Raw genomic sequence first — 56,856 nt, forward strand, 5'->3', positions numbered from 1 at the left:
TCGAGACCGGCAACGACAGCTGGCGGTTCAAGAACCGCGTCTGACTACCCCCTCAGCACGCCTCGCCAGAGGGGTCCCTATTGCGCGCCGATCCGGGGTCCCGATTCCGTGCCGATTGACAGGTCGCGCGAGACCACCCCTATACCGGGGTGCCGCCGAAGCCACGCCTCGGCGGTCGCCATCTCCCGGTCGGGCAGCAGGGCGACGATGCGCCGGCGCTCCAGGTCGCAGACGATCGTCCCGTAGCGATGATTTCGCCGAACCGCCCAGTCATCGATACCGATGACGGAAAGTGGCGCTGCCCGTGGGCGGGCAAGCCGGCGCACCACGCGGAGCAGCGTGTCGTTGCTGACCGGCAGCATGAGCCGCTGGGCAAATCCGGCGCCGGGGCGGCCGCCGAGGGCTAGGCCGAGGTGGTGTACCAGTCCTTCCAGCCGGTCGGTGCGCCGGGCCCGATCCGACCGCACCGCCTTGCCAAACCGCTCGGCGAAGATCCGGCACCGGCAGCCGGCCAAGTCGCAGAGGAAGCGCCGAACGACGAGCCGCAGACGGACACTGCGTCCCGCCCACGGGAGATCGGCCACCTGCCGGACGTAGCGGCTGTGAACACGCTCCGAGAGGGTGCCGCACAGCGGACACGCCGACATCGCCGCCGCGCCCTGGGCCGCGACGACGATCGCGTCCTCGCCGTGAACGACACTCTCCACCACAAGCCCGGTGGGCACCAATGGCGCGACGCCAATCCCAGACCGCATGGCCCGGCCCTCCTGTAATCGCCACAGCAGGCCAGCAGCCAACTTCAGCGAAAGTGAGTTGGAGTGCGCCCCTGTGAGTGGACAGGTTCAGGCTGGTGTTTTGACCGCCTGCTGGGCGTGTTGATCCTCGAACTGCACGGGGCTTAGGTAGCCCAGGGCAGAGTGCAGCCGTCGTGAGTTGTAGACGTCGTCGATGAACCGCGGAAGGTCGGCGGTTACGTCCTCGAAGGTCTCGTAGGCGGCAAGGTAGACGGCCTCCACCTTGAGCGTCTTCATGAAGCTCTCGGCGCGGGCGTTGTCATAGGGGTTGCCCCGTCGGCTCATCGATCCCGTCAGGCCGTGGGCGGCGAGCAGCTCGCGATACGCCTCGGATGCGTATTGCGACCCGCGGTCCGAATGATGAATGCAGCCCTTCGGTGGCGCGCGGTTCCGGATGGCAGCCTTCAGCGCCGCCACGGTGATCCGGGCGTCCATGGAGCGGCTGGTGGCGTAGCCGACCACCTCAGACTGACGCTCCGCGTCTGGCTTGCGCGACCAGGCATCCAGAACGGCGGCCAGGTAGACGAAGCCGCCCGGGATGGCGACGTAGGTCAGGTCCGCGACCCAAAGCTGGTTGGGTCGGTCGGGGACAAGATCCCTGGCGAAGTCCGGAAAGATCGGGCCCTCGTGGTCGCTGTCCGTGGTCACCACGTAGCGGCGCCGTTTCTTCGGCTGCAGGCCGTGCTCGCGCATCAGGCGCCGGAGCTTCTTGCCGTTCACCACGACACCCTGGTGGCGGAGCGCCGCGCCGACCCGGCGGTACCCGTAGCATTCGAACTCGTCACAGATGCCGCCGATCCGGGTCAGCAGGCTCCGCTCCTCCAACGAAACGGGAGCCGCGTCGTAGAAAGTCGACCGGGAGAGCCCCATCAGCTCGCACCCCCGGGCGACGGAGAGGCCAGCGGGCCGGTGACGACGGAGGTACTCGCGCCTTTCGACCGGGGAGCATGCTTCAAAGCCCCCTTTAGCAGCTCGAGCTCCAGCGCCTGCCGCCCGACCATCCGCTCCAGCGCCGCGATCCTGGCCTCGTACTCCTGAATCAGATCAGCCGCCTGGGCGTCCTCATCGAGGGCACCGGCCTCGAACTTGCCAACCCAGATCCGGATCAGCTGGCGCGAGATGTCGTGCCGCTTGGACAAGGCGTGCAGGGTCTCGCCCGCGATGAACTCCTCGGCCACCTGCCGCTTGAACGCGACGCTGTGGGAGCGGTGCCGTGCCATGACTTCCATCCTCCGGAAGCCCAGGCAGGAGGGTCAATCCATTTCGCCCAAACCGTCCACCGGGAGGGGCGCACTCCAATCAGGGGTCAATCTTGGGTGCTGATTGACACGCAGGCCGTGATGGTCGCCATCTACATGGCCGAGAACGCGGCCGTGGCGCTTTCCGCCGGCGCGCCGCACCACGCCGTCCCCACACTCCCGGAGGAGGAGGCCGAGGAGACGGCGCGACGCCTTCTAACCCCGGGCACGGTGGCGCGCGTTTGGGCCGGTCGTGTCACCGGACTGAGCCTGGAGGAGTCGAGCCCACCTGAAAGGTGACCTGGGCAGCAAGCGGCAGAGCAAGGGGCCCTACGGCTCCTTACTTCGCGCTCAGCGTGCCGGCCTCCTGAGGCGCAGGCGAGCTCGCATCTGGTCAGGCGTGCAGTCGAAGGATGGCCATCTGACCAACTGCCCGTCCAGGCTGGCGCTGATGAGCTGAAGCGCCGCCGCCGGCCAGAGGACGCGTCAGCGGTCGGCTCGTGCTCCACTTCCCACAGCTTCGCCAGGAGATGGGGCTGAGCGCGTTGCCGGACCCTCCTGCGCGCCGTCGCTTGCGCAGTGTCCTCCGAGTCGCGACGTCTTGTGGGGAATCCAGTGAGCGGAGTTCCTGTTGAGGAATCCAGTGAGAGGCGGCTTGCACACAGGCCGGGTGAGGAGACGAGTGAGAAATCCGGGGAAACGGGTGAGCGGACCCACCGGGAATCAAGAGCTTGGAAGGCTTATCCCGAGGAAACGGGTGAGGACTCTAATAGAGGAATCCAAATAGCTTTCCCTAGTAGCTGCCCTCACTCCTTTCCTCGGGGACTTCGCTGCCGCGTTGGGGCAGTGTCGGCGACATGGGAACGGTGCATGAGCTGATCGAGGCGAAAGGTCGCAAGGGAGCCATCGAGGCGGGCATCGAGCGCCCCGTCGTCGAGGCCGCTGCCGCATACCTGTCCGACGAGGACAGCGGGCTCGGTTTCGCCTACTCAGGATGGGCCCAGTGCGCCCTGCCGCACAAGCGCCTAGCTGACGATGCGCCCTGGGGCATCGTCAGCGAGCGGGTGAAGCTCATGGTGGAACCCGGGCGGCGCCAGGTGGTGTCCCCGGACGGGGCCCAGAGCTTCGAGTTCATCGGCGTGCCCTTCGGCAGCCACGCACGGCTCATCCTCCTATACCTGCAGACGGAGGCCCTTCGCACCGGTAGCCGCGAGGTCGAGCTCGGGAACTCCATGCGGGGGTGGCTCGCGCGAGTCGGCATTCCCGCCGGCGGGATGACGGGCAAATCGGTGCGGGACCAGGCGGAACGCATCTCTCGCTGCAAGCTGACCTTCGACATCGCCACCGGTGGCCGCGCCTCGGGCCTGGTGCAGCAAACGATCGTCGACCGCGCCCTGTTCATCGAGGCGGACGACGGCGCCGTGCAGGGGCGCCTCTCCCTCGAGACGGCAAAGCTCTCCGAAGGGTTCTTCGAGCAGCTTCGGAGGCATCCCGTCCCCCTCGAGGAGGCGGCCATCAAGGCCCTCTCCAACAACGCGCCCGCGCTGGACTGCTATCTCTGGCTCGCCTACCGGCTGCACGTGCTGAAGGCCGACCGGCTCGTGCCCTGGGCCGCGCTCAAAGCGCAGTTCGGCACGGGGTTCAGCAAGCTCTACCACTTCAAGAACAAGTTCCCGGGCACCCTTGCCCTGGCGCAGGCCGTCTATCCGGCGGCGCGATTCGACGTGATCGACGACGGCGTGGTCCTGAAGCCGTCCCGCCCGCCCGTGGCGCCGCGCCTGATCTCCGCCGCCCGCTGAAGGGGCGCTCACCGGATTCCCCACCTCGGGGAAGGTTTCCTCGCTCACTGGATTCCCCAGATTGAGCGGGGGCCCCTCCCCTCCTCGATGTCAGGCGGCGGTGGCCGAGCGATCCAACTCCTTCTGCAGCTCCTCAAGAATCGTGGGCAGCCGGTCGCTGAGCCGGTCGATCAGGTCCTCGCTGACAAGGTGGTCGAAGCGCACCTGCCAACGCCCTTCGCGGAGGATCGTCGTGGCGATCTGGCGCCGGCCGAGGAAGATCGGGCGCGCGGTGGCCCGTTTCCTGGCGCGGGGCGTCACGACCTGCCGGCGTGCGGCGGCCAGGGCGGTCGAGACCTCCTCCGCCTCCTGCGCGGACGCGTCGCCGCGGGAGGTCCGCTGGGCCAGATCTTGCAGCGAGCGGACGATGCGCTCCTCGGCGCCCGGGTCCGCCGTGAGAACCTCGAGGAGCTCCTTCGCCTTGCGGAAGCTGACCGCACGGGGATTGCGGAAGCTGCGGACCACCGCATCGGGAATAAGGGTGAGCTTCAGCAGGTGCGAGACGAGGGATTTATCTACACCGTAGATGGCGGCCAGCTCGGTTCCGTTGAGCCCGGTCCGCTCCATGGTGTGCGCGAAGTAGCGCGCGCGCTCGAAGGCACTCAGATCCTCCCGGTGGTGGTTCTCGCTGAAGCGGGCGGCGAGCATGCCCTCGTCAGTGAGGTCCCGCACACGGGCCAGGACAGTGATCCCAAGCAGCCGGCAGGCCGCCAGACGGCGCTTGCCTGCGGCGATCTCGTAGACCTCGCCAGGGGCGGAACCGGGCTTCGGGCGGACGAGGATCGCGAGGTCCTGGCCGCGCTGCCGGATGTTCTCGGCGAGGCCGGCGATCTCGTCCGAGGAGTAGGCGACCTCGAACCGGTCCGCCGGGAGGGTGTCCTCGATGCGTGCGGGATCGATGTAGCGAAACTCGGCCAGGGCCTGGCCGGGCGCGGCGCTGGCGATCACGGCCTTCAGCCGGTCATTCTCGGCGAGGGCTGCCTCCAGCTCCGCGCTGGCGGTCCGCGTCTCCTGCGAGCCGCTGGCCTTGGCGGCGGCGAGGGCCGCCTCGGCGCGCTGCAGTTTGGCCTGCGCGCGGGAGAGCTTCTCCTGCAGCGACATCTCGACCCTGTCGAAGGCGGCGAGCGGCGCGAAGGGCTGGTCGGGCGCGGTGCCCTCCGCGATCTCATCCTCGGTGAGCTGACTCGTGATTTCTGCCATGCTGCGACGCATCGCGCGCTGTGGACGCTGTGCCATGCCCTCCCCTCCCCTACTCAGCGGCCACGCCATAGGATTCATCGGCCGCCTCCTGTGGCTTGCGACCCCAGAAGCTCAGCACTTCCGCCTCGATCACGCTTCCCACCGCGTCCATCGCGGCGACCGCGCGCTTGTACGAGCGATCCTCACTCTTGGCCGGGACATACTCGTAGAGCGTCCACTTCATGTTGCCGGCGGAACCGAGCGCGCTCGTCTCGACCATGGGTTGCCGGATCATCAGTGGCCCGAGGACGAGGTTCATGCTGTCCACCACCTCGGTCTGCGGGCGGCTGGTCGCGACGTAGCGATTGACGAGGACACGGAGGAACGCCCAGCCGCGCCAGACCTCCTGGCCGTACATCTTGAGGAGGCGCCGTTCCGTGACGGCGAGGAAGGCCATGAACTCCGTCATGGACTGCAGGTCCATGTTCGTCGCGAGCACGGGAACGATGAGGCCATCGGCCGCGCTGAACGCGTTCACCGACAGCATGTTGATGTCGGGACGGCAGTCGAGGATCGCCACGTCATAGGCATCGCTGACGTGATCGAGGAAGGCGCGGACCTCGCGGTGCCAGTCCACTTCCGTCATCGGGGCGTGCATGTTCGGCATGGAGCGCTGCTTCAGGATGTCCTCCGAGCTGTGGAGGACGGCGCTTGCCGCGACGAGGTCGATATTGGGCCAGTAGGTGTGCCGGATCGCGTCGGCCGCGGCAGCATCCTCCTCACCTTGGGAGCGGGCGATCCAGCCGTGGATCGAGGTGCCCGCCGGCAGGACGTAGCCGTTCGCGTCGCGGCCGACATGGCGGGCCGGGTCAATCCCGAAGAGGGCCGTTGATGAGGCCTGGGCATCCAGATCGACAATGAGAACGCGATAGCCCCTCAGCGCGAGGAACTGCGCGAGGTGCACCGTCGAGGTGGACTTGCCGACGCCGCCCTTGAAGTTCGTGTTCGCGACGACGCAGAGGCTGTCACCCTGTCGACGGCCTAGTCTGTACTTCTGGTTCCCCGTGTTCTCGTGGAGCCAACGACGGGCCGCAATAATCTCCTCCAGGGTGAAAACGCGGCTTTTTCCCAGGAGAGTTCCTTGCGGGAAGCTGTCCGCGCTGCTGACGCGATTGCGGAGGTGGCTTTCGGTGATGCCGAGGAGAGATGACACCTCCTTCGAGGTGAAGCTGCGGAGGGACTTCTCGCGCTTGTTGTTGTTCTGATCGGCGATGATGGCGGATTGCTGGCTTCGAAGACGCTTCGCGATCCCCTCGAGCGTTCCGTACCAGGTCATCCGATCCCCTCCATCTCGTGCTACTGACCGCCCTGAAAGCGCATTCTGATCTATCGGCTTTGGATATGCGCTTATGAGGGCGATGATCCCCAATGGCGCGCGTATGGACCATCATCTATTTCGATAGCGCTTGGCAAGGCTGGACTTTGGTAAGATGAGGGATAATCAGACCCGACGAGAGTTGTGCATGATCAGTGTTGCCAGGAAGCATCGCCGGCCCCCTTCCGGAGTATGGGGTCGGCCAGTTGAACGCGTTCAACAGGGCGGCTTGCCCCAGCAGGCTTGGGGCCAGTTCTCACGTCTAAGAGTTCGCTTTCCGTTCTAGCGTGGTGTGAACTCTGAGTTAATCTAGACCCGCAGTTTCGCCTCCCTTCTACCCCTCCTCCTTCTCAGCACGACATGGCTAGTTGAACGCGTTCAACTCACCGCACGGGCTCGCATTCTGGTTGTAGGGTGACCGCAACAAACTGCGTAACGGCAACTGGTGGGGCGCGATCAAACCTCGGCGCGTCTATTAATTATAGGCTGTCGCGTTGTCCTATCAGCTATGCGGTTGATCTCTCGCACAGGAGGATGGTTCGGTTAACAACCCTGGCTGCGGGGTCTTCCATATCTTTGATGATAGGTAACTATGTGAGCCGCGAGGACCAACTGACTTGTTCACGGCGCCCAGAATCTGTCATCCTTGGTTGAACGCGTTCAACTCGCTTCGGTGAGAGGCGGCCTTTTATGGCGTCAGCATAACAGCCCGGTCTGGATCTCACGGCGACAGGCACGGAACTTTTTTGGCCGGTTGTCCCTAATGCCCCAAGATGCTTAGCGGAACGCCAGCGAAATCGGGTGCCGCATTGCCACTTTTGTTACGAGTGTAGCTCCTGATGCCAAGACTACCAGAGAAGCGCGAGGCGAGCATCGCTTTGAGGAACTATGCCCGCTCCTCCTAGGAGGCAATTTGCCGAACTGTCTTGCGTCGGTCTGAGCAGAGCAGGTCACTCCCTGCCGAGACCAGCTGGCAGTCTGCAGCGGTCAACCCGGATCAACAGCAACGACACAAAAAAGGAATATAGTCCGGAAATCCGATGCTGATTGGAAGCCGAACAATCATAGAACTAGAGTCTGCTGGTTACCTCACGCACGAACCTACAACCAAGATCGTTGATTCCGCGGCAGCCGTCCTTCGTCATCGATCACCGCAATCCGGTGTGGAACAGCATCGCCCCAGTGCCAAAAGATGACATTCCGGTCGCCCTCGGTCGCGCCTGGACCAAAGCTCGGCACGATGATCGCGGCTGTTCCCGCATCGATCAGCCGTCGTGCCACCCGCCAACTTGGTGGCTCTGCGCCGCGAAGTGCCAGGTCCTCCCACGGACAGGCAAGGTCCGTCAGTCCGATACCCAGGTCCGAACGACTGCCAGGATCCGTGAGGTCGGCGACATCGTCACAATCGACCTCATAGGTGCAGATAGTCAGGGGCTGCGTCTTGAACGCGAAGCCCTGCTGTGCCTCGCGCCAAGCCGTTTCCATGCGCCAGGAGGTATACAGGGCGGCAACCCCGACAGGATTGAAGCGGCCCCCAAAGCGGGCTGCGCCGTCGCCGGATATAGGGGTGAAGGCCCAGCGAGGATTGTGGGCCCGATAGACGAGCCGCCTCAGCCTCACGCGTATCCGCCGACCGCAATCCGATCGAGATAGCGTTTCACAGCTTCGGCCCGGCCCTCCTTCACAATGGCCTCCGCCGTTTGATCTCCGAAGGAGGGGAGGGGCTGCGACCGGTACCAGGCAAAGGCAAGCTGCGGGGAGCCGGCCCAGGGACGGACGCGGTTCAGGATCTCGACGATATCGCGCAGGCGCGATTGGGTTGCCGGGGAGCGGGCCCTGGTCGTCTTGGATACGGCGTCGCGGGAAAGGCCTGCCGCGAGGGCAAGTTCGCTGCGGGTGATGTGCAGAAGGCCGCTTAGGCGGTCGATGGCAACATCGCCGGTTTCGGTGGCCGTCTGGTCAAGAAAGGCGAAGCTCGTCGGCATAGGCCACCGCCTCACAGGATGCCTCGGATCGGGTCACTATATGAGGCAGGTACCAGGCGGTGCCAAGGGTGCTTTCGATCCGGGCCGAGCACCGCCCGGGGTGCCGGGCAGGCGGTGGCGGTCGATCAGGTCCGGCCTTCGCATTGAAGCCAAGGGCGTGAGAGAGGCCATGACCTGTGGACACCCATCTCGCCGCATCCGGGGCCAGTCCCGGACTGGAAGCCTGTCGATGCACGGGCGGAGAAGCGGCGGCGTTACTCGGGTTTCGCGCCCGAGAGCCGCACGGCCTCTCGCCAGCGCATAACCTCCGCCGCGATGTATCCCGTGAACTCCGCCGGGCTCATCGGTCGCGGAGCGGCCGCTTGCTCCGCGAGCGCGCGTCGCACATCCGGTTTCCCGAGCATCCGGATGAGGATGACAGAGAGGCGCTCCACGATCGCAGGAGGTGTTCCGGCCGGCGCGGCCAAGCCATTGCCGCCGGCGCTCTCGAAGCCCGGCATGCCCGCCTCGGCCGTGGTCGGCACCTCGGGCAGGGCGGGAAGCCGCTCCGCCGAGGTGACCGCGAGGGCGCGCACCTGCCCCCCGCGCACCAGCGGCACGGCGGAGGGCGAGGTGGCAAAGGTGAGCTGCACCTGCCCGTTCACCACGTCCGTCAGCGCCTGCGGCGCGCCGCGATAGGGGACGTGCACCATCCTCGTGCCGGTGGCGGTGGCAAAGAGCTCCGCGGTCAGGTGCGGCTGGCTGCCGCTGCCGGGGGAACTGTAGTTCAGCATCCCCGGCCGGGCGCGCGCGTAGGCGATCAGCTCCTGCAGCGTCGTCACCGGCAGGGCAGGGTTCACCAGGACCACCTGCGACACGGCGGCGATGAGGCCGATGGGCGCGAAATCCCGGAGGACGTCGTAGGCGAGCCGTCCCTCGAAGAGGCCGGCATTGATGAAGTGGATGGTGGAGATCAGGAGCAGGGTGTAGCCGTCCGGCGCGGCCTTCGCGACGAGCTCGGCCCCGATATTGGCGGCGCCGCCCGCCCGGTTATCCACGACGAAGGGCTGCCCCGTTTCCGCCGCCAGCTGCTCGGCGGCGAGCCTGGCGAGAATGTCCGAGGTGCCGCCGGGTGGGAAGGGCACGACGATCCGCACGGGGCGGTTCGGATAGGCGGGCTGCGCGCGCGCGGGAAGGGCCGCGAGACCCCCCAGCGTCGCCACGGTGGTCCGGCGCGTCCATTCCCTGTTCATTCGTTCCTCCCCAGCTCGGCCTCTCGCGTCAGCCCGGCGGGCTCTCCCGCAACAGGCCCAGTTCCCGCAGCGCGTCGGTCATGCTGGCGTCCTCCTCCCGCAGGAAGCCGCGCAGGGCCTCGCCGGTGAGGAAGGTGTCGGACCAGTGGCGCCGCGCCAGCTCCTCGCGCCAAGCCTCGCCCGCGGTGGCGGCCCGCAAGGCCTCTTCCCAGAAGGCCGACTGCTCCGGAGACAGGCCGGCGGGGCCGATCACGCCGCGCCAGGGGCCGGCGACGAGGTCCACCCCCTCCTCCCGCCAGGTCGGCACCCCGGCATAGACGCCCTCCATGCGGGCAGGGGCCGAGACGGCGAGGCAGCGGGCCGTGCCCGCTGTCAGCTCCGGCACCGGACTGGCCGCGGTGATGACGCCGAGCTCCGCATGCCCCGCCAGCACATGGGCAATGGCGTCGCGCGCGCTGTCGAACACGGCGATGCCGAGCGCGCCCACCTCGCCGCCCGCATGGCGGGTCAGATGGGCGAGGGCGATGTGATTGGCGTTGCCGATCGCGGTGGCGAGGGCGATCGGCAGGCCGGCCGTGTCCGTACCCAGGCGGCGCAGCAGCGCGGCCGCATCCGTGATGGAGGAATCCGGGCGCACGATGAAGGCCAGGTGCTCGGTGTAGAGATTGCAGAGCGGGGTAAGGGAGTCCCAGGCCAGCCCGCTGACGCCGAGCGCCCTGTTGCTGAGGATGGTCGGGGAATTGATGGCCAGCCGGTGCGCCTCCCCCGGGTGGCGCGCCAGATCGTCCCAGGCATTGCCGCCGCCGCGCCCGGGGATGTTGACGAGGCTCATCGGCGCCCCGACCAGCCCCTGCTCCGCCAGGATCGCCAGCAGCGCGCGGGCCGGCCGATCCTGCCCGCCGCCCGCGGGCGTGCCGGCCAGCAGCACCACGTCCCGTTCCGGTGTCCAGCCCATCGTCATCCTCTCAACCCATCGCCAGCGCGATGTTCTCCGCCGTGAAGGGAAGGGTGCGGACCCGCACGCCCAGCGCGTCGTGGATCGCGTTCGCGATCGCGGCCACCGTGGGCCCCGTGGCGCACTCGCCCGTGCCGAGCGGCGGCTCCTCCGGCCGCGGGATCAGCCGCACCTCCACCGTCGGCACCTCGGAGAAGCGCAGGATGGGATAGGTCTCCCAGCTGTTGCTCGTCACCGCGCGCCCGTCGAAGGTGACCCTCTCCTTCAGCGCGATGGAGACGGCCTGCACGGCGCCGCCCTCGATCTGGTGTGCGGCGCCCTCGGGGTTCACCACCTCGCCGGCATCCGCCGCGATCCAGAGGCGGCGGACGCGCACCTCCTCCTCCGCCTCCACCTCCGCCACCACGGCACACCAGGCTCCGCTGCCCTTGTAGCGGGCGAAGGCGAGGCCGCGGCCGGTTCCCTCCCCACGCCCGGGCGGCGGCGCGCCGGCCATCGCCAGGGCCGCCTCGATCACGGCGTGGGCGCGCGGATCGTCCAGATGGGCCAGGCGGTACTCCACCGAATCGCGCCCGGCGGCCTGTGCCAGCTCGTCCATCACGCTCTCGATCGCCAGCACGTTCGCCATGGCGCCCAGCGCACGGAAGGAGGAGGTGCGGAGCGGCATCTCCAGCCAGCGATGCACGCGGACCGAGAGGCCGCCCGTGCGGTAGAGCGGCACGGCGTTGCGGTCCGCGCCGCCGCCGCCGGCCGGTGCCGGGTTCAGCGCGACCGGGGCAGGGAAGGGGGCCGCGAGGTGGCTGGCGGCCAGGAGCGAGGGGGTCTCGGCGCAGCCCGGCCGGCTGAGATGGCCGTTGCCGTACACGTCCTGCGCCCAGGAGAGCAGCGTGCCGTCCTCTGCCACCTTCGCCTCCACCGCAACGAGGTTCGCGGCGGCGAAGGGCGCCCAGCCCAGCTCGTCCTCCCGGCTCCACTGCACGCGCACGGGGGTGCCGGGCATGGCGCGGGCGACGAGGGCCGCGTCCAGCGCCACGTCATCGGCGCCGTTGTGGCCGTAGCAGCCCGCGCCCTCCCGGTGGTGCACCACGATCCGCTCCGCCGGCAGGCGCAGCGCCAGGCCGAGATCGCGGCGCAGCGCGAAGATGCTCTGCGAGTGCGACCAGACCTCCAGCCCCGCTTCTGACATGCGTGCCACGGCGCAGCAGGTGCCGATGGAGGCGTGGGCGATGTAGGGGCGGAAGAACTCGGCCCTGAGGGTGCGCGCGGGAGCCACGCCGGACCCTGGCCGGGCGGCGATGCCGGCGGTCTCCACCGCGTCGGCGCGGAAGCGCTGCGGCAGCTCCCCCGCCGGCGGCAGCGTGTCGCGCTCCGCCCAGCGGGCGCGCGCGGCCAGGCGGGCCGCGGCCGCGGCGGCCTCTGCCTCACTGGCGCAGACGATGGCCAGGAAGCTGCCATCGACCACCAGCCTGGCGCTGGCCGGCGCCTCCGGCACGCCCTCCAGCCGCGCCCCGCGGGAGGGAGGGCGGACGATCCGGGCGAAGGCCATACCGGGCAGCCGCATGTCGTGCAGGAAGCGCGGCACGCCGAACACCTTGTCCGGCAGGTCCAGCCTCGGTGCGGAGGTGCCGGCGACGCGGCGCGCGGCGGCGGGCTTTGGCGCCACGTCGTGCGGCGCGGCGCATTCCAGCAGCGCGGAGCCGGCCTCAGCCCAGTAGGAGCCGATGGCGCGACCATCCGGTGCCAGGAAGGTGCCGTCCTCCACCCGCAGCGCCTCCAGCGGCACGCCGCTGCGCTGCGCGACGACGCCGAGATGGATGGCCCGCGCGGCCGCGCAGGCGTGGCGCAGCGCCAGCCCGCTGTCCTGCACGGAGCGGCTGCCGGAGGTGACGCCCTCGTTCGGGCTGTGGTCCGTTGCGGCCGCCTGCACTGAGACGCGGGCGTAGTCCACGTCCAGCTCGTCGGCCGCGATCTGGGCGAGGGCCGTGAGGATGCCCTGGCCGATCTCCACCTTGCCTGGGGTGACGACCACGCGCCCCTCGGGCAGCAGGCGCAGCCACTGGGAGAGGCGCCGGTTCGTCTCCAGACTGCCCGGCAGCTTCGGCGGGGCAGGGGGCGGGCCGACATCGGCGCTGCGCGGCGGCGCGGCGCCGGGTGCGGGACGGGCGCCGCTCATGCCGGCACTCCCCGCATGGCGGCGGCGGCACGCAGCACGGCGCGGATGATGCGGTTATGCGCGCCGCAGCGGCAGAGATTCCGGTCCAGCGCCGCGCGCACCGCCGCCTCGTCCGGATCCGGGTTCGTCTCCAGCAGCGCGGCGGCACTGACGAGGATGCCGGAGAGGCAGTAGCCGCACTGCCCGGCCTGCTCCGCCAGGAAGGCCTCCTGCAGCGGGTGCGGCGCGGTGGGCGTGCCCAGCCCCTCCACGCTGAGCACGCGCCGCCCCGCCACCGCGTCCAGCGCCAGGGTGCAGGAGGGCACCGCCTTCCCGTCCAGCAGCACCATGCAGGCGCCGCAGGCCTCGGCACCGCAGCCCCAGCGCGTGCCGAACAGGCCAAGGCCGTCGCGCAGGGCATGGACGAGCGGCGTCTCGGGCGGCAGGTCCAGGGCGACGGCGGCGCCGTTCAGCTCGAAGGCCACCGTCATGCGTCGAAGCCGTAGAGGGCCGCGGGGTTCTCCACGAGGATGCGGTGGCGCAGCGCCTCGTCCGGCACCCACTCCGCCAGCAGGTCCAGCAGCGCGCCGTCGTTGGGCATCACGCCCTTCAGCATCACGTGCGGCCAATCGGTGCCCCAGACGATCCGGCCCGGCGCCGCCTCCACGGCCGCGCGCGCCAACGGTGCCACGTCGGCATAGGGTGCCCGGTGGGCGGAGGAGAGGCGGTTGGGGCCGGTGAGCTTTGCCCAGCAGACGCCGTCCCGCAGCAGGGCCAGGAACTCGCGGTAGCCCGGGTGCTCCAGCGCGACGGCGGCGGGCGTGTAGCCGATATGGCCGACGCAGACGGGAACCGGCAGGCGGCGCGCGATGGCTGGGAAGTCCGGGCTCTCATGGACGTGCACCAGTAGCTCCGCGTGCCAGCCCAGCGGCCGCACGCGCGCCGCCACCGCCTCCAGCGAGGCGAGGGAGCGGAAGGGCATGCCACCCTTGTCCACCAGGTTCACGCGGAAGCCGCGCACGCCGCCGGCGTGCAGCCGCTCCAGCTCCGCATCCATGACCTCCTCCGTCACGGAGGCCACGGCGCGCAGGCGCGCGGGATCGGTGGCGACCGCGTCCAGGATGGCGCGGTTGTCCGTGCCGTGCACGCTCGCCTGCACCAGCACGGCGCGGGTGATGCCGAGCGCCGCGTGGAGCTTCCGCATCTCCGCGGGCGGCGAGTCCGGGGGCGTGTAGCCGCGGGTGGGCTGGTAGGGGTAGCGCTCCGCCGGGCCGAAGACGTGCAGGTGGCAGTCGCAGGCCAGCGGCGGCACGGCGAAGGAGGGGGCGCGGGGTTCGCGGTCCGGCGCGGCGCAGAGTGGGGCTTCGCTCATCCGCCGCCATCCAGCTGCGCGCCGGAGACCCGGACCAGTTCGCGCCATTGCGGGATCTCCTCCGCCACGAAGGAGCGGAGCGCCTCCGGCGCGCTGGGATCGGGCTCGGCGCCGATCGCGGCGAGGCGCTCGCGCGCCGGGGCGCCGTTCAGGCCGCGCGTCATCGCCGCGTTCAGCCGCTGCACCGTGGCTGGGGGAGTCGCTGCCGGAGCGACGAGGCCGAAATACTGGGTGGCGCGGTAGCCCGCGAGCCCGGCCTCCTCCATGGTCGGCACGTCCGGCAGCGCGGCCGCGCGGGTGGTGTCCGCGACCGCGAGCGCCACCAGCGTGCCGCGGTTGATGTGTTCCAACAGGGTCGAGGCCGGCTCGAACATCATGTCCAGCCCCTGGCCGCCGATGAGGTTCGTCACCGCCGGCGCGCTGCCCCGGAAGGGGATGTGCGTGATGTCGGTGCCGGCCTTCTGGTTGAACAGCACGCCCGCCAGGTGCATGGCCGTCGCGGTGCCGGCGGAGCCGAAGTTGAGCTTGCCCGGCCGCTGCTTCGCCAGCGCGATGAGCTCGGCCACGCTGTGCACCCCGAGCTCGCGCCGCACGGCCAGCACGATCGGCACGTTGGCCACCTTGCCGACGAAGGCGAAGTCGCGCAGCGGGTCGTAGGCCAGCTTCGGGTAGAGGCTGGGATTGATGGCTAGCACGCTGGTATTGGCCATCAGCAGGGTCTGGCCGTCCGGCTCCGCCCGCACCAGGCGGTCGGCGGCTTCCAGCCCGCTGCCGCCACCGCGGTTCTCCACCACGACGATCCCGCCCAGCTCTGCCCGCAGCGCCTCCGCCAGCACGCGGGCCACGCCGTCCGCGGTGCCGCCGGGCGGCGCCCCGACGACGACGACCAGGGGCCTTCGCGCCTCCTGCGCCAGGGCCGGGGCCGCCAACGCGGCGATGGATGCGGCGAGGGCCGCGCGACGTTGCAGCATCCTTATTTCCCCCTCACCCCGCCGCTTCGCGCAGCGTGTCCGTGATCCAGTCGGCCGCGTGGTCGATGCCGATCTGCCGGTCGTCCACATGCGCGTGCTGCGAACCGCCCTCCTCCGCCGTGAAGATGCGGAGGGCCTTGCGGCGCGTGCCCAGCGCGTCGAACAGGCGTTGCGCGTTGGCGACGGGGATCACTCGGTCCTCCGCGCCATGGGTGACGAGGAAGGGGCACTCCACCCGCGCGGCCGGGCCGGCGACGTCGAAGCGCTCGGCGATGGCGATCGCCGCGTCGTCGTCCGGGGCGCCGACCACCCAGCGGAACTGAAAATTGGACTGCGCCGTGCTGTGGCCGGCGGCGCGGGCCTTATCGCGCTGGGCGCGCTGAAAGCCGGCCAGGTCCCAGTGCGGCGCGGTGAGGGCGACGCCGGCCGCGAAGCGCGGCTCGTGCGCTGCGACGCGCACGGCGTAGTAGCCGCCGAAGGAGTAGCCCATCACCACCACCCGGCGCGGGTCCACATCGCCACGGGCGGACACGTAGTCGAAGGCGGCGGCGCCGGCGGCCTCGTAGTCGTACCGCGCGCTCATCCCGCGCAGGCGCAGAGTCTCGCCCTGGCCGGGCCCGTCGATCGCCAGGGTGTGCATGCCGCGCCGGGCGAATTCCAGCCCGGCGAAGAGCACGCTCATCTCCTTGGCGTTGTCCATGCCGTCGAAAACCACGACGACGGGCGCCCGCCCGGTCACGCCCGGCGCCTTCATGAATAGTGCCGGAAGGGTGGCGCCCTCGTAAGGGACCTCCACGGCCTCGATCTCCGGATGGCGGGCGCGGAGGCCGGCATGGAGGGCGCGGTAGGCGCGCTCGCCGATGGCGCGCTTCTCCGGGCCAGGCGGAATGAAGCGCTCCCCGGTGAAGCGCAACATGCCCGCGCGCAGCAGGAGGTGCCCCGCCGTTTCCGGCGAGAGCGCGGCGGCGGCCCGCGCCTCCAGCGCGTCGGCCTCCGCGCCCCACTCCTCCGCCCAGGCCTGCGGCTCGCCCTGGCGGCCGCGCAGCCGGGCGCCGATGCGGTCCAGGTCGTGCAGGGCCACCGCGCCGTAGGGCGCCATGCCCTTGCAGACGAGCATGGCGTTCGACCACAGCAGATTGCCGGGAAAATAGTCCGTCCAGCCCGGGACGGCTTCGGATGACATGGCGCTTCCTCGGTTCCCGGCAGCTCTTCGGCTGCCCTGAATTGGGTTACCCAGTTGGAGCTTGAGCCCGGACCCCAAACTGGGTCAAGAGGATCGGGCATGCGCGACGAAGCCCTTCTTCCCGCCCCCGGGCTGCGCCTGTCCGAGAGGGTGATCGAGCGGATCGGCCGGCTGGTGGAGGCCGGCGAGGTGCGCCGGGACGCCCGCTTTCCGAGCGAGCGGGCGCTGGAGACGCGCTGGGGGGTGAGCCGCCTGGTGATCCGCGAGGCTTTTCGTGCCCTGGAGGTGCAGGGCGTGGTGGAGAGCCGGCCCGGCGGCGGCCGCTTCCTCCGTGCGGATCGCGTGCCCGACCTCGCGCGGCTCCGACGGATCCGGCTGGAGACGGGGCGCGTGCCGTTGCTGCGGCTCTGGGAGGCGCGCGAGGCTGTGGAGGCCCAGGCCGCCGCACTGGCGGCGCTGCGCGCCACCCCGGCGCAGCGAGACGCCATCGCCCGGCCCTTGCGGCTGACCGAGGCCCTGGCGCCGGAGGCGCTGCGGCACACCAACGTCAACGCCGAGTTCCACCTGGCGATCGCCCGTGCCTGCGGCAACCCGGTGCTGGAGGAGCTGATCGGCGATCTGATCTCGCGGTCTCAGGCCGAGGGATTCCGCCACCTGCTCGAGGTTGAGGACTGGTCCGCGTTGCAGGCCGGGCACCGTCCAATCCTCGACGCCATCGCGGCGCGGGATCCGGAGGCGGCGCGCCGCAGCATGGCCGAGCACTTTGCGGCCCTGCGGCGCAGGCTCGACCGGGATGACCTTCCCGGCTGAACGGTCTTGTCTACGACGGCGGCACCATGGGGGTGGAAGACGTGCTCACCGGCCCGGGCGCAATGGCCGCCGGCCGCTTCGCGGCCGTTTTCGACATGATCAACTCGCGCTGACGTGCAGCGGGCGTGATCCCGGCGAAAGGCGCCAGGCGCGGCCCGTCACGCCATGGCAGCTTCCCGGCCAGTCGCGCCGGAAAGCTGCCCTGTCGGCGTTGGCAGGGCCAAGCCACAACGGCTTGGCCGCGCAGGTTCCTCCCTTGGGCTACTCGACACGAATGTCGCGGGCGCGGATCACGTCGCGCCACTTGGCGCTTTCCGCGGCCATATAGGCCGGAAATGCTTCCGGGGTGCCGCCGACCGGGTCGATCGACAGGCTCTGGAGGCGCTCGCGCAGCTCGGGCGCGCGGAGGCCTTCCATGACCGCCTGGGACAGGCGGCGGATGATCGGCTCCGGCGTACCCGTGGGGGCGAACATCGCGAAATCGCTGGACGCGTTGAGGCCGGGCGTGCCGGACTCGGCCAGTGTGGGCACGTCCGGCGCCTGGGTTGAGCGCTGCTCGGAGCTGATGGCCAGGGCCCGCAGTTCACCGGAGCGGAGGAACGGCAGCGCTACCCCTGTATCCACGAAGGACATCGGGATCTCACCGGTCATCACCGCCTGCATGGCCGGGCCGCTGCCACGGTAGGGCACGTGCTGGAGCTTGATGCCGTTGGCAGCCGCGAACATCTCGGGGGCCAGGTGGTTCGCCGAACCGATGCCGCCGGAGCCGAAGCTGATCGTATCCGGCGCTGCCTTGGCGGCGGCCACGAGGTCGGCGACCGTGCGGAAGCGTGAATCGCCCTTCACGCACAGGAAGAAGCCATTCTGGACCAGTAGCCCGATCGGGGCGAAGTCGCGTTCCTGGTTGTAGGGCAGGTTGGCGTAGAGATGGGGGTTGATGGCGTAGGTGCTGTTGGGCGTGACCAGCAGCGTGTAGCCGTCTGGCCGGGCGCGGGCTACGAGGCCGCAGCCCACCGCGCCGTTGGCGCCGGCCCTGTTGTCCACCACGAACTGCTGGCCCAGTTGCGTCGAAAGGGGCTGCGCGATCAGGCGTGCAACGAGATCGCTGGAGCCGCCGGCAGCGAAGGGTGCCACGATGGTCACCGTGCGCGTGGGGTAGGACGTCTGGGCAATCGCCAATCTGGAGCCCGCGGCGGCACCGGTCACCAATCCAAGGGCCGACAGGCCGAACTCGCGTCGAAGCATGGTCATCTCTTCCCTTCCTGGTTGTGTGCCACGGTCGTGGTCGTCGCGGTCACACGGCTTGGCGCGGGGTCGCTGGCCAGATCTGGCGTGCTTCCACCGGGCATTGGTGGAGCTTTGCATGGCCAGCGGGCGGTGACACTTCCCCGGCGGCCGAACCTCCGGAGCGGGCAATCAATGCGCTTCCGGCATCACATGGCGGTGGCTCAATAGCCGCTCAGGTCCGGTGATTGTCGCGAGAAGAAGAGGGCGCCGGGTCGAGTTCGCATCAGGGCTAGTTGCTGGCAGACCCATCCCGTCAGGGTATCGCTGAAGAAGCGAAAGGCACGATAACAACCGATTATCGTGCTAAAGCATGGGCAGAAGGCTGATTGCCACCAGAGATCCCCTCCTGGCACACTGCCGCCAGCCGGAACGGCCGGCGCGGGAGCGTCGGTTCCGCTGGCCGAAGATGGCAGAGGGCATTGGGGGCATTGCGCGAGACGGGAATACGGACCCCAGCGAAGGCCGGGCTTTCTCGCACTCAGCCGGGGAGGGGCGGGCGGTGACGCCGCCCGACGAAAGGGGCCGGGCGCCTCTTTCTCCGGCGGTGCGGCGCATCCTGCAGGAGGCTCTGCCGCTTGAGGCATTGGCCGTGCTCTCCGGCCCGGTCGGCGAGGCGGTGGCCCAGGCCGCCGGCTATGCCGGGCGGGCGCTCTCCGACAACACGCGTCGTGCCTACGAGAGTGACTGGCGCGCCTTCTGCACCTGGTGCGAGGCGGGCGGCATCGCCCCGCTGCCGGCCGCCCCGGTCGTCGTCGCCGGCCACCTCGCCAGTGTCGCCAAGACGCTCGGCCGCAGCGGCCTGCGCCGGCGGCTGGCCGCCATCGCTCACCAGCACCGCCACGCCGGCCACCCCTGGGAGACACGGAACCCGGCGATCACGGCCACGATGCGCGGCATCCTCGCGAGTCATGGCAAGCCCGCACGCCCCGCGGCTGCCCTCACCTCGACCGAGGTCAAACGGCTCCTCGCGGTCTGCGGCACCGACACGGCGGGCTACCGGGATCGCGCCCTGCTGCTGCTGGGCTTTGCGGGCGCCCTGCGGCGGTCGGAGATCGTGGCGATCGACCGCGAGCACCTGCGCTTCACGGGCGAGGGCATGACGGTGTTCATCCCGCGCTCCAAGCGGGACCAGGAGGCGGAGGGGGCCACCATCGGTATCCCGCGCGGGCTGAACCCGCTCTCCTGCCCGGTCCGCGCCATGGAGGAGTGGCTCCGCCGGACCCGCATCGAGTGGGGCCCGGTGTTCCGCCGCCTCAGCCCTGGGGGCGCGCTGGAGGACCGGCTCTCTCCGCAGGGGGTGTGGAAGATCCTGCGGCGTCGGGCGGAGATGGCCCGGCTCATGGTGGACGAGACCGAGCGCCTCTCACCGCACGGGCTGCGGGCGGGGTTCATCACCGAGGCCTACCTCAAGGGCGCGCTCGACGAGCAGGTGATGCACCATGCCCGCCAGAAGAGCATCGCCACCACGCAAGGGTACCGCCGCCGCGCCAAGATCACCGGGGACAGCCCGGCCAGGCTGCTCGACCTGTGAGTCGGGAGGGGAGGCGAGAACAGCCGACCGGTCGGTCTAGCGCTGGCTTATCGCGGCCGGGGGCGGACGACGGGAGGGGCGAGGCTGGAGCAGGGCCATCCGCCCGGCCTGGTACGCCTCCTCGGCCCCGGCGAAACCCGCGGGCGAGCGCGCGATGAGGGCGTCGTCGCGCCAGAGCGACCAGCGCCAGCGGCGCGCGCCAGGGCCGTCCCGGTCGATGCGCACCTTCACAGGAGAGAGGTCCGCGCGGGCGTGGTCGAAGGATGGATGCGCCATGGCGGGCTCCTAGGATCGGTCAGGAACCATGCGAAGCTGGAAAAGCTCGTTGCCACCGGCGGTAGAGGAGGGCGACTCACGCGATCCCTCCTGGTCCCCTCGGCCGGTGCCGGTGGACTGGCTGTGGAACGTGCTCACCGTCGGCGGGCCCGCTGAGCGGGTCGAGGCGTTCCGGGCGGCCGCGGCCGGCCCGGGCGTGGTGCCCTGGACGCTGGACCTCGCCGCGATGGAGGAGGAGTTCCTCCTGCCGATGGCCGCACCTCCGGACGGGGTGCGGGCGATCAGCCTCGCCGGCGCCAAGATCCTGGCCCGGCGCCTGCGCGACGCCGCGGCCGCCAATCACCAGGCGGCCCTTGCCCGGATGGCGACAGATCGCACCTGCCCCTTTGACCTGCACCGACTTCTGCCGGTCCCGCCCGCCATCCTGGCACTCGGGCCGGAGGAGGGCGAGAGTCGGGGCTGGCTCCGGGCCCACTGGGGCGTCGCCCGGCCGCTCCGTCACGGGCAGGTCCTGCCCTCCACCCTCGATGGGCGTAGGAAGCGGATGGGCCAGTTGCGGGTGGGGTTCTGGTCGGCCGACTGGTCACCCTGGGCCGCGGTCGCCCGGCTGCGGCGCGCCTGGCCCGGGCTCTCCTTCGAGCTGCAGCCGCACTATCCGGGCGGGGCAGGGAAGGGAACTGCAGAGCCAGCGGGAGACGGCGGACACATCACCCCCGTTCGGGAAGGGACGGGTCGGAAGGCCAGGGCAAGGGCCGGAATACGCCGGGATGGCTGAGCGGGTGGTTGCGGCCGAGCCCGACACATGGAACGAGGAAGGAAGGAGCTTCTCGCCGGCATCCTCCTCCAGCCGCGCGGCGCCCCAGCTCAGCGTCGAGGGCTTCGAGGGACCGCTCGACTTCCTTCTGGGGATGGTCCGGCGTCAGCGGGTCGACCTCGGCCAGCTCTCGATCCTGACCCTGACCGATCAGCTCGTGGCCGCCATCGAAGCCACCGAGGGGCGCATCCCGCTCGAGCGCCGGGCGGACTGGCTGGTCATGGCCAGCCAGCTGTTGCTGCTCAAGGCGCAACTGCTGGCGCCTGCCAGCCCCGAGGAGGCCGAGGACGCCAAGGCGGCCGCGGTGCGGCGCCTGGAGCTGCTGGATGAGCTCGCCCGCATGCGGGCCGGCGCCGACTGGCTCTCCGCGCGCCCGCAGCTTGGGCGGCAGGTGTTCGGCCGAGGACAGGCCACGCCGCCCCCCGCAAAACCCCAGGCGGAACTCCTCGTCGCCTTCCTGGAGGCGACCCTGACAGTGCTGGAGGGCAAGGAAGGGCGGACCTCCGCTCCCATTCCCGCCTACCGGCCCAGCCCACCCGATCTCTGGCGCGTCCCAGACGCGGTCCGGCGCATCGCCGAGCTTCTCGGACGCCGCTCGGACAATTTGGCGCTCGAGCGCTGTCTCCCTGTGATCCCACACCACGCGCCCGATCGCCCCATTCGCCTTCGGGCAGCGCTGGCCAGTACCTTCGTCGCGGGGCTCGAGATGGCACGGGACGGAGCCGTGACGTTGGAGCAGGACAAGCCGTTCGGGCCAGTTACGCTCGCGTCGGCAGCAGCGGCGGTGGAACGAACAGCCTCGGCATGATGGCTCGGGCCAAAAGGTTCGAATCCCTTCGCCCGCAGCGGTAGGTGCTGGGCAAAAACATTCTCTGGAGCTAGGCACCGGTCAAAGGTTCTGAGGAGCGGGGCGTCATTGCCATCGGCTCCATGATCTTCTCCAGCTTGGCAGGCCTGCTCACCGCCTACGGCGCAATTCCTTCTCAGAGGCATGCCATCAGCCGAGAGGACGAGGAGGAGCAGAACCGCAGGCTTCGGCGCCATCTCCCCCGTTCCCAGGTCTTCATCAGCACCCTGATCCTGGCTGCCGTGACGATCTGCCATTGGGCGGCCGAGCACTCCGTCCACGTCCGCAATCTGGCACCTCCGGCTGCGGTACCGGTGTTCAAGGACATTTCAGAAAGCGGCCATTGGCCCAGTCGCACGTACGCCATAGAAGTGCGACGCACGGAGCGTCATCAGATCATTAGGAAGGCAAACAATTGCGTTCGGCACGTCAGGAGGCTGAAGCTGCACTAGAGGCTGGCGAAACGGAGCGGGCTGCAAGCCTTTTTGAAATGATCTATAGAAGCCGGCCAGGGCCCCTCGCGGCAGAAAACCTAGCGAAAACAGATTTAGCCATGGGTCGGGTGACCAGAGTAGAGAGCTTGCTAGAGGACGCACTTGTTCTTTGGCCTGACCGCACCCGGTTGCTAGGTCTCTATTTGCGTCTGGACGAGCAAACTGGCGGTTTCAAGGGTGTGCCAGACCGGGTTCGGGCGAAGTTGCAGAGCTCATTCAGCCATCCTGGCCTGAATGCGAGAGCCGCGATTGCAGCTGCTTGGGAGGGACGGGAGAGTGACCTGAAGAGGTATTCAAAGACGGCACTCAAATTTGTGCATCCAACAGCGGCGCCTTTGCTTCGCTCGATCCTAATGTCGGCAGCGATCGAAGGAGGGTTCGTGAGCTGGGCTGATCGACTGGCTGGAATGGCCCGAACCAGTGAAGAAACGCATCCGGACATCATAGTCGATCGTATTACAGTAAGATTAAAGATGGAGATTTTGGACGACGAAACAAGCCGTCTTTTGTTTTGGCTTCGCAGGCACCCGCGGCATCTTGAGAAAGCAGATTATATGGCCGCCATGTACTCGTGGGAAAAGAGGGGGGTGTCGAGTGATCTCGTGGAAGTGCTCCTGGGTCTTACCCCGACGACTACGATACGGCTTCACGCGCTCTCAATGAGTGCCGAACTCGGCGACTGGAAACGCGCACTAGAGATTTATCGTCAAGATCATGCGATTCGGGAGCATTGGCGAAAGTGGTTGCCAGTTTCAAAGCTTGTCGCGAGCGAAAGCGACGATTCTGCGATCCAGGCGCATGCCGGCTTGTATGACACGATTCGTTCAAATACCTGTAATCTAGCGCGACGTTTGGCGAATCCAGCATTGCGAATTGCCGTGGTTGGGAACTCGCCTTGCGAAAGAGGCTTGTCCAAAGGCCAGGCGATCGATGAACATGATGAGGTATTTCGCTTTAACCAATACAGTATTGCTGAGAAGTATCAAGCTGACTACGGATCGAAAACGACCATCGTGTCCCGACTCCGTTTGAATGACGCGAACTTTAGCGTTCTAAGCCCCGGTATGACCATACTTCTTAAACGGCCCCACTTCTTGCATCAGCCGGCAGATTGGAGTCGAGCCCTAGAAATGTCTCGTGCTGGTATCGTGATTACCTCTCAGCCACTGCAGCCTTTTTATGAGTTGGCAGGTTTACTCGGTAGCCCACCAAGTAGCGGGATAGCAATCTGTTACCTGCTGAAAACGCTTCGTGGCACTCTCGAACGGAAGAATTTCTTTGGATTTAGCTTCGTTGGTCAGGTTGATCCAGGGACCACACACTACACCGGCAAGGGACTTGCGAGATCAACGCACAACTGGGAAAGAGAGGCTGAACTTTTTACTGGTTTATTTGGCTGATCTGCACTTTTGGCCGCTGATGGGCTATTTGGACCAGGATATGGGCGTTAGTGTACAAAGCACGCCGGCAGCATTGCATAAGCAAGGCACTGACCGGGGGCGGACACCCAAAGACGCGCTACTCGACCCGGAACTGGCGTGAGTACGAGCGGGCTCTGGTAGCGCGCAGTAATCTGACGGTCTGGATCTCGCCCGATTTGGCCTGCCACGAAGCGGAGGGCACGGGCCGGCGTGGTTGATCTCGGGTCTTCGCGGATGCAGTGATCCAGGTGACACTGACACTGACACTGACACTGACACTGACACTGACACTGACACTGACACTGACACTGACGCTGACGCTGAAGGTGCTCGGCGAGGGCGAGTGAAAGGTCAGGAAACACGGGCCCGACAAGCAGCGGGCCTGTCGCAAGGTCCGGCTCGTGATTGGCGCGGACAACCCACGAGGTCAGGGCGGTCGAGATGACGGACTACGAGCACGGCGACCGTGAGATTGTGCCGGGCCCACTTGCCCAGGTGCCACAAGGGGAGTGGATCGGAGTAATCAGCGGCGAACGCGGCTACGACACCCGGAGCGTCTACGAGGCTTATACCTCGCGGGGCGCAGCCCTCGCCGTGTCTCGTTGATCGAACGATAGACCCTGGAGACAGGCAACCATCGGAGCGACCGAGCTCAGCAAGACCTTGCGCGCCATCAGGCAGCTCGGGCCGCGCCCTGGAAGAAGTAGAGTGGGTACCACCGCCGCAGCCTCGCCAAGACAGCCATGTCGCATCTCGGGCACCTGGACCAGTGCCTCTCGCCCACGGTCCCAGAAGACCGCCGAAACTCGGTTCGGCTGGCGCAATCCTCAACACCTTCAACACCCTGGACCATTTCCGACACCGTCGCGTGCACCCCATTGAAGCAGGCAAGGTAAGCTCACGCACTCAGCCCGATGTGTAAAGCAGAGCCAGCAGAAGCCGCATTTGTTCTTAGGTCAGTGGCAAGTCTCTGGGGCGAGTACCTGGCCAAGCCCTTGTGGCGTGTGATCTGGCGAGGCAGATGTGAGAAAGCCTGGCATGCACGCTGAAGCGATCCAGCTTCCTAGCCTCCCTACCGATTTCAAATAGTCAGTTAGCCTCTGTACGGATCCGTGGTAGTGCAAGGTGCATGTTGACCGGAATGCCCCTTTCCGACTGGCACAATGGATCTGGTGCGCGTCTTCGCCTGATAGCGCGGCTTCAGAGAGACATTTACGAGTGCATCCGGAATGAGATTTCTGAAGACCCGTTCGCTATCGTGGACTTTCCAGACATTCGAAATCCGGGCGATTCTGCAATCTGGATGGGGCAGATTCGATATCTCGCAGCGATGCATCGAAGGCGTCCAGCTTTTCTCTCGAAGATGCGCGACTTTTCAGCAGATGACTTAATCAAAGCTGTCCCATCAGGACCTATCTTCATACAGGGTGGTGGTACATTCGGCGACATCTGGGTTGGGCATCAAAATTTCCGTGAATATTTGATGGAGCGCTTCCCGGACCGCCGGATCATCCAATTCCCTCAATCTATTCATTTCAAATCGGCGAAGCGCTTGGAGCAGGCGAAGCGCGCGATTGAGCGGCACGGTAACTTTGTTCTACTGGTCAGAGACTCGCAATCCGAATGGATCGCGCGCCGCCATTTCAATTGCGACATCCGACTGTGCCCGGACATGGCTTTCTGGATGGGGCCCGTCAAGCCGCTCGGCGAGGTGGGTGTACCAGTCCTTTGTGTGCTGCGCGAGGATAAGGAACGGGCACGCCCAGATCACACGTTGGCGCCCGACATGCCTGCCGAGGACTGGATTAATGAGGCAGCCTGGAAGATCAAAGCAGCAAAAGCCATAGGCTATGCCTCCGCTGCCTTGGTGCCTCCTTTCGGAGAGGCTCAATTCCGTGCTCTTGACTCAGCCGCCCACGCGCGCGTTAGCCGCGGGTTTGTACATCTGTCTAGGGCGCGCGCAATCGTTACTGATCGGCTGCACGTACATATCTTCTGCCTCCTTTTGGGGCAGCCTCACGCAGTTCTCGACAACAGTTATGGTAAGGTAAGGGCATTTATGGAAACATTTTCGGGTGGCACGGACCTCAGTCATCAAACGAATTCGATCCAAGATGCAATTGATTGGGCCCGCTTCAAAGCGGGGATGGCCAAGCCTGAGGGGCGTTCTTTCTCTTCTTCAAACTGTTCAGCTTTCAGCGACATCGCGTCGCTCGGTTCGGCAAATGAGCCGTCCGGAGGACCTCTACTGACCTTCATTATCCCGGTCCGTCATCCTGCAAATGCTCGTGACTGGACTATAGTGAAGGCTAATCTTGCTCAGACCGTCGGATCGATTGCCAACCAGACACACCCCGATTGGCATGCCGTGATCATCGCCAATAAAGGGTCCGACCTGCCAGACCTGCCCGAAAAGTTCAGCGTTTGTTACGTTAGATTTCCACCAAATAAGCAGCATGAGAGGGGGAAGGCGAAGTCGCGAGAAGCGTTCTGGGACGCATTCCGGGTCGATAAGGGGCGGCGAGTTACTGCCGGTATGTTAACAGCGAGGGATAGCGCGTTCTTCATGATTGTGGACGACGATGACTTCGTCAGTTCGCAGATTGTCAACTATGTTGCTGCGCATCGCGCGTCCAACGGATGGAAGATCGACCGCGGATATGTTTGGAATTCCGGTGGGCGGCTTCTTATGGCCACTGAGGAATTTGGCCGCCTATGCGGAACCTCTCTGATCGTACGGTCAACACTATACGACTTGCCCGCCAAAGTGGATGAGGTCAGACCTGACTTCATCACAGACATGGTTGGTAGCCACCGTCGAATCGAGGGTATCCTGGCAGAGCGTGGAACGCCGCTCGCAAAGCTGCCGTTCCGTGGTGCGGTTTACCGCGTTGCTAGTCCTACTTCACACAGCCGTACCCCAAGCATTTGGACCAAGTACTCCTTGAACAGAAAAGGACTCAAGCAGCCACTCACGCTGCTACGAAACGCTGCGAAGCTGCGCCTCATCACCGCTCGAATCAGGAAGGAATTCGGGCTGCCTGCAGCAACAAGTTGAAGGCGCTTAATCAATGGTGTGCTTGCACAGTCCTCTGGCCCGATGACTCGCCATCTAGCAAACCGATTTATGCTACCGAATGACCACTGCGTAGCGCATACGGCGCCACACGCAGGAGCGGGTCGAGGTCCATCTCGGCAAAGGCTTTATCGGGCCTGCTGCGATCGTATGCTTCCGACGCTGCCAGGAAGCTTTGGTGAAATGCTAGCTCTATTCCGAACGCACTCGTGAGGTCTCGCCATTTGAATGGCACATTTATTCCGCTACCCGACCAAAAAGCGAAAGGTATCCCATAGGCGAGGGCAGTCACCGCGGCGTGCATGGCATTTGCCATGACGAAGCGAGCGGAGACGATCGCGTCGATGAAGGCTTCGCAGGATGCCGCGTCGTTCGGTATAGCAGGGCGCTTCACCACATAGTCTGGGCACTTGTCCAAATCCTGCCCACTTGGATCTTGATGGTGAAAGTGGGGAACCCAGAGAACTTTGCCGGCCACTGCAGGATCATTCTTGGGCTGGTACATGCGTGGGAGAAGGAACGCAGAGTCACCCAACGGCGTGGAGCGAGGCAGTCCCAAAGCGTCGCGAGACAGCGTGCCCCTCACTCCGAGAAAGCGGCACCGTCGAAGCATCTCTTCGGGAAGCGGCTCCCCGTCCTTCTTGCCGCACTGCCAATACAGCGCCAACCCGTTACCGTCGCCTGCAGCGAGTGCTGTCTTCTGGACGGATTCAAGCCGAGCCTCGGTGATGACACTGCCCACGAGGTGTATGGAGTGCGCCGGGTAGCGGCATTCACCTTCAAATAGACGATTGAGGTAAACAAGGGTGAGCGCGTCCCCGAAGTTCCCTACCGGCTGTTTCTGCAGCCAGAAAAAGACGCGGTTAGTGGTCATCGCGGTTCCGCCCGTCGTTTGACGGTTCGTCTGCATTGAGCGACCGCTCACCTTTCTTGCGAAGATCATCATAGATATTGCCGAGCTGCTCGCTGATGACGGCTGGATGGAACTTGGCAGCATGAGCAATGCCTTGGAGACGTCGCTGAAGGCTTCCCTCCGGAGTGAGCTTAAGAACTTCCGATACGGCTCGCTGGGCGTCTGATGGTTCGTCGGGACTGTACAGATAACGTTGCAAAGATTCGGGCAAGAGCTCGACAAAGGTAGGAACGGCGGGGGCTACGATGATGCCACCGACTGTCAATGCCAGCATAGCAACGCCCGAGGTAAGCACCCGCGTGTAAGGCAGCATAAGGCAGGATGCGGATCTGAAGAGGGTAGGCACATCGTCCCGTGCGACATAACAAAGATCCCAGCTGACGTCCTCACGACTGGCGAACTGACGCTTCCAAGTCGCGCCAGCAGCACCCTGGCCTGCAATCCTTATCGTGCACTCATGTGCCCGGGTAAAATCTCTTCCGAGCGCATCCAGCATGAAATCGAAGCCCTTCTGAGCACGCATTGTTCCGAAACCAAGCACGAAGCGCTCCGCAGGGAGCTTGTACGGTTCTTGCAAGGCAGTCGCCGTCTCTGATTCCGCCTCGTACATCCCGGCGTAGGACGGGTGGCTAAGGTACGTCATCCGAGGGTCATCGACCGCCACGCCGGTCTGCGTTTGTAGAAGCTTCGCGGCGGCTCTATTGTGTATAAGAATCTTAGAGGCAAGCTCTGTGACGAGCCGGCGTACGGCAATGAAGTGATCTACATAGCGCGGAACGTGTGGCAGCTCGTTATGAATGGTAAGAATGATTGAGCCACCTAGGGCGTGGAACTGACGGAGCAGGGATGTGACTTGCTTCAACCGCTCGTCGGCCAACTCCGGCGTTGTAATCTTATCGAAGAAGAATTCTTCCCACTGAACGTGGAGAAGGACGGTCTCACCAGCGTTGAGACATCCGACAGCTTCCGGAAGCCCAGCCTGTTCGCGGAACACGGGCGTATATCGCTCGCCGAGCTTATGGAGCAGAAGCTTTACATACAGGCTTTTCTGTGACACCGGACACATGAAGACCTTCACGGTCGGAGTCTCTGGCGCGAATGGAGCGTTCGGCGATCGAGAGGTATCATTGGCCGACGATCTCATGCATGCGGTATTGGCCGCGCATCTGTGAGCTGATCTCCGCGCGGCGGTCGTCGTCGATGAATGGACATGCAGCGATGAGCTTGTCCGTATCAATTGCATTGGCGATTGGCGATCGCAATGCCGCTAGATCCTTCATCGTCGTTTCTGCGGTCGGAATAAACGGCTCGATGTCGAAGCGACCAACGGACGCCCAGTAGTCCTTGAACTTGAAGCCGTCACCGACCGGCTTGTCCGAGAATTTGACCCAGGTCGCCGGTACCCCGAATGAGTGCGAGGCGATAATGCCGTGAAGCGAGCTAGAGACAATGCGGCGGCAGCTTGTAATCTCGTCGATGACAGCGGTGAGTTCGCCGGTGATGTCGATCACCTTCACGCTTAGGAATTCGTCCTGAGCGGGCAGCGGCACGACACCAGCCTCTCGAACGTGCTGGATGACGCCCAACTCCCACCGGACCTCGCGCGGCGGCTGGTGCATGCAGGGGAAGAAGATGGCAGCATCCCCAAAAATCTCTGGGCAGTCGACGTCCAGTTCCTGGAGCTTGCGTCGACTCAAAGGTCCGCGGACTGCGGCGATCTCTCGTGGAGCAGCTTTAATTGTGTCGGCGCTGTCAATGAAGCCTGTTCCCCAAACGGTCCAGTTCGCATTGCTCTTTGAGAGGTGGCTCCCGATTGCCGAGTAGATACTCTCCTCCGTGCCGCTAGGCAGTTCCTTGGCATGGAGAACAGGTCGCTGTGCCAGATACGAAACGAGCACCGGGTTGAGTGCGTCGCCCCAATTAGCGTCGACAACCTTGCTCTTAGCCCAATGTAGCCAAATCGGCCTGTTATGGCTATTCATGCACGCAAGGTCCCTGACGTGTGTCCGTTGTGTAAGAAGATTGCTATTTGGCTGGGGTGGTGCATTAGTTCTGCCATCCTGGAGGGCACCGGCAAATGCCCGGCGACATAAGCGTTGGAGTACCCTCAAAAATCATACTTCCGGGTCCGGGTAAATACTCATCCACGCGCTCTGCCAAGGTATTGTAGTGAGCATACTCCTGGGAAGCCGTGGCATGTTGCTTTTCCTGAAGAACTCGTTCGATCTTCTGCAGGAAGCCCGGATAGAATTTGTAGTGCAGAAGCGCAATGTCCAGCGTAGAAACCTTGGCAGGAGAACAGCTGTGAGAAGCTGAGATGTAGTCGATGCTTCCCCCGCCGCGAATTCCCGAAACTTTTCCGATCGATTGAAATTTGCCATCGAGGAGCCGCGTTCTGGTGCCGCCCGTGTATCTCACGTAGGGACAATCGACAATTGGAACGGGGATGCAGAAGGGGTCGAAGTAGCGACAACTAGCCATTCCGCCCTCTGGGTCGTCCAGCATTCGCAGCGTCTCCGGAAACATGTCCAGCATCCGGCCGGAGATTGCCTCTGCTCCTTCCTGCTTCATGAATGTCCAAAGGGCACCGAACGACCTTTCCTCGTAGAACGGGAAGACGAGGTGTTCGTCCGCATCTACCCGGAGGCAGAGCGTCTCCGCGAATTCGCTTCGACCAATCAACGGATTGATCCAATCATTTCCTGCCCTGGCGCGTCGGAAGTCTTCGCGTGTCGAGAAGAGTTCGACATCGGGCTGAGCTTGAAGGAACTCGAAAGTTCCGTCGTCAGAACCGTTATCAACGATGGAGAATGCCTCAATGCCGCCCCGTCGGTAATGGGCCAGGAAGCTCTCTACGATCGGTCGCTCGTTCCGTAACTGGCAGAATACTGCTACATCTGGCCGTCTGCCTGACCAATCCCGTGTGGACACCAGCTCTGAACTACGATCAGTGACCTTCCCGTGCATGCGCCGACTGCGCCAAGAGCGCTGGGCAGCTTGCACCGCCCCACGCCGTACGTCGAGCCACTCGCGAAGGCTTGCGTGCCGCGGAGGGAAGTAGGGCCAATTGGCGACGACCTCCTTAATCCGATCCACCTGCTCTTCGGCCTCAACTAGGCGGCCAAGAGAGATAAGAGTGACCGTCCGGTCGGCGCTGGCCTGCAGCCAAGGAATGGTGCCAGTGATACTCTCCGTAAGGCGGAGCTCCGCACCCTGAAGCTGTATCTGCAGATCCGGTCTTTCCAGGATCGCTTCCACCGTCTTTGTCGAAAGTATGCCCTTGCAGCAGCGCCGAATGGCTTCTTTTGACTCCGCAAGGAGAAACATGCCCCGCTTCGCGAAGAGTGCCGAAATAATTTGCGGGACTTCTTCGGCCTGAGCGCTGTCCTTGACCATTGTTTCGCAGAAGGCGACGAGATGCCGTTCGTCGCCGGTAAGATTTAGAAGCTTGGCCTTGATGCGCAATAACGCGCCCGAGTTGGGGTGATCTTTGAGATATTTGGCGAGGAGCGCCTCGGTTGCGGCGAACTGCCTTATATCGAGGAAGATTTGTATCGCGTCACACGCCACATGAATTGAATCTGGATGTGTCGCCATCAAGGCCGAAAACTCTGCAATGGCGGGAGTGGAATTCCCGGCCTTGTGCCAGGCCTGAGCGCGTTCAATCCGCGCCTGGAGCTTGTGGCTCTCTGGCGCCGTTTCAAAGGCGATCTGGCGTGCCTCTTGAGCGGCCGCGAAATGGCCGAGCCTACTGTGAATCACAGCCAGGTAGGACGCCGTTGAAAAGGCTGTCTCTGGCACTTGAAGCAATGAAAACAGGAGATCGAGCCCCTCAGCAAAGGCACCGGCGTCGACGAGGGCGCGCGCGTACTGGACCTTCTCTCGCAAGGGAATATCGAACTTTTCGGCGCGGCGCTTCCAAGCCGTTAGCGCCCGCGCCGGCTGCTTGGCTTTCTGGGCCGCTCTAGCCTCCAGTCGAAGGCGCTTGATGTCCGGATCAGGCCGGTGCGCCGTGGCCAGATCCAGGGCCTCTAAGCAGCCTACTGGGTCACCCCCTTTTAGGGCGGAGGAGGCCATCGAAAGAAGCTCGGCGTAGGTCAGCCCCTTCTGCTTGGTCCCGGCGGACCATCCGTCAGTCGCCATCCAATCCCCGCCCCCGTCCAAAGGCGCCCCTTCGTATCCGCTAATCGGAGTCAAAGCTCTATCGTCGGAACGACAATCTGAGAGAGCATTATCGTCCGTCGTGGTCCGGCCGGTTGCTGACTTGCCAGCTTCCAGGGCCGGATGCCAGATCCGGCCATCCGGCCATCCGGCCATCCGGCCATCCGGCCATCCGGCCATCCGGCCATCCGACCGACGTGACGGGCCACTATCCCGAGGGAGCCTGGATCTACCAGCTGGAGCGCCTCAGTCCCGACCGACTTCCTGCAAACGGCTGCCATGATCGGCTGTAGGGCGGCGACGGGGCCGACACCCTCTCAAGCGGGGCCGGCGCCGACGAGCTGATCGGCGGCACGGGGCGGACTGGTTCCTCTTCGACGTGGCCCCGAGCGCTGCGGCTTCGGACCGGCTGATCGACCTCGAGGCCGGGGTGGACAAGGTCATGATCTCCCGCGCGGCCTTCGGGATCGCGGCCGGGGTCACGTCGGGGCTGGTAGCCAACGCCGCGCCGGCCGCGAGCGGGCCGGGGGGGGGCGTGCTGCTCCACGACAATGCGGTCGGCGGTGCGGGCGGGCTCTATTGAGATGCGGACGGCGCGGGAGGGGCCGAGCCGGCCCAGATCGCCCGCCTGTCCAAGGCCGCCCCGCTGAGCGCGAGCGACTTCCTCTTCGTGGCCTGAGAAGGGGCGAGTGCCGGGAGCTTAGTCTGCCTCTTGGTGCTTGGCTTCCTGCCCGAACAGAGCGAAGGGTTAGTGGCGCAAGGGGTGCCAACATCCTCCGCCGGTACCCTGACCCTCTCTCGTCAGGGCTCTGGGTCGTAGGACCCGGCTAGTCGGGTCCGATCTAGGGACCCTGACCATGACCCAGAGCAGAACCCTGTCGACCACACAGGCGCAGGTCCTCGTGGCCGCTGCCCAACACCCGGCACGGCTGGCCGAGGCGCCTCCGCACCTGCCCGCTGCTGCCCGGAACTCGGTGCTTCAAAGCATGCTAAGGACCGGCCTGCTGGAGGGGGTGGCCGACCCAGACGACCGCGCCACGACGGTGTTGCGGATCACCGCGGCCGGGCTGGAGGCGATAGACGGGCCGACCACGACGGAGCTGGCCGTCATGGAGGCGGACGAAGGCGGGGGAGAGCATCCGGCCACGAAGTCTGCGCCGGCTGCCCCGCCACAGCCTCGTACCTCGCTCCGGGCTGCCGCAACCGCCCTTCTGGTGGCCTGGGACGCGGGCCTGGAGCGGTCAGCCCTGGCAGGCTCCGTCGAGGCGCTCAGGGCCGCTTTGACCCGCGCTGGCGCGACCCGTCCACCTCGCGACCCCTCTGCCCAGCGTCGTCCGCGCGAGGGCACCAAGCAGCAGGCCGTCCTCACCCTCCTACGCCGGTCCGAGGGCGCCACCATCGCCGGGATCATGGACGCCACCGGTTGGGCCCAGCACACGGTCCGGGGCTTCCTGGCCGGGCTCAAGAAGAAGGGCCACACCGTCGAGGTGCTGGAGCGCGTGCGCCAGGTCGGGCCGGGATCGCAGGGGGCGAAGGGCAGCTATAGCGTGTACCGGATCAGCGGGGAGCAGGGCTGATGGCCGGCTCTCGCCTTTCACGGGCCTCCACCCAGTCCCGCTACGCCGTCGCGCTGTACCGGGTCTCGACCGCCGAGCAGGGGCACTCTGGCCTGGGGCTTGAGGCACAACAGGCCAGCGTCCGGGCCTTCGTCGATCGCGAGGGCTGGACGTTGGTCGCCGAGAACCAGGACATCGCCTCGGGCAAGGACGACCGCCGGCCGGGGTTCCAGGCTGCTCTAACCCGATGCCGCCAACTCGGGGCAGTGCTGGTCGCGGCACGCCTCGATCGGATCACCCGGCGCGCCCACACGCTTTCGCAGCTGCTGGAGGAGGGGATTTCTATCCGCGCGGCTGACATGCCCGGGGCAGATGACCTGATGATGCGGGTCTACGCAGCCATGGCGCAGAAGGAGCGAGAGCTCATCTCGGAGCGGACCCGGGCGGCGCTGGCGGCGGCACGGGCACGTGGGGCGGTGCTGGGCGGCGACAGGGGCTGGAGGCCGCCGTTGCCGCCCTGTGCAGCCGCTGCGACCCAAGCGCGCCAAGAGAAGGCGACCCGATCGGCACACCGGCTGCTGCTGGAAGTGGAAGCGCTCCGTCGAGAGGGCATCACGGCCAAAGCGGCGATGGCGCGGGCACTGACGGAGCGTGGCGTGCCGACACCGCGGGGTGGCGCCGTGTGGACTCACACGACGGTGGCGCGTGTGGTGGAGCGGCTTCGTGCGCAGCTGCCATTCGGAAGGGTAGCAGGGCAGCTTGGCCACACCTCACCGTTGGCAGGCTGTGGAACTGGCCCCGGTGTGGCACGGAGCGAAGGTTCCTTAAAGCGAAGCCGCGCTGCGTAGTTCTACGCTGGCCGAATAGTCTCGCTCTGCATCATGCTGTCGAGCGTTGGCGGCTCGGGGTCTGAAGCGAAGACGCGCTTGGAGCTGCCATCGGCAGCTTGCAGCCAGACGAACGTTTCCTCGCCACTCAGCCCCAACTTCGACGCGACAGCGATCGCGGCCTTGGTTGCCGAAGCCTCAGAACGGTACCCAGGATAGATCAGCGTGCCTTGGGCGATGTCCCAGCGGTCGCCGCGTGGCTGGACGGTATAGGAAATCATTGGAAACTCACCCCTTGGTGGCGTCGACCCAGCCAGGTGAGGCTAACCCGAAGAAGGTATATGGGTGGCTCAGGGCAGTATTGCATGGGGAGGCCGGGGTGGGCGCCCTCGGCATACCGAACGGGAACGTCGGTTGGTGCCGCTCAGAGTGGGACAAGAGTGCCAGAATGCGAGGTTCTGGTTGAAAAAGAGCGGGAGCTGATTTCGGGGCGGACCCGGGTGGCGCTGGCGGTGGCACGAGCGCGTAGGGCGGTGCTGGGTGGGGACAGGGGGTGGCAGCCCGGAGCGCCACCCTGTGCGGCTGCTGCCGCCCGAGTACGCCAGGAGAAGGTGACCCGGACGGCGCATCGGCTCACCCTGGAATTGGAGGCGCTACGGAAAGATGGCGTCACGACCCACGCCGGGAAGGCGCGGGCGCTGATGGAGCGGGGAGTGCCAACACCGCGGGGCGGGGCTGTGTGGACCCACACAACCGTGGCGAGGGTAGTAGGGCGTCTTTGTAAGGAGCCCGTTCTGTTTCGATCGGTTAGCCAGCTTGCAACCGACACCCTTTAACTTCCGTTGACAGAGTCTAAATCTGGATATAGTCCAGATTCGGACTTGGAGGCTACAATGCAGAAGGCTGTAGGGGTGGCGCGGCAATCGGTTACCCAGGGTCTTGCTCACCTGGACCGGAGCCGCTTCCTGCCCGAGAACCGTAAGCGCCTGAGTGCGCCCGGGATGCGGACCTTCCTTGCCATTGCAGACCTCTGGCGGCTTGATGAGGGCCAGCGGCTTCTTGTCCTGGGATCTCCTGCCCGCTCGACCTTCCACAAGTGGGCCAAGACCGCTCGCGAGCATGGCGACTTCACCCTGGACGTCGACACCCTGACGCGCATCTCGGCGGTGCTTGGCATTCACCAGGCGCTTGGCATTCTGCACGGCAATGAGCGGGAGGGGGTCACTTGGCTCCAGAATCCCCACCAAGCGACCGTCTTCGGGGGCAGGCCCCCGCTCGACCTGATCACAAGCGGTACCCAGGACGGGCTCATGACGGTCCGGCGCTTCCTCGATGCTGCTCGGGGGGGCCTCTACATGGAGCCGGTCGACGCCCTGGACCGACACTTCCAGCCGTACCGGGACGAGGACCTTGTCCTCTCTTGAGCGATGTCTTTGCACCAGCGCCATCTCCTTCGTACCGGCTGATCCCATCCAGGTTCCCACCAATTGGCCTGTTCGACACGGTGACAACAACGGCTGACGCCGGCGCCGTCATGGATCTGGCGGGGTGGACCAACGATCGCCTGGTTGAGGAGCGCCTGCGTCGGCTTCCCGAGGACGAGTGGGTCTACGGACAGCCAAACTCCAGCATCGTCATGGCGACCTTCCTGCACGTCCCGCCTGGCGGATCACGCTTCAATGGACCGGACCTTGGAGCCTGGTATGCCGCAGCGGCGTTGCGCACGGCGGCCTTCGAGGTCGCCCACCACCTTCGACGCGAAGCGGTGGCGACCGGCGCGGCCATCTTGCACCGTGACTTCCGCACCTACACGGCCGAGCTGGCAGGCTCCTATCTCGACATCCGTGGTCAACAGGCACCGCGGGCCGGCGTCTACGATCCGGGCAGCTACGCTGCCTCTCAGGCCCTGGGGGAAGGCATCCGCGCCTCGGGGGGAGGGGGCATCATCTACGACAGCGTGCGGCACATCGGCGGCGTCAACATCGTGTCCCACCGGCCGCGGAACATCCTCCAGGTCACGCAGACCGATCACTGGCGGCTCACCGTCGAGGCCGCGTCCCCCCGGATTGAGATGGCGAGGCTGAAGGCAGGCTGATGGTGAGGAGGCAAGGCCGCCCCGAAGCCGTGCCGTCCCCTGTTCACCACCCATCAACGGTCGTTGGTGGGTGGTGAACATGAGGACGATGAAAGTTAGGCGCGCGCTGGGCAGGAGCACTCGCCGTTGAGTTAGGCGAGGCGCTGGGTCAAGCTCTGCGAACTCCAGGCCATCCGGCCCGTCAGCGCAAACGCTGAAGGCCCTGGACTGTCTTTCCAGGCGAGTGGGCAGGATAGCCGGGACGACTCAGTACGGGGTCCTGTCATTGCGGCGTGAGGACGGCCAGCCGACGCGGAAAGCGGGTCAGCACCTCCGGCCCATCCTCCCTTATCAGCACCATATCGCCAATCGATGCACCAGCGATCCCGGGCACGAAGAGATTTGGGTGTAGTTCGAACAGCATGCCGGGCTGCAGCAAGAGAGGCGGGCCGGGCAGAGCAGGGGCAGCGTCATAAGGCTGGGGGAACTCCGCGGTGCCGATAGGGTCCTCGTAGCTGTGCCCAAGCGCATGGCCGGAGCGAAAGCGGAACTCTTCCGGGTCACCAAGGCGCTCCATGCACGCACGGAATTCCGTATCGAATGGCGTGTTGACGTCCCGAAGCGGCGCGCCAGGCCGCATCAGGGCGAACATGCCATCGTACATGCGCTCTACCGTCGCGAACATGGCGCGGGCGGCCTCGCCGGGCTGGCCCATATGGGCGGTACGCAAAGCATGTCCCCAATGGCCATTCAGCAGGACCATGATACCGAGTAGCACCTGGTCGCCCAGCTGCGGAATGCGTGCGTTTTCGTCACGCCAGAAATGACACCGGCCGGCAGCGGGTGCCACCGTCAACCAGGTCTTGCAGTATTCAGCGCCTCGGTCCTTTGCCAAGGCTTCGAGTGCAACCTGCATCTGCCAAGCGCTGCGACCACTGTAAGCCAGTGGACCAAGCGCCTCGAACATGGAATCGCAGATGGCGGCGGCCCGCCGGTGGAAGCTGATCTGTACGGCGTCCTTGACCATGCGGCGCTTGGCAAATTCCGCAGTGCAGTCCAGCCAATCACGAGCGCCAGCAGCGGCGAGGGTCTCCCAGATGCCAAGCGGGATCTCGTCACGCCCCGTAATACACACACGCTCCGCGTGTCCAAGCGCATGCAGGATTGCGCGGGCGAAGGCTGCGCCCTTGCCGAGTACGGCTGTTGCAAAACGCCGCGTGTCCTCCGCCATTAGCCGGGCAAATACGCTTGCAGTGATGAGGTGCGGTGGCCCCGTGCGGGGCAGCACGAGGGCTGAAGGTGCGGGTTCGCTGTCCCAGTCGGCGAGATAGCGCAGGTTGCCGTGGCTGCGTGTGGCTGTGCCAGCCGAACTACCCTGGCCAAAGACAACCATGGCACCCAGACCCTCCGCGGCCATCCACTCTTGAAGAGAGGCCTGCCGTGCTGCCAGGATCTCCGCCGGCACCGCTGAAACCAGTTCCGCCATGATAATCCTTAAGTTGCACAATCTTTGCCTATGCTGACACGCAGCGCCTTACCTGTCGCTTGGGAACCATTCCAAAAGGACCGGCGAGCTCGCTACACTCACACTTGTGGCTTTGTTTTGGGAGTAGTGCATCGATGGTGGGTCGCAGGACGGTCGCTTTCGCAGCTACGGCAGGGCTGGTCGGCTCCAGTATGAGCCCCACTTACGCGCAAACTTTCCCCAGCCGCGCCCTTAAGCTAATCGTGCCCTTCCCGCCGGGCGCCGGTACGGATGCCACAGCGCGCATCGTCGCACAGAAGTTGTCCGAAGAGCTGCATCAGCCGGTGGTGGTAGAGAACATAAACGGTGCTAACGGGCTGCTGGGCACGAAGGCGATGGCAACCGCGGCGCCCGACGGTTACACAATAGGCATCGCCGCGCCCGGTCCCATGGCGATCGCCCAGTTTATGTTCCCCGATATGCCGTACGATCCCGAGAGGGATTTCGTGCCGGTGATCGGCGTCAATGAGGGCCGTCTGGCGCTCGCAGTCGCGAATCATATGGAGGCACGAAGCGTAGCCGAGCTGATTGAGCTTATCCGCCGCAACCCTGGCAAGTTTAACGCAGCAAATCCGACCACGGGATCAGTCCACCACCTTCTCGCCGAGACCTTCAAACTGGAAGAGCATCTGCAGTTCGAATTGATACCTTATCGGGGCGGCGCGGCGGCCATGAACGACCTGGTAGGCGGCCATGTCGACCTCATGTTCAACGGTGTCTCGACGGTCGAGCCACTAGAGAAGGATGGTAAGCTGCGCACGCTTATGGTGGTGGGTACCACGCGGCATGCGCTTCTTCCTTTAGTGCCGTGCAGCGCTGAGCTGGGTAAGGCCTACCTGTCCGGTTCTCAGTGGCATGGAATCGTCGTGCCCAGCGGGACGCCAGCCGCCATTGTTGTGAAGTTGCACGACGCACTTTTCGCCGCCCTTAACGCCGACGATGTGCGAGAGAAGCTGGCACGGATTGGAACGGAGGTGACCGCGAGCTCCAGCGACGACTTTGCTGCCCTTCTGCATAGCGAGCGCGCACGCTGGAGCCACGTCATCCAAGTAGCAAATATCAAGGCCGATTAGCTCAGCTGCTGACTGGCGGGCTATCTCTGCCGCCCGCCCGCCACCTCGTCCGGATCTCCCCCGGCCTCCTGGATGATGCGGACCAGCTCGGCATCCGTCATCTCGACCTGCGGCCGCGCGGCGGCGACCTGCACTTCGTGCTTCTCCCGCCAGCCCGCGCGTCTTCATCCAGAAAATGCTGGCAGCTGTGTTGTGGCCGGAGGTCGCCATTTGGAACAAGGTCTGGGCCACCTTGGCCGTTGCCTCCACCGAGCCCCGGTCCAACTCGCGCCGGAAGTGCAGGCGCAAAGTCTTGGGTTCGGTGTCGAGCAGGAGGGCGATGTCGGCCTGAGCGATCCCGAAGTCGGCCATGACCCGCACGGTCTTGCGCTGCTCATCCGTGGGCTGGAAGGCATAGCCCTGGCTCATTCAGCCCTCCCCTGGATGAGGTGCTGGTACACACGCGAGGCCTCGACCGGGTCGTCGGGCAGCCGGGACACCAGGGCCTCGATCCGGCGGGCAACGCGCTGCCGCGCCCCATCCGAGTCGGCCATCTCGGCCTGGACGGTCACCTCGTGCTTCTCCCGCCATCCGGCTCTCGCCTTCATCCAGAAGATCGCGGCCGCGACCGACCCGCCCTCGGTGGCCATGCGGTAGAGGCTCTGGCCTACCTTGGCGGTAGCCTCGATGGAGCCGCTGTCGAGCTCCCAGCGAAAGTGCTTGCGGAGCGTCTTGGGGTCGATCCGCAGCAGGGTAGCAATGTCATCGTGCGGCACCCCAAACCCGGACATGGCCCGCACCGTCCGGCGCTGGTCGTCGGTGGCCTCAAAGGCGTGGCCCTGGGGCACCTCAGGCGCCCTTAGGCACCAGGGTGGCCCGCTCGGCCCGGACCTGGGCAAAGGTTGCCCCGTCGCCCTCTAGCCGCGCTTCCTGGCCCGTGAAGGCCTGCCAGCGGAGCACGGCGACGTCGACGTAGGCCGGCGACAGCTCGACGGCGTGGCAGGCACGGCCCGCCATCTCCGCGGCGATCAGCGTGGTGCCCGACCCGGAGAAGGGCTCGTAGACGGCCTGCCCCGGGGAGGAATTGTTCTCGATCGGCCGGCGCATGGACTCGACCGGCTTTTGGGTGCCGTGGACGGTGTCGGTGTCCTGGTCGCGGGAGGGGATGGACCAGAGGGTGGTCTGCTTGCGGTCGCCGGACCAGTGGCCCTTGGTGCTGGCCCGCACGCCGTACCAGCAGGGCTCGTGCTGCCAGTGGTAGTGACCCCGGCCGAGCACCAGCCGCTCCTTGGCCCAGATGATCTGAGCGCGGATCTCGAACCCGCACGCGGTAAGGCTCTCGGCCACCGTCCCGGCGTGCAGTGCCCCATGCCAGACATAGGCCACATCCCCGGGGAACAGCGCCCAGGCCTCGCGCCAGTCGGCCCGGTGGTCGTTCAAGACCTTGCCCGTGCGTTGGGTCTTGCTGCCCTCCAAGGCCTCGTTGCGCCAGGCGGGATCGTACTCGACCCCGTAGGGCGGGTCCGTGACCATCAGGTGCGGCCGGACGCCACCCAGGGCTGCCTCGACCGCCACAGGGTCGGTACAGTCCCCGCAGACCAAGCGGTGGCGGCCGAGCAGCCAGATATCACCGAGGGCCGAGACGGGCACCTCGGGCGGGGAGGGGACTTCATCGGGGTCGGTCAGCCCTGAGATCGGCTCGGCCAGGAACCCCGCGATCTCGTCGGAGTCGAACCCCGTCAGCTCCAAGTCGAAGCCGTCCGCCCCCAACTCGGCCAGCTCCACCCGTAGCAGATCCTCGTCCCACCCGGCCGACAGCGCCAGGCGGTTGTCGGCGAGGACGTAGGCGCGGCGCTGCGCTGGTGTCAGGTGGGACAGCTCCAGCGTCGGCACCTCCGTCATCCCCAGCTGCCGCGCGGCAAGGAGCCGGCCGTGCCCCGCAATGACGCCCCGCTCACCATCGACGAGGACAGGGTTGGTCCAGCCGAACTCGCGAATGCTGGCGGCGATCTGGGCCACCTGTGCGGGTGAGTGGGTCCGGGCATTCCGGGCGTAGGGGATCAGCTCGGCGACGGGGAGGGGCTTGTAGGGGGGAAAGATCGGAGCGGGTGTCGCGGTCATCCACGGTCTCCCTCTATGACATTCGGCAATCTGTCCCGCTGGTCAGGCTGGACGAAGCTGACCACGAGATTGGGCGATGGCAGAGGCGCACCGTTCGGCCCGCTCACCTCGTGTACCTGTTTCTCGCGCCAGCCGGCGCGGGCCTTGAGCCAGAAGATCGAGGCGGCAACGTTTCCCGGCGTGGTGGCCTGCTGGTAGAGGCACTGCGCCACGCGAGCGTTCGCCTCGTGCACGGCGGTGTCGAGCTCGTGGCGGTAGGCCCGACGCAGCGTGGGCTCGGAGCAGTGGACGACCTTGGCGATGGCGTCCTGCGGGATGCCGTAGGCGGCCATGGTCTTGACCACCCGGCGCTGCTCCTCGGTTGGCGTGTAGCGCGGCATTGCCATCAGGGCTGCCCCTTGTAGGGCGGGAGCACGGCGCTGGTCGTCGCGGGCATGGCGCGCCTCCTTGGGAGCACGCTGCAGGATACCAAACGGACCTATGCATATGCGATACGACAGGCTTTCGCGGCGGTTCCTTTGTTTGCGCGGCAGCGACGTGTTCGGCGTGTCTCGCGGATCAACGATGCGACGCGACACTGGCGATGACGCCGACATTGGAAATACGCCTCAGCCGATTCGTTACGAAGTGACGCGCAGTGCTGCGGCGGTAGGAGCTGGGCGCAAACTTTCTCTGGGATTGAGGGAGCGAAGGTGCTGCCCCGTGATCCCTCGGTCTCGGCCGAGAATGCGGGTCGGTCTCCCGGACCGTGGTTGTTCCGCTCTGGCCTCGCTCGGCATGACCCCAGCGCCGGCTTCAGCAACGGACGCTGGGCACTACCTCAGACTCCCTCACATCCAGGGCTTGCGGGCCCACATGGCGCGGAAACGCATATCCTGCGCCCGCAGGGAGGCCGCGTAGGGCTCTCCCACCACAACTTTCAGCGGCTGTTGGGTACGGGCACAGAGGGCAATGTACTCGGGATCGCGCGAGACCTTGTCGATAGCGGCCGAGATCCGAGCCGTGACCTCCGGCGGGATGCCGCGCGGGCCGACGAAGCCGCGCAGGCTGCCGATGCTGATGTCCAGGCCCTGCTCCCGGAAGGTCGGCAGGTCCGGGGCCATGGCGGAACGCTCCTCGGCCATCACGCCCAGCATCCGCCAGGGCTGGCCGGCGGACATGACCAGCGCCTCACCGAGATTGGCGGCGGTCCCCACCACCTGGCGCTGGGCGAGCGCCACTACGCCCTGCGGCAGGGCGTTGTAGATCACGGTGGAGAAGGAGACCTCCGCCGCCATCTCCAGCATCCGCACGCTGAGAAAGCTCGTCGATCCGCGCCCCTGGGCGGCGATGGTGACGCCATCCGGGTCCTTCCGAGCCGCCGCCAGCAGTCCGGCCACATCCCGGATCCCGCTCTCCGGGTGCACGGCGATCACGGCCGGGTCCTCCACGAGGCTGGCGACGAAGGTGAAGCTGTCCAGCGACCAGCGCGGGTTGCGCTCGATCGGGATGGTGACGAGGCCGGGGGTGTTGAGGATGCCGTAGGTGTAGCCGCCCGGCCTCGCATCGGCGACGGCGTTGATCCCCACCTCGCCCCCGGCGCCCGGTCGGTTCTGGATGACGAAGGGCTGGCCCAGCTCCCGTTCCAGGAACTGGCCGAGGGTGCGAGCCGTCACGTCGTTCCCGCCGCCCGCGGCGAAGGGCACCACCAGCGTCACGGGATGGTCCGGCCAGGCGGCGCGGGCGAGGCGTGGCATGGCCAAGCCGGTGGCGACGAGGGCGAGCGTCTTCAGCGCAGCGCGGCGGGGCGTGCGGGTCATCGGGGCCTCTTCTGTGTGGGGCGGCGTCTCGTAGGGGCGGGTCAGCGCGTCCATGGCGCGGCCTGCCACATGCGGCGGTAGGCCTCGTCCATGCGCCGCAGGGTGGCGGAGTATTCAGCGCGGGGCAGGTAGGAGATGGGCTGCATCGTCCGCGCGCACGCGGCCCGGTACTCCGGATCCGCCACCACGCGCCCGATCGCGGCCGAGAGGACTTCCAGCACCGGCTCCGGCACGCCCTTCGGTGCGCCGATGCCGCGCAGGCTGCCCATTTCGATGTCGTAGGCGGCCTCTCGGAAGGTCGGCAGGTCGGGCGCCAAGGAGAGGCGCTCCGGCGCCATGACGCCGAGCGGACGCCAGGGCTGGCCGGCCGTCATTATCATGCTCTCGCCGAGATTGGCGGTGGATGCGACGACGTCGCGCTGCGCCAGCGCGAGTATGGATTGTGGTCCGGCCAGATAGGTAACCGGCTCGAACCGCACGCCCGCCGCCATTTCCAGCAGCCGGACGCTGAAGTGGCTGGCCGAGCCGAGGCCCTGCGTGGCGACTGTCACTGCCCCCGGCTGGCGCCGTGCGGCTTCGACTAGGTCGGCGATGCTGGCGATAGAGCTGTCCGGGCGTACGGCGATCACCGCGGGGTCGTTCACGATGCCGGCGATCGGCTCGAAGCTGTCCAGCGTCCAGCGTGGGCGGCGCTCGATCGGGATGGTCACGACGCCCGGGGTGGAGAGGTTGCCGAGCGTGTAGCCGTCCGCCCTCGCGTCGGCGACGGCGTTGAGGCCAATCTCGCCGCCAGCGCCCGGGCGGTTCACCACCGCCACCGGTTGACCCAGTTCTCGCTCGAGGAAGCCGGCGAGGGTGCGTGAGGTGATGTCGTTCCCGGCCCCCGCGCCGAAGGGGACCACAAGCGTCAGCGGCCGGTCGGGCCAGGCGGCAGCACGGCCCGGGCGGGGCGCCGATAGGGCCGCGAGGCCGAGGCCCCGGCGCGACAGGCGCGGGAGGCGCGCGGGGGTTGGCATGGGAAGGGGCTCCACAGGCGCGGCCCCGGCCGGCCATGCGGCCGGTCGGAGGGGGAAACGGGACTGTGCGCGCTGGCGGAGCGCGGCGGAGGGTCCTCTTCCCGGGACCGAACTACCTTGGCAGGGGTGGTATACCGCTGTTATACCGCCCCTGCCAAGTGTTCCGGGGCCGTCCCGGTGAGGGAGCCGCGCGTGCAGGGAACGGAGGTCGCGACCGCTGGCGCCTCGCTTGCTGGCAGCATGGCCGAGAGCGCCTACGCGCACCTGCACGAGATGCTGCTGACGCACCGCCTGCCGCTCGACCAGCCGATCTCCGAGCGCGGCCTTGCCGCCGACCTCGGTATCTCCCGTACTCCGCTGCGCGAGGCACTGCGGCGGCTGGAAGGGGAGGGGCTGCTGGAGCGCCTGCCCGGCGGCGTGCTCCGCGCACGCCGCATCACGGTGGAGGAGTTCCTGGAAATCCAGCAGCTCCGCCGCCTGCTGGAGGGCGAGGCCGCCGCTGCTGCCGCCGGGGCGGTGGAGGCCGAAACCCTCGCTTCCCTGCGCGCCCGGATCGCCGCCCTCCTGGCCACGCCGGACCGCCCGCTTCCCGAAAGGCAGGAGGAGCGGCTGGCGATCGACCTGGACCTGCACCGTGCCATCGCCGCCGCGGCTGGCAGCGTCACCCTGGCGCGCCTGCTCGAGGATCTGCGCCGGCGCATGCTGCTCTTCACCACCCCGCGCGCGCCGGACCGGCTGGAGGAGGTCTGCGCCCAGTACGGCGCGATTATCGACGCTCTGGCAGCGGGCGACAGGGAAGCGGCGCGGGCGGCGATGGCGGAGCACGTGGATGCACTGCGCTCCGGCATCCTGCGCCACTTGGCCAGGCTGTGAGGCGCGTGCCGTGAGCGCCGGCGCATCCGGTGTCCTCGTCGTCGGGGCCGGCGTGGCCGGTCTCTCGGCGGCGCTGCACCTGCTGCGCGCGGGGCAGGCGGTCACGGTGCTGGACCCCGGCCCGGCGGGAACCGGCGCCTCCTTCGGCAATGCCGGGATGATCAGCGCGGCGGTGGTGGCCCCGGCCTCCGTGCCGGGGATTGTCCGGCAACTGCCGCACTGGCTGCTGGATCCCTCCGGTCCGGTCGCCATCCGCCCGTCGCGCCTGCCGGGCGCGCTGCCTTGGCTGCTGCGCTGGCTCGCGGCCGGGCGGCTCGGGCGGGTGCGCGCTATCTCCGCAGCGCTGCACGCGCTGCACCGGCATTCCTTCGCGGAATGGCGGAACCTGCTGGGCGCCGCGACGGCGGACGCGCTGCTGCGCCCCTCCGGCCAGGTGCTGGGCCTGGAGGCGCCCGCCCGCCCCGAAACCGCGGCGCTGGACCGGGCTCTGCGCGAGGGCGCCGGCATCCCTTCTGAGATGCTGGACCGCCCGGCGCTGGAGGCGCTTTTCCCCGGCCTCGCCCCCTCGGTGGGGCGCGGCCTCCTGCTGCCGGGCAACGGCTACTGCGTGAACCCCGGCCGGCTGATCGGCCTGCTCGGCGAAGCCGTGCGGCGGGCGGGCGGGGCGATCCTGGCGGAGCGGGTGCGGGCGCTGCGGCCCGAAGGCGATGGCTGGCTGGCGACGACGGAGGCCGGCGACCACCGCGCCGCGCGCGCCGTGGTCGCGGCCGGCGCCTGGTCCCCTCCGCTGCTGCGCCCGCTGGGCCTGCGCCTGCCGATGGAAGCGGAGCGCGGCTACCACGCGATGCTTCCTGATCCCTCCGTCGAGCTGCCAATGCCGATCTCCGTGCGCACCCGCGGCCTCGGGCTGGCACCGATGGAGCACGGGTTGCGGGCGGCCGGGCTGGTGGAGATCGCGGGACTGGATGCACCGGCCGACGAGCGCCGGGCGCAGCGCTTGGCCGCCGGGGCGCGGGCCCTGTTTCCCGGGCTGCGCCACGGGCCGCCGACGCTGTGGATGGGTCCGCGCCCCGGCCTTCCCGACAGCCTGCCGGCGATCGGCCCCGTGCCGGGCCGCCCCGGCCTCTTCCTCTGCACGGGACATGGCCATTTCGGCCTGACCAGCGGCCCGGTGAGCGGACGGCTCCTCGCCGCCCTCCTCACCGGGCGCGCGGCGCCCATCAATCCCCAACCCTACGACCCGTCGCGCTTCGGCGGACTGCGCCGATGACGCGCCAGGAACGGATTGCCATGCCCGACGAGACCCCCGCCCCCCTCCTCTTCGCGTCCTACACGATGCGCGGGGTCACGCTGCGCAACCGCATCGTGGTCTCGCCCATGTCCCAGTATTCGGCGGTGAACGCCGAGCCGACGGACTGGCACCTCGTTCACCTCGGCAAGTTCGCCATGGGCGGCGCGGGGCTGGTCTTCTGCGAGGAGACCTCCGTCTCCGAGCGCAGCCGCAAGACCTATGATTGCCCAGGCATCTACACCGACTCCCAGGCAACGGCCTGGCGCCGCATCACCGACTTCATCCGGGCGCAGGGCTCGGCCTCCGCCATCCAGCTCGGCCATGCCGGGCGCAAGGTGGCGACGCGCGCCCCCTGGGACGGCTTCGCGCCGCTGAGCGAGGCGGATGCGGCAACGGGCCGCGCGCCCTGGTCCGGACTGGCCCCCAGCCCCATCCCCTTCCGCGAGGGCGCGATGGTGCCGAAGGAGATGGACGCGGACGACATCCGTTATGTGATCCAGGCCCATGTGGACGCGGCGAAGCGCAGCCTGGATGCCGGCTTCGACGTGATCGAGATCCACGGCGCGCACGGCTACATCATCCAGCAGTTCCTCTCGCCCGCCACGAACCAGCGCAAGGACGGCTATGGCGGCGACCGGCAGGGCCGGATGCGCTTCGGGCTGGAGCTGATCGAGGCGGTGCGCGCCGCCCTGCCGGATCCCGTGCCGCTGCTCTTCCGCGTCTCCTGCGTGGATGGCGGCGGCTGGGGGATGGACGACACCGTGGTGCTGGCGGCCGAGCTGAAGGCGCGCGGCGTGGACGTGCTGGACTGCTCCTCCGGCGGGATCGAGGGGCCGCTGACGCTGCACATCGTGCCGCGCGTGCCCGGCTACCACGTGCCCTTCGCGGAGCGCATCAAGGCGGATACGGGCATCTCCACCATGGCGGTGGGCCTCATCACCGAGGCGCACCAGGCGGAGGGCTACCTCCAGGCCGGAAGCTGCGACCTGGTGGCGCTGGCCCGCGAGATGATGTGGGACCCGAACTGGCCGGTGCACGCCGCCGCCGCGCTCGGCGTGCCGAAGCCGCACGAGCTGCTGCCACGCCCCTATGCCTGGTGGCTGCAGCGGCGCGAGGACGTGCGAGCCCTGAACCGCGGCGCCTGAGAGGAGCGGCAAGGATGGACACCACACTGCTCCCCGAGGGCACCACCCTCCTCATCGCCGGCGCCAGGGTGCTGCTGCCGGACGCGGACTGGCACGCGCCCGGCACCGCCGACATCGCCATCGGCGGCGACCGCATCCTCGGCATCGCCGGCCGCTTCGCGCCGCGCCCGGGCGAGGCGCCGCCGGAGACGCTGGACGCGCGCGGCCACTTGGTGATGCCGGGCTTCGTCAACGCGCACTACCACTCGCACGACGTGCTGGCGAAGGGCACGCTGGAGGAGGTGCCGCTGGAGCAGTGGCGCCTCTACGCCCTGCCCGCGCAATATCCGCCGCGATCGGTGGCGGAGGTGCGGGCGCGCACCATGCTCGGCGCGCTGGAATGCCTGCGCAGCGGCATGACCACCGTGCAGGACATGCTCACCCTCTACCCCTTCGATCCGGCGCATCTGGACACGGTGATCCGGACCTATGAGGAGCTGGGCATCCGCGTCGTCTTCTCCCTGCAGTACGGGGACCGGAAGGGGCTGGATACCGTGCCCTTCTGGAAGGAGATCTTCCCGCCGGAGCTGCACCCGCTTCTCTCCTCCGCCGCGGAGCCGGAGAAGAACTTCGACCTGCTCTCCTATTTCGAGGAGAACTGCCTCAAGGCCCCGGCGCGGAGCACCGTGCACTGGGCGCTCGGCCCCTCCGCGCCGGAGCGCTGCACGCCCGGGCTGATGGCGCGCACGACGGACCTGGCGAAGCGCTACGACCTGCCGGTCTACTCCCACATCTACGAGTCCAAGGGCATGGCCCTGCAGGCCCGGCACGAGTTGGGGCAGTATGGCGGATCGCTGATCCGCCGCCTGCACGCGGAGGGCGCGCTGGGCCCGCACATGAACTTCGCCCACTCCGTCTGGCTGGCCCCCGACGAGATCGAGATCCTGGCGGAGACCGGCGCGGGCACCGTGCTGAACCCGCAGGGCAACCTGAAGATGAAGTGCGGCATTCCGCCCATCCGGGGCCTCATGAATGCGGGCGTGAGGATCGGGCTGGGCTGCGACAACTGCTCCTGCTCCGATGCCCAAAACATGTTCGTGGCGATGAAGCTCTTCTCGCTGCTCTCCACCGTCAGCGACGTCATCAAGGGCCCGCCGCCGGCAATGCCCGCACTGCGAGCGGCAACGGAGGGCGGCGCGGACGGCGCGCGGCTGGGCCACCTGATCGGCCGCATTGCGCCGGGCTACAAGGCGGACCTGACGGTGATCGACCTCGCCGACCCCAGCTTCGTGCCCATGAACAGCATGGTGCGCCAACTGGTGAACGTGGAGGCCGGCCGCGCCGTGCGCCACGTGATGGTGGACGGCAAGTGGGTGCTGAAGGACCGCCGCGTCACCACCGTGGACGAGCGCGCGATCTTCGAGGAGGTGGCGGCCGTCATGCCGACCTTCCGCCAGGACTTCGCGGAGATTACCGCGCGCGTCGCCCGCCTCCAGCCCTGGCTGGATCAGGCGCAGGCGCGGATGGACGCGTCGGACGTCGGCATCCAGCGCCTGCCGCAGCTGAGCTGATGGACGGCGCCGCGCCCGCCGAGGGCTGGATCGGCACGCGCCTCCTCCGCAAGGAGGATGCGCGCTTCCTCGCCGGCAAGGGCCAGTTCCTCGCCGATATCCGCATGGCCGGGATGGAGGATGTCTGCTTCGTCCGCAGCCCCGTGGCGCATGGCCGGCTGAACGGGATCACGAAGCCGAAGGGCGCCGTGTTCGCCGCTGGGGACCTGCCGCCCTTCCAGCCCCTGCCCGCCGGGCCGGACCTGCCCAGCTACCGCACCGTTCCCTATCCACCGCTGGCGACCGATATGGTCCGCTTCGTCGGCCAGCCCGTCGCTGCCTGTCTCGCGCCCACGCGCGCGGCGGCGGAGGACCTGGCCGGGCTGGTGGAGCTGGACATTGCAGAGCTGCCCGCGGTGGTGGATGCGCGCGCGGCCATGCGCCCTGGCAGCCCCCTGGTGCATGAGGGCTGGCCGGACAACGCCTTCATCACCAGCGGCGCCCATGGCGGCGAGTTCGACGCCCAGCGTGCCGCCGCGACCGTCAGCATCCGCCGAGACCTGCGGATGAACCGGCAGGCCGTGGTGCCGCTGGAGCCGCGCGGGGTGCTCGCCTACTGGGACCACCGGCTGGACGAGCTGGTCGTCTACCTCTCCAGTCAGGCGCCGCACGTCATGCGGATTGGGCTGGCGCAGGTGCTCGGCCTGTCGGAGCACCGGCTGCATATCATCGCGCCCGATGTGGGCGGCGGCTTCGGCGCCAAGAACCGGCTGATGCCGGAGGAGATCGTGGTCTGCGCCCTCGCGCTCCAGCGCGGCACGCCCGTGCGCTGGCTGGAGGACCGGCGGGAGAGCTTCCTCTCCGCCCCCCAGGCGCGCGGGCACGTCTATGACCTGACGCTGCACGCGGACGCCGATGGCAACCTCCTCGCGCTGGAAGGCGAGGTGCTGATCGACGCGGGCGCCTACGCCCTCTGGCCCACCGGCGCCTTCGCGGAGGCGAGCATGGCCGTGCGCAACCTCACCGGCCCCTACCGCATCCCCGCCATCCGGCTGCGGAACGCGACGGTGGCCACCAACAAGCCGCCTATGGGCGCCTATCGCGGCGTGGCCCGCCCCGGTGCCTGCTTCGCGATCGAGCGGATGATCGACGAGGTGGCGCGGGCGCTGGGGATGGAGCCCGCGGAACTGCGCCGCAGCAACCTGCTGACGCCGGAGGAGCTGCCCTACCGCACCGCCGGCGGCATGCGGCTGGACAATGGTGACTACCCCCGCGCGCTGGAGACGGCGCGGGAGATGATCGGGCTGGACGCCGTCCGCGCCCGCCAAGCCGCCGGGGAGCCGGATGGCCGCCGCGTCGGCATCGGCTTTGCCCTCTACGCCGAGCAGAGCGGGCACGGGCTGAAGGAATGGGCCCGCCGCGGGGCGCGCGTGCTGCCGGCCTACGACACCAGCACGGTGCGGCTGATGCCGGACGGCTCCGCCCAGGTGCTGGTCGGCATCCAGAGCCACGGCCAGGGGCTGGAGACCACCCTGGCGCAGATGGCCGCCACCGCCCTGCAGCTGCACCCCGACCGCATCGCCATCCGCCACGGCGACACCGCCGTCAGCCCCTTCGGCTTCGGCACCTTCGCCTCCCGCAGCACCATCTTCGCGGGCGGCGCCGCCGTGCGCGCCTGCCGCGTGTTGGCGGAGCGGCTGAGGATCATCGGCGCGCACCTGCTGCAGGCCGATCCCGCCGCTGTGGTGCTGGCTGATGGCGAGGTGCGCCACGGCAGCGCCGCCGTCTCCTACGCCGAGATCAGCCGGGCCGCCCATGTACGGCAGGAGCTGCTACCCGCCGGCATGGACCCGGTGCTGGAGGCCACCGCTACCTATGAGCCGCCGGAGAGCGAGGGCACCTTCTCCTACTCCTGCCACGCCGCCTTGGTGGCGGCGGACCCGCTGACGGGCGCGACCGAGGTGTTGGACTACGTCGTGGCCGAGGATTGCGGGACCATGGTCAACCCGATGATTGTGGACGGGCAGGTCTATGGCGGCGTGGTGCAGGGCATCGGCACCGCGCTGTTCGAGGAGATCCCCTTCGACGAGGGAGGGCAGCCGCTGGCCACCACCTTCGCCGACTACCACATGCCCTGCGCCTCCGAGATGCCGCGCATCCGCATCGCGCACCTCGTGACGCCCTCCACAATCACGGAGTTCGGCGTGAAGGGCATGGGGGAGGGAGGGGCGATCGCCCCGCCGGCCGCCATCGCCAACGCCCTGGCCGATGCCTTCAAAGCGGAGGGCGCGGAGTTCAACGAGACGCCGTGCAGCCCGCGCCGCGTCACGGCGGCGCTGGACGCCGCGGGAGTGGCGCCATGAAGCCCTCCGCCGTCACCTGGAACCGGGCGGAGAGCCTAGAGGCCGCCGCCACCATCCTGCAAGACGACGTCTCCGCCATGCCGCTGGCGGGCGGGCAGTCCCTCGTCGTCATGCTCGGCCTGCGCGTCACCGCGGCGGAGCGGCTGGTGGGAATCGCCCACCTGCCGGAACTGGCCGGCGTCTCGGAAGACGGCGCCGTGCTGCGGATCGGCGCGGGCGTGACCCATGCCGCGATCGAGGACGGACGCATCCCCGACGCTACGGACGGGCTGCTGGCCCGTGTCGCCTCCGGCATCGCCTACCGCGCCGTCCGTAACCTCGGCACGATCGGCGGCTCCCTTGCGCTTAGCGATCCGGCGGCGGACTGGCCAGTGGCGCTGCTGGCGCTGGAGGCGACGGTCGTCACCACCGCGCGCCGCATCGCCATCGGCGAGTTCCTGCAGGGCGCCTACGCCACGGCGCTGGAGACGGGCGAGCTGATCCGCGCCGTGGAGATCCCGCGCTTCACCCCCGGCACGCGCTGGGGTGCGTACAAGGTTGCGCGCAAGGCCGGCGCCTTCGCGGACAGCCTTTGCGTCGTCGTGCAACGCCCGGGCGCCGCGCCGCGCATCGCCCTCGGCGCCACCGCCCACGGCGCGGTGCTGCTGGCCGCCGGCACGGCGGAGGCCATCGCGGCGGCCGATCTGGATGCGGATGTCTTCCGCCGCCGCTGCCATCTGGCATCCGTCACCCGCGCCCTGAAAGGGATGGAGGCATGAGGCTCTCCCTGCACGTCAACGGCACGACGCGGGCGGTGGAGGCCGAGCCGCGCGACACGCTAGCCGACACGCTGCGCGACGGCGCCGCCCTCACCGCGCTGCACCTGGGTTGTGAAGGGGGAAGCTGCGGCGCCTGCACCGTGCTGCTGGACGGCGAGCCCGTGCGGTCCTGCATCGTCCTCGCCGTCACCGTGGAAGGGCGGGAGGTCCGCACGCTGGAGGGCCTGGCCGGCGATTCCGTTACGGAGGCGCTGAAGCGCGCCTTCCACGAGGAGCACGCGCTGCAATGCGGCTACTGCACCCCGGGGATGCTCGTCACCGCTCGCGACATCCTCCGCCGCTTCCCGGGCCCGGACGAGGCAATGATCCGCCGCGAGCTGGCCGGGCAGATCTGCCGCTGCACCGGCTACATGGGCATCGTCGCGGCCATCCGCCGCGTGGGCGAGGCCCTGCAGGAGACATCCGGAGCCGGTGCGTGACGACATGGGCCACAGACGCAAGCCAGCACCGCCGCCATTTTCCCGAAAGGTCACGTCCATGCTGAACCGCAAGCAGTTCCTCCAGGGCGCGCTCGGCGCGCTGCTGGCACCCACCGTCAGCCGCACCGCGGCGGCCCAGACCACCGCCATCCGCTGCGTGCTGAATTGGTCGCTCGCCGGCGATACAGCGCCTTTCTTCCTGGCTGCCGACCGCGGCTACTTCGCCGAAGAGAAGCTGGAGGTCACGCTCGACACCTCCAACGGCTCGGGCGACGCCGTGACGCGCGTGGCCTCCGGCGCCTACCAGATGGGCGTGGCGGACGTGGCCACGCTGGTGGATTTCGCGGTGCGCCAGCCGCAGGTGGCGCCGCGCACGGTGATGATGCTCTTCGACCGCTCGCCCCAGGCGATCATGGCCATGAAGCGCAGCGGAATCACAAAACTGTCCGACCTGCCGGGCCACGTCATGGGCGTCGGCACCTCCGACGGCGCCTCCCGCCTTTTTCCCGCGCTGCTGCGCAAGAACGGGCTGGATATCAACCGGATCGAAAAGAAGTCCATCACGCCGCCGCTGCGCGAGCCCATGCTCATCACCGGCCAGGTGGACGCTGCCTGCGCCTACGACTTCACGAGCTGGTTCAATCTCAAGGCCCGCGGCGTAAAACGCGAGGACGTCAGCATCCTCTACTACGCCGATAACGGCTTAGACCTCTACGGCAACTCCATCATCGCCGGCCGCCCCATCCTGGAGAGCAACCCGGAGGCCGTGCGCCGGTTCACCCGTGCCGCCGCGAAGGGCTGGCGCGACGCCATGGCCGAGCCCGCCGCCGCGGCCGCTGTGCTGAAGAAGAGGTCCGCCCTGATCGATATCGCCATCGAGACGGAGCGCGTAACCTGGATCCGCGACAACGAGGTCCGCACGCCCTACACCCTGCAGAACGGTATCGGCAGGATCGATCCCCAGCGGCTGCGCAGCGACATCGCTACCTTGGTGGGCGGCTTCGGCCTTTCCACCACGCCGGCGCTGGAGACGATCTACGACGACCGCTTCCTGCCGGACATCGCGGACCGGGTCATCCGCGCTGACTGAGGTCCTTGGGCATATAAGCAGGTCCGACTGGATGCGGATGGTTTTCTGACTGGCTCGCGATCATCCGGGGCGTGATGTAGGCCCTCCCCGCTGGCGATCGCTCCGCGTGCCGGCGGGAACTTTGGACGGCCGAAACCGGATGAAGGCGAGTCCACAGTGCGGGCGCCGCAGGAGAGGTGTGCGTTGCGGGAGCATTGATCTGGACGTTCGAGTTCTGCGCGGCCTTGTTGCATATTCCTTGCAGGTAGGCCTGCATGAGCAAGGCAGTGGTACATGGTGAGCGTCCCAGGGCGCGCTATCGGACCCGGAACTGGCGTGAGTACGACCGAGGGCTGATTGCCCGCGGCGACCTGACGGTGTGGATCTCGCCGGATCTGACCTGGCATGTGGAGGAGGGCACGGGGCGGCGAGGTCGGCCCCGGGTCTTCACGGACGTGGCGATCCAGGCGGTGCTGACGCTGAAGGTGCTGTACCAGCTACCGCTCCGGGCAGCCCAGGGCATGGCGGGGGGCCTGATCCGGCTCGCCGGGCTGGACTGGAAGGTGCCCCATTACAGCACGCTCTCGCGGCGGCAGAAGGACCTGACGGTCACGATCCCCTATCGCGCCCGGGGCGGACCGCTGCACCTCATCATCGACAGCACTGGGTTGAAGGTGCTCGGCGAGGGCGAGTGGAAGGTCAGGAAGCACGGGGCGGACAAGCGGCGGGTGTGGCGCAAGGTGCATTTGGTGATCGATGCCGACAGCCACGAGGTCAGGGCCGTCGAGATGACGGACCACCGGCACGGCGATGGCGAAATCGTCCCGGGCTTGCTGGCGCAGTTGCCGAAGGCGGAGCAGATCGGCGTCATCAGCGGTGACGGCGCTTACGATACCCGCGGCGTCTACGAGGCCTCGGCCGCCCGCGATGCGGCTCTGGTCGTGCCGCCACGGCGCAATGGCAAGCCGTGGAAGGCGCGAACCGCCGGGGCGGCTGAGCGCAACGAGAGCCTGCGCGCCATCAAACGCCTCGGGCGGCGGCTCTGGAAACGCTGGAGCGGGTACCACCGCCGCAGCCTGGCCGAGACCGCGATGTCTCGCCTCAAGCGCCTGGGCGAGCGCCTGTCTGCCCGCGATCCGGCTCGTCAGGTCGCCGAAGTGCAGATCCGCTGCGCGATCCTGAACACCTTCAACGCCCTCGGTATGCCCGACACCGTCGCTGTGGCCTGATCAAACCGTCAAAGACCGAGCCACGTCCGCGAGTTGAATTCTGCAACAGCGCCCAGCGGGACGGTAGCTGGGGGTGAAATGCCGATTGCGGCATCCGTCTTGCAGCACCGCCGTCGAGTTATCGTGAAAGGTCCGGATATGAACATGTCCCGCCGCTGCGTTTTCGGCATTGGCGCCGCCCTTGCCCTGGCGCGTCCCGCCCTCTCCCAGGGTGCGGCCGCGCGCACGCTGCGCTTCGTGCCGCAGGCCAACCTGGCGAATTTCGACCCGATCTGGGGTACGCAGTTCGTCGTCCGCAACGCCGCGGCGCTCGTCTGGGACACGCTCTTCGGCGTCGACACGAATCTCATGCCGCAGCACCAGATGCTGGAGGCGCACGAGGTCTCCCCGGATGGCCTGACCTGGAGCTTCCGCCTGCGGCCAGGCCTGCGCTTCCACGACGACACGCCCGTGCTGGCGAAGGACTGCGTGGCCAGCCTCGCCCGCTGGTCCGCGCGCGACCCGATGGGGCAGATGGTGCGGGCCATCCAGCAGGAGCTCGTCGCCGTCGATGACCGCAGCTTCCGCTGGGTGCTGCGCCGGCCCTACCCGAAGCTGCCGCTCGCGCTCGGCAAGACCAACGGCCCCTGCGCCTTCATCATGCCGGAGCGGATCGCGAGCACCGATCCCTTCCAGCAGATCACCGAGTATGTCGGCTCCGGCCCCATGCGCTTCCTGCGCGGCGAGTGGGTGCCCGGCGCGAAGGCGGTGTTCGAGCGCTTCCCCGGCTATGTCCCGCGCGACGAGCCCGCCGCCTGGCTGGCCGGGGGCAAGCGCATGGCGGTGGACCGCGTCGAGTGGACCATCATGGCCGATCCCGCGACGGCCGCCGCCGCGCTGCAGAACGGCGAGGTGGACTGGTGGGAGAACCCGATCGCGGACCTCGTCCCGCTGCTCCGCCGCAACCGGCAGGTGGTGGTGGACATCGCGGATCCGCTCGGCAACATCGGCGCGCTGCGGATGAACTGCCTGCATCCGCCCTTCAACGACGCGCGCGTGCGCCGCGCCCTGCTGATGGCGATGGACCAGGAGGACTACATGCGCGCGCTGGTCGGCGACGACACGGGCATGTGGAAGCGCCTGCCGAGCTTCTTCACGCCGGGCACACCGCTCTACACCGAGGCCGGGGGCGAGATCCTCAAGGGCCCGCGCCGGATCGAGGAGGCGCGCCGGCTCGTCGCCGCCTCCGGCTACGACGGCGCGCCGATCGTCATGCTGGTCGCGCAGGACGTGGCCATCGTGAAGACGCAGGGCGACGTCACCGCCGACCTCCTCGGCAAGATCGGGATCAAGGTGGATTACGTGGCCACCGACTGGGGCACGGTCGGCACGCGCCGCGCGAGCAAGGAGCCGCCGTCGCGCGGCGGCTGGAACATCTTCTTCTCCTGGTTCGGCGGCGCGGACTGCGCGACACCGGCCAGCTACACCGCGCTCCGCGCCAACGGCGAGGGCGCCTGGTTCGGCTGGCCCAGCAGCGAGGCCGTGGAGGCCGGGCGCGACGCTTGGTTCGCCGCCGCCGACCCGGCGGCCGAGAAGGCGGCGATGGACCGCGTCAACACGGCCGCCATGAGCGACGTGCCCTTCGCGCCCACGGGGTTCTTCCTCGCCCATCAGGCGTGGCGGCGGAACGTGTCGGGGGTGCAGAAGGCGCCGCTGCCCTTGTTCTGGGGTGTCTCGAAGGGCTGATCCGCGCGGCGGCCGCGTGCTCCGCCGCCTTCCCGCATCCTGGCGGGAGGGGGCGGCGGCCTGGCTTGCCTTGCTGGCCTGCCCCCTGTTCCATCCCGACCCCCGAGGAGACCCGCTGCCATGTCCGATCGCGGCAGGCCGACGCCCCGCCCTTTCTTCCCGGCCAGCGCCGGCTTCGCCGAAGGCCGCTCCACGCCCCGCGCCTTCCTGGAGGGCTGCCTGGAGGAGCTGGAGCGCTGGGAACCCGCCGTCGGCGCTTTCACCAACACGGCGGTGAAGGAGGCGCGGCGCGCCGCCGATGAATCCGCCGGGCGCTGGAAGGCCGGCCGCCCCCGTTCCGCCATTGACGGCATGCCGGTGGGCGTGAAGGACATCATCGACACGGACGACATGCCGACCGGCAACGGATCGCCACTCTATGACGGCTACCGTCCGCGCTTCAGTGCCGCCAGCGCCCAGGCGCTGCGCGAGGCCGGGGCCGTCATCCTCGGCAAGACCGTGACGACGGAGTTCGCCTCCAC

50 protein-coding genes and 2 pseudogenes (1 of these 52 only partly in view) are annotated in these 56,856 nt (G+C 67.5%); 25 read left to right on the forward strand and 27 right to left on the reverse strand.

The genetic code is table 11. The features are described from left to right. Positions 1–122: 122 nt before the first annotated feature. From J5Y10_RS23015 to J5Y10_RS23025, 3 genes and pseudogenes are all read right to left on the reverse strand, one after another. Positions 123–755, reverse strand: a pseudogene (locus tag J5Y10_RS23015) (transposase family protein); the annotation flags it as partial. An 87-nt stretch (positions 756–842) separates the two neighbouring features. Then, positions 843–1,676: pseudogene (locus J5Y10_RS23020) on the reverse strand (IS3 family transposase); the annotation flags it as partial. Next, a complete protein-coding gene (locus tag J5Y10_RS23025) occupies positions 1,664–2,023 on the reverse strand; it encodes a transposase (RefSeq protein WP_432761265.1) in 360 nt (119 codons plus the stop codon). The pseudogene J5Y10_RS23020 and the gene J5Y10_RS23025, both read right to left, overlap by 13 nt. An 87-nt stretch (positions 2,024–2,110) precedes the next feature. On the opposite strand from J5Y10_RS23025, the gene J5Y10_RS23030 reads away from it, so the two are divergent. Together J5Y10_RS23030 and J5Y10_RS23035 are read left to right on the forward strand one after the other, a co-directional pair. Then, entirely contained in the window at positions 2,111–2,332 is a 222-nt protein-coding gene (locus J5Y10_RS23030) for a hypothetical protein (protein WP_209376473.1), read from the forward strand. A gap of 557 nt (positions 2,333–2,889) precedes the next feature. Next, a complete protein-coding gene (locus tag J5Y10_RS23035) occupies positions 2,890–3,831 on the forward strand; it encodes a replication protein RepA (RefSeq protein ID WP_209376474.1) in 942 nt (313 codons plus the stop codon). Between the two features lie 90 nt (positions 3,832–3,921). Here the strand turns inward: J5Y10_RS23035 and J5Y10_RS23040 are convergent, their stop codons facing one another. The 11 genes from J5Y10_RS23040 to J5Y10_RS23090 form a co-directional block, all read right to left on the reverse strand. Further along, entirely contained in the window at positions 3,922–5,106 is a 1,185-nt protein-coding gene (locus J5Y10_RS23040; protein ID WP_209376475.1) for a ParB/RepB/Spo0J family partition protein, read from the reverse strand. A gap of 13 nt (positions 5,107–5,119) precedes the next feature. Then, positions 5,120–6,385: an AAA family ATPase gene (locus tag J5Y10_RS23045; RefSeq protein WP_209376476.1), complete on the reverse strand. Its 1,266-nt coding sequence runs from the start codon at positions 6,383–6,385 to the stop codon at positions 5,120–5,122. Between the two features lie 1,140 nt (positions 6,386–7,525). Next, positions 7,526–8,044: an RES family NAD+ phosphorylase gene (locus J5Y10_RS23050; protein WP_342452998.1), complete on the reverse strand. Its 519-nt coding sequence runs from the start codon at positions 8,042–8,044 to the stop codon at positions 7,526–7,528. After that, complete coding sequence (locus tag J5Y10_RS23055) at positions 8,041–8,409, reverse strand: antitoxin Xre/MbcA/ParS toxin-binding domain-containing protein (protein WP_209376477.1); 369 nt, start codon at positions 8,407–8,409, stop codon at positions 8,041–8,043. Before J5Y10_RS23055 ends, J5Y10_RS23050 begins: the two co-directional genes overlap by 4 nt. A 254-nt stretch (positions 8,410–8,663) precedes the next feature. Beyond that, positions 8,664–9,641 carry a tripartite tricarboxylate transporter substrate binding protein gene (locus tag J5Y10_RS23060; RefSeq protein WP_209376478.1) on the reverse strand — a complete coding sequence of 326 codons (978 nt, stop codon included), beginning with the start codon at positions 9,639–9,641 and terminating at the stop codon, positions 8,664–8,666. A 28-nt stretch (positions 9,642–9,669) separates the two neighbouring features. Further along, on the reverse strand, positions 9,670–10,602 hold the full coding sequence (locus tag J5Y10_RS23065; RefSeq protein ID WP_209376479.1) for a tripartite tricarboxylate transporter substrate-binding protein: 933 nt from the start codon (positions 10,600–10,602) through the stop codon (positions 9,670–9,672). Positions 10,603–10,606: 4 nt separating this feature from the next. Further along, complete coding sequence (locus tag J5Y10_RS23070; RefSeq protein WP_209376480.1) at positions 10,607–12,769, reverse strand: molybdopterin cofactor-binding domain-containing protein; 2,163 nt, start codon at positions 12,767–12,769, stop codon at positions 10,607–10,609. Further along, positions 12,766–13,239: a (2Fe-2S)-binding protein gene (locus tag J5Y10_RS23075; protein WP_209376481.1), complete on the reverse strand. Its 474-nt coding sequence runs from the start codon at positions 13,237–13,239 to the stop codon at positions 12,766–12,768. Before J5Y10_RS23075 ends, J5Y10_RS23070 begins: the two co-directional genes overlap by 4 nt. After that, positions 13,236–14,120: an amidohydrolase family protein gene (locus J5Y10_RS23080; protein WP_209376482.1), complete on the reverse strand. Its 885-nt coding sequence runs from the start codon at positions 14,118–14,120 to the stop codon at positions 13,236–13,238. Before J5Y10_RS23080 ends, J5Y10_RS23075 begins: the two co-directional genes overlap by 4 nt. Further along, complete coding sequence (locus tag J5Y10_RS23085) at positions 14,117–15,091, reverse strand: Bug family tripartite tricarboxylate transporter substrate binding protein (protein ID WP_209376483.1); 975 nt, start codon at positions 15,089–15,091, stop codon at positions 14,117–14,119. Before J5Y10_RS23085 ends, J5Y10_RS23080 begins: the two co-directional genes overlap by 4 nt. Before the next feature lie 13 nt (positions 15,092–15,104). Beyond that, complete coding sequence (locus J5Y10_RS23090; protein WP_209376484.1) at positions 15,105–16,274, reverse strand: alpha/beta hydrolase family protein; 1,170 nt, start codon at positions 16,272–16,274, stop codon at positions 15,105–15,107. Positions 16,275–16,373: 99 nt separating this feature from the next. On the opposite strand from J5Y10_RS23090, the gene J5Y10_RS23095 reads away from it, so the two are divergent. Next, a complete protein-coding gene (locus J5Y10_RS23095) occupies positions 16,374–17,084 on the forward strand; it encodes a FadR/GntR family transcriptional regulator (RefSeq protein WP_209376485.1) in 711 nt (236 codons plus the stop codon). Positions 17,085–17,345: 261 nt separating this feature from the next. On the opposite strand, the gene J5Y10_RS23100 is transcribed toward J5Y10_RS23095, so the two are convergent. Beyond that, the gene (locus tag J5Y10_RS23100) at positions 17,346–18,335 is read right to left on the reverse strand and encodes a Bug family tripartite tricarboxylate transporter substrate binding protein (protein WP_209376486.1); all 990 of its coding nucleotides are present in this window, start codon (positions 18,333–18,335) and stop codon (positions 17,346–17,348) included. 535 nt (positions 18,336–18,870) lie between these two features. Between J5Y10_RS23100 and J5Y10_RS28815 the strand changes: the two genes are divergently transcribed. Further along, entirely contained in the window at positions 18,871–19,902 is a 1,032-nt protein-coding gene (locus J5Y10_RS28815; protein ID WP_209376487.1) for a tyrosine-type recombinase/integrase, read from the forward strand. A 36-nt stretch (positions 19,903–19,938) separates the two neighbouring features. Here J5Y10_RS28815 and J5Y10_RS23110 read toward each other — a convergent pair whose 3' ends face one another. Further along, the gene (locus J5Y10_RS23110) at positions 19,939–20,178 is read right to left on the reverse strand and encodes a hypothetical protein (protein ID WP_209376488.1); all 240 of its coding nucleotides are present in this window, start codon (positions 20,176–20,178) and stop codon (positions 19,939–19,941) included. Positions 20,179–20,227: 49 nt separating this feature from the next. Here J5Y10_RS23110 and J5Y10_RS23115 point away from each other — a divergent pair, with 49 nt between their 5' ends. From J5Y10_RS23115 to J5Y10_RS23130, 4 genes are all read left to right on the forward strand, one after another. Then, entirely contained in the window at positions 20,228–20,953 is a 726-nt protein-coding gene (locus tag J5Y10_RS23115; protein ID WP_209376489.1) for a hypothetical protein, read from the forward strand. Next, complete coding sequence (locus J5Y10_RS23120; protein WP_209376490.1) at positions 20,946–21,800, forward strand: segregation and condensation protein A; 855 nt, start codon at positions 20,946–20,948, stop codon at positions 21,798–21,800. The genes J5Y10_RS23115 and J5Y10_RS23120 overlap by 8 nt, the downstream gene beginning before the upstream one ends. Positions 21,801–22,254: 454 nt before the next feature. Continuing rightward, complete coding sequence (locus J5Y10_RS23125; protein WP_209376491.1) at positions 22,255–23,733, forward strand: glycosyltransferase family 29 protein; 1,479 nt, start codon at positions 22,255–22,257, stop codon at positions 23,731–23,733. Between the two features lie 1,162 nt (positions 23,734–24,895). Next, a complete protein-coding gene (locus tag J5Y10_RS23130; protein ID WP_209376492.1) occupies positions 24,896–26,812 on the forward strand; it encodes a polysaccharide pyruvyl transferase family protein in 1,917 nt (638 codons plus the stop codon). 67 nt (positions 26,813–26,879) lie between these two features. On the opposite strand, the gene J5Y10_RS23135 is transcribed toward J5Y10_RS23130, so the two are convergent. From J5Y10_RS23135 to J5Y10_RS23150, 4 genes are all read right to left on the reverse strand, one after another. Further along, complete coding sequence (locus J5Y10_RS23135) at positions 26,880–27,704, reverse strand: polysaccharide pyruvyl transferase family protein (protein ID WP_209376493.1); 825 nt, start codon at positions 27,702–27,704, stop codon at positions 26,880–26,882. Further along, entirely contained in the window at positions 27,694–28,821 is a 1,128-nt protein-coding gene (locus tag J5Y10_RS23140) for a glycosyltransferase (RefSeq protein ID WP_209376494.1), read from the reverse strand. The genes J5Y10_RS23135 and J5Y10_RS23140 overlap by 11 nt, the downstream gene beginning before the upstream one ends. A gap of 46 nt (positions 28,822–28,867) precedes the next feature. Next, positions 28,868–29,725 carry a polysaccharide pyruvyl transferase family protein gene (locus J5Y10_RS23145; RefSeq protein WP_209376495.1) on the reverse strand — a complete coding sequence of 286 codons (858 nt, stop codon included), beginning with the start codon at positions 29,723–29,725 and terminating at the stop codon, positions 28,868–28,870. A gap of 64 nt (positions 29,726–29,789) precedes the next feature. After that, positions 29,790–32,084, reverse strand: a complete 2,295-nt coding sequence (locus tag J5Y10_RS23150; protein ID WP_209376496.1) for a glycosyltransferase family 2 protein — start codon at positions 32,082–32,084, stop codon at positions 29,790–29,792. A 199-nt stretch (positions 32,085–32,283) separates the two neighbouring features. Between J5Y10_RS23150 and J5Y10_RS23155 the strand changes: the two genes are divergently transcribed. From J5Y10_RS23155 to J5Y10_RS23165, 3 genes are all read left to right on the forward strand, one after another. Continuing rightward, positions 32,284–32,487, forward strand: a complete 204-nt coding sequence (locus J5Y10_RS23155) for a hypothetical protein (protein WP_209376497.1) — start codon at positions 32,284–32,286, stop codon at positions 32,485–32,487. A 274-nt stretch (positions 32,488–32,761) separates the two neighbouring features. Then, positions 32,762–33,481 (forward strand): DUF3489 domain-containing protein, encoded by a 720-nt coding sequence (locus J5Y10_RS23160; protein ID WP_245215003.1) that lies wholly within the window; start codon positions 32,762–32,764, stop codon positions 33,479–33,481. Beyond that, positions 33,481–34,308, forward strand: a complete 828-nt coding sequence (locus J5Y10_RS23165) for a recombinase family protein (protein ID WP_209376498.1) — start codon at positions 33,481–33,483, stop codon at positions 34,306–34,308. The genes J5Y10_RS23160 and J5Y10_RS23165 overlap by 1 nt, the downstream gene beginning before the upstream one ends. Before the next feature lie 2 nt (positions 34,309–34,310). On the opposite strand, the gene J5Y10_RS23170 is transcribed toward J5Y10_RS23165, so the two are convergent. After that, positions 34,311–34,568 carry a hypothetical protein gene (locus J5Y10_RS23170; RefSeq protein ID WP_209376499.1) on the reverse strand — a complete coding sequence of 86 codons (258 nt, stop codon included), beginning with the start codon at positions 34,566–34,568 and terminating at the stop codon, positions 34,311–34,313. Positions 34,569–35,180: 612 nt separating this feature from the next. Here J5Y10_RS23170 and J5Y10_RS23175 point away from each other — a divergent pair. Together J5Y10_RS23175 and J5Y10_RS23180 are read left to right on the forward strand one after the other, a co-directional pair. Next, positions 35,181–35,711 carry an antitoxin Xre/MbcA/ParS toxin-binding domain-containing protein gene (locus tag J5Y10_RS23175; protein WP_209376500.1) on the forward strand — a complete coding sequence of 177 codons (531 nt, stop codon included), beginning with the start codon at positions 35,181–35,183 and terminating at the stop codon, positions 35,709–35,711. Further along, positions 35,708–36,382 (forward strand): RES family NAD+ phosphorylase, encoded by a 675-nt coding sequence (locus tag J5Y10_RS23180; protein ID WP_209376501.1) that lies wholly within the window; start codon positions 35,708–35,710, stop codon positions 36,380–36,382. The genes J5Y10_RS23175 and J5Y10_RS23180 overlap by 4 nt, the downstream gene beginning before the upstream one ends. A 262-nt stretch (positions 36,383–36,644) precedes the next feature. Here the strand turns inward: J5Y10_RS23180 and J5Y10_RS23185 are convergent, their stop codons facing one another. Then, positions 36,645–37,847: a M24 family metallopeptidase gene (locus J5Y10_RS23185; protein ID WP_209376502.1), complete on the reverse strand. Its 1,203-nt coding sequence runs from the start codon at positions 37,845–37,847 to the stop codon at positions 36,645–36,647. Between the two features lie 191 nt (positions 37,848–38,038). Between J5Y10_RS23185 and J5Y10_RS23190 the strand changes: the two genes are divergently transcribed. Next, positions 38,039–38,959, forward strand: a complete 921-nt coding sequence (locus tag J5Y10_RS23190; protein ID WP_209376503.1) for a Bug family tripartite tricarboxylate transporter substrate binding protein — start codon at positions 38,039–38,041, stop codon at positions 38,957–38,959. A 404-nt stretch (positions 38,960–39,363) separates the two neighbouring features. Here J5Y10_RS23190 and J5Y10_RS23195 read toward each other — a convergent pair whose 3' ends face one another. From J5Y10_RS23195 to J5Y10_RS23215, 5 genes are all read right to left on the reverse strand, one after another. Continuing rightward, a complete protein-coding gene (locus tag J5Y10_RS23195) occupies positions 39,364–39,786 on the reverse strand; it encodes a hypothetical protein (protein WP_209376504.1) in 423 nt (140 codons plus the stop codon). A gap of 1 nt (position 39,787) precedes the next feature. After that, complete coding sequence (locus J5Y10_RS23200) at positions 39,788–41,059, reverse strand: site-specific DNA-methyltransferase (RefSeq protein WP_209376505.1); 1,272 nt, start codon at positions 41,057–41,059, stop codon at positions 39,788–39,790. Then, on the reverse strand, positions 41,056–41,637 hold the full coding sequence (locus J5Y10_RS23205) for a hypothetical protein (RefSeq protein WP_209376506.1): 582 nt from the start codon (positions 41,635–41,637) through the stop codon (positions 41,056–41,058). Before J5Y10_RS23205 ends, J5Y10_RS23200 begins: the two co-directional genes overlap by 4 nt. Positions 41,638–41,889: 252 nt before the next feature. Continuing rightward, complete coding sequence (locus J5Y10_RS23210) at positions 41,890–42,858, reverse strand: Bug family tripartite tricarboxylate transporter substrate binding protein (protein ID WP_209376507.1); 969 nt, start codon at positions 42,856–42,858, stop codon at positions 41,890–41,892. 41 nt (positions 42,859–42,899) lie between these two features. Beyond that, positions 42,900–43,874 carry a tripartite tricarboxylate transporter substrate binding protein gene (locus J5Y10_RS23215; RefSeq protein ID WP_209376508.1) on the reverse strand — a complete coding sequence of 325 codons (975 nt, stop codon included), beginning with the start codon at positions 43,872–43,874 and terminating at the stop codon, positions 42,900–42,902. 192 nt (positions 43,875–44,066) lie between these two features. On the opposite strand from J5Y10_RS23215, the gene J5Y10_RS23220 reads away from it, so the two are divergent. From J5Y10_RS23220 to J5Y10_RS23270, 11 genes are all read left to right on the forward strand, one after another. Then, the gene (locus J5Y10_RS23220; RefSeq protein WP_209376509.1) at positions 44,067–44,747 is read left to right on the forward strand and encodes a GntR family transcriptional regulator; all 681 of its coding nucleotides are present in this window, start codon (positions 44,067–44,069) and stop codon (positions 44,745–44,747) included. A 10-nt stretch (positions 44,748–44,757) separates the two neighbouring features. After that, positions 44,758–46,017 (forward strand): NAD(P)/FAD-dependent oxidoreductase, encoded by a 1,260-nt coding sequence (locus J5Y10_RS23225; RefSeq protein ID WP_209376510.1) that lies wholly within the window; start codon positions 44,758–44,760, stop codon positions 46,015–46,017. 20 nt (positions 46,018–46,037) lie between these two features. After that, positions 46,038–47,183 carry an NADH:flavin oxidoreductase/NADH oxidase gene (locus J5Y10_RS23230; RefSeq protein ID WP_209376511.1) on the forward strand — a complete coding sequence of 382 codons (1,146 nt, stop codon included), beginning with the start codon at positions 46,038–46,040 and terminating at the stop codon, positions 47,181–47,183. Between the two features lie 14 nt (positions 47,184–47,197). Then, positions 47,198–48,733 (forward strand): amidohydrolase family protein, encoded by a 1,536-nt coding sequence (locus J5Y10_RS23235; RefSeq protein WP_209376512.1) that lies wholly within the window; start codon positions 47,198–47,200, stop codon positions 48,731–48,733. Next, on the forward strand, positions 48,733–51,075 hold the full coding sequence (locus J5Y10_RS23240) for a xanthine dehydrogenase family protein molybdopterin-binding subunit (protein WP_209376513.1): 2,343 nt from the start codon (positions 48,733–48,735) through the stop codon (positions 51,073–51,075). Before J5Y10_RS23235 ends, J5Y10_RS23240 begins: the two co-directional genes overlap by 1 nt. Beyond that, positions 51,072–51,833 carry an FAD binding domain-containing protein gene (locus J5Y10_RS23245; protein WP_209376514.1) on the forward strand — a complete coding sequence of 254 codons (762 nt, stop codon included), beginning with the start codon at positions 51,072–51,074 and terminating at the stop codon, positions 51,831–51,833. The genes J5Y10_RS23240 and J5Y10_RS23245 overlap by 4 nt, the downstream gene beginning before the upstream one ends. After that, on the forward strand, positions 51,830–52,312 hold the full coding sequence (locus J5Y10_RS23250; RefSeq protein ID WP_209376515.1) for a (2Fe-2S)-binding protein: 483 nt from the start codon (positions 51,830–51,832) through the stop codon (positions 52,310–52,312). The genes J5Y10_RS23245 and J5Y10_RS23250 overlap by 4 nt, the downstream gene beginning before the upstream one ends. Before the next feature lie 58 nt (positions 52,313–52,370). Further along, positions 52,371–53,402 (forward strand): ABC transporter substrate-binding protein, encoded by a 1,032-nt coding sequence (locus J5Y10_RS23255; RefSeq protein ID WP_209376516.1) that lies wholly within the window; start codon positions 52,371–52,373, stop codon positions 53,400–53,402. A 254-nt stretch (positions 53,403–53,656) separates the two neighbouring features. Further along, positions 53,657–54,610: an IS5 family transposase gene (locus tag J5Y10_RS23260; protein ID WP_209376517.1), complete on the forward strand. Its 954-nt coding sequence runs from the start codon at positions 53,657–53,659 to the stop codon at positions 54,608–54,610. A 144-nt stretch (positions 54,611–54,754) separates the two neighbouring features. Beyond that, complete coding sequence (locus J5Y10_RS23265; RefSeq protein ID WP_209376518.1) at positions 54,755–56,335, forward strand: ABC transporter substrate-binding protein; 1,581 nt, start codon at positions 54,755–54,757, stop codon at positions 56,333–56,335. 120 nt (positions 56,336–56,455) lie between these two features. Then, positions 56,456–56,856, forward strand: the 5' portion of a protein-coding gene (locus J5Y10_RS23270; protein ID WP_209376519.1) for an amidase. Its footprint extends 967 nt past the window's final position; the window shows 401 of its 1,368 coding nt (coding positions 1–401); its start codon is at positions 56,456–56,458; its stop codon lies beyond the right edge, outside the window.

Origin of the sequence: Roseomonas indoligenes (genome assembly GCF_017813365.1) — a bacterium.
In the GTDB taxonomy this organism is placed as follows: domain Bacteria; phylum Pseudomonadota; class Alphaproteobacteria; order Acetobacterales; family Acetobacteraceae; genus Roseomonas; species Roseomonas indoligenes.

Coding starts and splice junctions, on each gene's coding strand:
- J5Y10_RS23025 (WP_432761265.1), bottom strand. CDS start 2,023: ATGGAAGTCATGGCACGGCACCGCTCCCACAGCGTCGCGTTCAAGCGG.
- J5Y10_RS23035 (WP_209376474.1), top strand. CDS start 2,890: ATGGGAACGGTGCATGAGCTGATCGAGGCGAAAGGTCGCAAGGGAGCC.
- J5Y10_RS23040 (WP_209376475.1), bottom strand. CDS start 5,106: ATGGCACAGCGTCCACAGCGCGCGATGCGTCGCAGCATGGCAGAAATC.
- J5Y10_RS23045 (WP_209376476.1), bottom strand. CDS start 6,385: ATGACCTGGTACGGAACGCTCGAGGGGATCGCGAAGCGTCTTCGAAGC.
- J5Y10_RS23055 (WP_209376477.1), bottom strand. CDS start 8,409: ATGCCGACGAGCTTCGCCTTTCTTGACCAGACGGCCACCGAAACCGGC.
- J5Y10_RS23060 (WP_209376478.1), bottom strand. CDS start 9,641: ATGAACAGGGAATGGACGCGCCGGACCACCGTGGCGACGCTGGGGGGT.
- J5Y10_RS23065 (WP_209376479.1), bottom strand. CDS start 10,602: ATGACGATGGGCTGGACACCGGAACGGGACGTGGTGCTGCTGGCCGGC.
- J5Y10_RS23070 (WP_209376480.1), bottom strand. CDS start 12,769: ATGAGCGGCGCCCGTCCCGCACCCGGCGCCGCGCCGCCGCGCAGCGCC.
- J5Y10_RS23075 (WP_209376481.1), bottom strand. CDS start 13,239: ATGACGGTGGCCTTCGAGCTGAACGGCGCCGCCGTCGCCCTGGACCTG.
- J5Y10_RS23080 (WP_209376482.1), bottom strand. CDS start 14,120: ATGAGCGAAGCCCCACTCTGCGCCGCGCCGGACCGCGAACCCCGCGCC.
- J5Y10_RS23085 (WP_209376483.1), bottom strand. CDS start 15,091: ATGCTGCAACGTCGCGCGGCCCTCGCCGCATCCATCGCCGCGTTGGCG.
- J5Y10_RS23090 (WP_209376484.1), bottom strand. CDS start 16,274: ATGTCATCCGAAGCCGTCCCGGGCTGGACGGACTATTTTCCCGGCAAT.
- J5Y10_RS23095 (WP_209376485.1), top strand. CDS start 16,374: ATGCGCGACGAAGCCCTTCTTCCCGCCCCCGGGCTGCGCCTGTCCGAG.
- J5Y10_RS23100 (WP_209376486.1), bottom strand. CDS start 18,335: ATGACCATGCTTCGACGCGAGTTCGGCCTGTCGGCCCTTGGATTGGTG.
- J5Y10_RS23110 (WP_209376488.1), bottom strand. CDS start 20,178: ATGGCGCATCCATCCTTCGACCACGCCCGCGCGGACCTCTCTCCTGTG.
- J5Y10_RS23120 (WP_209376490.1), top strand. CDS start 20,946: ATGGCTGAGCGGGTGGTTGCGGCCGAGCCCGACACATGGAACGAGGAA.
- J5Y10_RS23130 (WP_209376492.1), top strand. CDS start 24,896: ATGCCCCTTTCCGACTGGCACAATGGATCTGGTGCGCGTCTTCGCCTG.
- J5Y10_RS23135 (WP_209376493.1), bottom strand. CDS start 27,704: ATGACCACTAACCGCGTCTTTTTCTGGCTGCAGAAACAGCCGGTAGGG.
- J5Y10_RS23145 (WP_209376495.1), bottom strand. CDS start 29,725: ATGAATAGCCATAACAGGCCGATTTGGCTACATTGGGCTAAGAGCAAG.
- J5Y10_RS23150 (WP_209376496.1), bottom strand. CDS start 32,084: ATGGCCGGATGGCCGGATGGCCGGATGGCCGGATGGCCGGATGGCCGG.
- J5Y10_RS23160 (WP_245215003.1), top strand. CDS start 32,762: ATGACCCAGAGCAGAACCCTGTCGACCACACAGGCGCAGGTCCTCGTG.
- J5Y10_RS23165 (WP_209376498.1), top strand. CDS start 33,481: ATGGCCGGCTCTCGCCTTTCACGGGCCTCCACCCAGTCCCGCTACGCC.
- J5Y10_RS23170 (WP_209376499.1), bottom strand. CDS start 34,568: ATGATTTCCTATACCGTCCAGCCACGCGGCGACCGCTGGGACATCGCC.
- J5Y10_RS23175 (WP_209376500.1), top strand. CDS start 35,181: ATGCAGAAGGCTGTAGGGGTGGCGCGGCAATCGGTTACCCAGGGTCTT.
- J5Y10_RS23185 (WP_209376502.1), bottom strand. CDS start 37,847: ATGGCGGAACTGGTTTCAGCGGTGCCGGCGGAGATCCTGGCAGCACGG.
- J5Y10_RS23190 (WP_209376503.1), top strand. CDS start 38,039: ATGAGCCCCACTTACGCGCAAACTTTCCCCAGCCGCGCCCTTAAGCTA.
- J5Y10_RS23200 (WP_209376505.1), bottom strand. CDS start 41,059: ATGACCGCGACACCCGCTCCGATCTTTCCCCCCTACAAGCCCCTCCCC.
- J5Y10_RS23210 (WP_209376507.1), bottom strand. CDS start 42,858: ATGACCCGCACGCCCCGCCGCGCTGCGCTGAAGACGCTCGCCCTCGTC.
- J5Y10_RS23215 (WP_209376508.1), bottom strand. CDS start 43,874: ATGCCAACCCCCGCGCGCCTCCCGCGCCTGTCGCGCCGGGGCCTCGGC.
- J5Y10_RS23230 (WP_209376511.1), top strand. CDS start 46,038: ATGCCCGACGAGACCCCCGCCCCCCTCCTCTTCGCGTCCTACACGATG.
- J5Y10_RS23235 (WP_209376512.1), top strand. CDS start 47,198: ATGGACACCACACTGCTCCCCGAGGGCACCACCCTCCTCATCGCCGGC.
- J5Y10_RS23240 (WP_209376513.1), top strand. CDS start 48,733: ATGGACGGCGCCGCGCCCGCCGAGGGCTGGATCGGCACGCGCCTCCTC.
- J5Y10_RS23245 (WP_209376514.1), top strand. CDS start 51,072: ATGAAGCCCTCCGCCGTCACCTGGAACCGGGCGGAGAGCCTAGAGGCC.
- J5Y10_RS23250 (WP_209376515.1), top strand. CDS start 51,830: ATGAGGCTCTCCCTGCACGTCAACGGCACGACGCGGGCGGTGGAGGCC.
- J5Y10_RS23255 (WP_209376516.1), top strand. CDS start 52,371: ATGCTGAACCGCAAGCAGTTCCTCCAGGGCGCGCTCGGCGCGCTGCTG.
- J5Y10_RS23260 (WP_209376517.1), top strand. CDS start 53,657: ATGAGCAAGGCAGTGGTACATGGTGAGCGTCCCAGGGCGCGCTATCGG.
- J5Y10_RS23265 (WP_209376518.1), top strand. CDS start 54,755: ATGTCCCGCCGCTGCGTTTTCGGCATTGGCGCCGCCCTTGCCCTGGCG.